Genomic DNA, 57671 nt, shown 5'->3' on the forward strand with positions numbered 1-57671 from the left:
TGTCGTCGGGCAGCGAGGCCAGCATCAGGCCGAGCACGGCGGCCAGCGGCGCGTGCCACATCGAGCGATAGTAGGCCTGCGGGCTGCCCTGCGCAGACGACTGGATGCTGGCGGCGGTGCGCCATTCCAGCATCATCTTGCGCGACACGAACAGGCGGTAGACCGAGCGGATGATGGCATCCAGCATCATGAACGCCGAATCGGCGATGAACACGATGCGCAGCGCAACCTGCGCGTTGGCGGAACGAATGTCCGACCAGACCGAATAGAAGTGCGCCCGCGGCACGATGTCGGTGGAGCGCGGCACGATGCCGGTCACCAGGGACACGGTCGGCGCGACGAACAGCGAGAATATCAGCAGGATCTGCCAGACCAGCGCGCCGAACGGGTCCATGAAGTACCAGCCGAGCACCGAGGCAAAGAACCAGGCGATGGGTGTCAGCGAGCGGCGCAGGTTGTCGACCATCTTCCAGCGACCGAGCGCGGTGACACCGCGCATCGGATCGAGGATGTAAGGCAGGAGCTGCCAGTCGCCACGGGCCCAGCGATGCTGGCGCGATACTTCGACCTCGTAGCGGGTCGGGAAATCTTCGACCAGTTCGACGTCGGTGACCAGCGCGCAGCGGGCGAACGAGCCTTCGAGAAGGTCGTGGCTGAGGACGGCGTTCTCTTCGATGCGGCCGCGAAGGGCCGTCTCGAAGGCATCGACGTGATAGAGGCCCTTGCCGGTGAACGAGCCTTCGCCGGTCAGATCCTGATAGACGTCGGAGACGGTGAACACGTAAGGGTCGATGCCGCGGCTGATCGAATAGACCCGCTGGAAGACGGAGGCATCCTTGCCGGTGGTGAGCGACGGCGTGACGCGCGGCTGCAACAGCCCGTAGCCATGGATGACGCGGCCGGAATGCGGGTCGTGAACCGGCTGGTTGATCGGATGGTGCAGCTTGCCGACGAGCTTGGTCACGGCATCGCGCATCAGGCGCGTGTCGGCATCGAGCGTCATCACGTACTGGACGTTTTCCGGCACGGTGTTGGCGCCGGGCAGATAGGTGGTGTCCTTGTCGCCGCGCAACAGCAGGTTCAGCTCATGCAGCTTGCCGCGCTTGCGTTCCCAGCCCATCCAGGCGCCTTCGGACGGATTGTAGAGCCGTCGGCGATGCAGGAGATAGAAGCGCGTCTTGCCGTCGAACGCGTAGCGGGCGCTGAGCTGTGCCACTTCCTGGCGGGCATATTCCAGCACCTCCAGATCGGCGTCCGTCTGTTCGATGGCACTGTCGCGCCAGTCGCTCAACAACGCGAAATAGATTTCGCCGTGCGGGTTGGCGAGGTAGTGAACCTCGAGATTGCGCACCAGTTCATCGACCGTATCGCGGTTGGTGATCATGCACGGGACGGCGACCAGGGTGCGCGCTTCTTCGGGGATGCCGGTCTTGAACTCGTAGCCGACCAGCCGCGAGGGCTTCACGATATACGTGACGAGCGTGTTGAAGAGACCCGTCGCTCCTTCGGAGGCCGGCAGCGAGAACATCAGCAGGAACAGCAGGATGAGCGGCCAGCTCATGCCGGTTCCGGACAGGAACAGGCCTACCAGTGCGAGCGCCAGGAAGGTGAGAAGCAGAACCGGCCCGGCAACGGCAAACCAGTTCATCTTCTGGACGGCACGGATGACCCGCTGCGCCACGGTCGGCCGATAACCGACCGCCTGCTCCAGTTCCGGCCGATACATGCCGGTGAGGAAGGCGCCGACATTGGCCTTGTGCGGATCCGGTTCCGGCGCGCGCTTGGCCTCTTCGGCCAGCGCGATCGCCACTTTAGCCACCTCGATTTCGCTCATGCCGCTCTCGCGGGCAAGCTTCTCGATGCGGTTGCGGTAGGAGTTGCGCGAACCGAAATCGAGGTCGCTGTAGTCGCTCTGGTCGCGCAGGACCCGGTCGACGAGGCAGACATCCTCGAACCAGACGCTCCACTCGGTGTCGTCGATCTCCCGCAGGCTCTTGATGATGTTGCCCATCGTCACGTTGCCGGAGGACAGGCGGTTGTGTTCCGCCATCATCACTTCTTCGGTGTCCGTGCCAGCCTTCTCCAGCCGCGCCTCAAGCCATGCGATGGCGAAGCCCGGCGACTGGGAGGCATTGCGCAGGCGGTAGAGGAACTGCGTCGAGAAGGTGTTGTCTTCAGTGAGCGGCTCGATCTTGCGCAGCAGCTCGGCGCTCGCCGCCTCGTCGTTCAGGCGGATGATCTCGTCGGCGGCCTCGTTGGCCTGCTGGCGCATTCGACGCGAACGCTCGACGCGGCTGGAAATGCGACGCAGGTTCTCGATCAGCACGAAGCGCAGGAAGGACGGCAGGGCCCAGAGTTCGCCGATTTCCAGCGACTGGTGGATCTGGAAGCCTTCCGTCATCGCCGTCAGGTTGTCGCGCGACACGGTGCTGTGGGTGTGAGCGACATACAGCCAGGCGACCGCCAGCACGCGCGGGATCGCGATGCTGCCGACCATCATCGTCGGCAGCTGCTTGTAGAACTTGCGCGGGAAGTCGCGCCGGACCTCCTGGATCGCTTCCTCGACGATGTAGTGGTTGTCGAGCAGCCACTCGGCTGCAGGCGTGATCGCCGCGCCCGCCTCGACATCCTTGGCCGTCGACCGGTAGACGCGCAGGATCTCCCGCTCGTTCTCCTTGTGCCGCTCGCGGAAGTCGAATGCCATGAAGCCCGGCAGCGTCTGCGCACCGTCGCGCGCCAGCGCCTCGCCGCAGGTCTTCAACGCCTCGGCATTGTAGTAGGTCGCTCGGATCGCCTCGTTGTGGTCGATCTGCTTGCCTTCGGTTTCGCGCGAGGTGGCAGCGGGCGTATTATGAAATGACATGGTGTCGGCTTCTGAGAATGAGGGGCACTGTCGAGGCAAGGAAGACCCGGATGTTCGCAGGCGTGCGGATTACCGCGCGAACGAACCGGAAGACCTCGTAGCAAAGAGGGATGCGCGCGGCAGGTGCCGCAGACAGGTGACGTTGGCAGAGCAAGCAGAAAGGCAAAACCTGTACACCAGTTTCTCCAAAACTATGACCTCTCGCCTCTATTCCTGAAGGCATGAATGAATCCTGAACGTATTCAGCCGCTTGGAATCGATAATATGACCTGTTTGTGCATGAAAGGCATGACGCGGAACGCCGCTCAGCGCGTAAAAGCGCCAGCCTGCACTTGGTTCCATGGCACGGCAAGCGCCGGATCGACGCCCTCCGGCCCTCCGGCAGGCGTGCCGGCGCACGGCCCCCTCGCCGGCGTTGCGCAAGACCCTTACCGGCGCCAGGCTATCCTGCTAGAGCTATCGGCCTGCCAAGACTGCGCGGAACGCGCAAAGACGCTGTGAATGGTGAGACCCATGACGATTCAGTTCTCCAATGACATGCCCGAACTCGTGGCGGTGCGCCGCTATCTCCACCAGCACCCCGAGCTTGGGCTTTCCGAGTTCAAGACCTCCGATTTCATTGCCGCGCAACTGACGGCTCTTGGCTACGAGGTGACGCGTGGCCTTGGCCAGACCGGCCTCGTCGCAACGCTGAGGAACGGATCCGGCACCCGCGCCATCGGCATCCGCGCCGATATCGATGCCCTGCCGATCACCGAGGAAACGGGCGCCGAACACACGAGCCTGAACACCGGCATGATGCATGCCTGCGGCCACGACGGACACACGGCGATGCTGCTCGGCGCGGCGAAATCCCTGTCGGAGCGCCGTAGTTTTGACGGCACGGTGCATCTGATCTTCCAGCCCGCCGAAGAAAACTTCGCCGGTGCCAAGCTGATGATTGACGACGGGCTGTTCGACCGTTTCCCCTGCGACGCGGTGTTCGGCCTGCACAACGAGCCGGCGCTTCCGTTCGGCAAGATCGCCGTCAAGGAAGGCCCGATCATGGCTGCGGCGGACGAGTGCCTGATCGTCGTCAACGGTCGCGGCGGACATGGCGCCGAGCCGCAGGACGCCTCCGACCCGATCGTCTGCGGCGCCAGCATCATCATGGCGCTGCAGACCGTGGTGTCGCGCAACCTGCACCCGATGGAGCAGGCCGTCGTGACGATCGGCGCCTTCAACGCCGGCAAGGCGAGCAACGTCATTCCCGAACGGGCGGAGATGGCGATCACCATCCGCTCTTTCGACCAGACGGTCCGCGACATGCTGGAGAAGCGCATCCGGGAAGTCGCCGAGGGCCAGGCGGCAAGCTACGGCATGAGCGTCACGATCACCTACGAGCGCGGCTACGAGCCGACCATCAACCACGCGGCAGAGACCGACTTCGTGCGCAGCGTGGCGCAGCGGGTGGTCGGTCAGGAAAACGTGGTCGACCTGCCGCGGCCGTCGATGGGCAGCGAAGACTTCGCCTTCATGCTCGCCGAACGTCCCGGCAGCTACTTCCTGCTCGGCACCGGCCGGACGGACAACGACCCGCCGCTTCACCACCCGCGCTTCGACTTCAACGACGACGCGCTGCCAATCGGCGTGGCGATGTGGGTGGAAATCGCGGAAACCTTCCTCAAGCCCGCCTGAGGACTTTCCACGCAAATAAAAAAGCCTCCCGCGACGGCGGAAGGCTTTCTCCAGGAGGATCGAGTGTCGTTCGCTCAGTGGACGAGGCCGAGCACCAGCGCGCCGACGAATCCGAAGGCGGCGACGGTGAGCGCCCCGTAGCAGGTTCGCAGCACCCCTCGGTCGAGGACAAGGCTTGCAACACCGTCGCGTCGTACCGATACCCTTTGATGTCGATGGGTCATTGTCGCTCCTCCTGCGTCACAATCACGTCACAGATGTTAACTCATCTCTACTCGATTGGTAGAGATCATCTTCCACCGAGACCAGCACTTCGGGAAAATTCTTCCAACCGACTTGACCGGCAGACCGGAAGCGGAAGAGTGCTTCCTGGAACGGGTGGGAGAGGGATTGTATGGCGGATATCGATGCGGTCGTCGTCGGCGCGGGCTTGATAGGCCTTGCCTGCGCCCGCGAACTGGCGCTGTCGGGTGCATCGGTCCTGATCCTCGAAGGCGAGACCGCTATCGGCACCGGCACCTCGTCGCGCAACAGCGAAGTCATCCATGCCGGGCTCTACTATCCGCACGGCAGCCTGAAGGCCCGGTTGTGCCTGGAAGGACGCGAACGGCTGTACGATTTCTGCCAGACGCACGGTGTTGCGCATCGGCGCTGCGGCAAGCTGATTGTCGCATCCACCGAGCAGGAGCTCCCGGTGATCGAGAACCTCAGGCAGAAGGGCGAGGCCAATGGCTGCACCGATCTGCGCCTGCTGTCCGCGGACGAGGCGCGACGGCTCGAACCATCGCTCGCCTGCGTCGGCGCCCTCTTGTCGCCCTCGACCGGCATCATCGACAGCCACGCCTACATGCTGGCGCTCCAGGGTGACGCCGAGGATGCCGGCGCACAGATCGCTCTGCGGGCACCGCTTCTGAGCGCCCGGATTGAGCCCGAGGGTTTCATCGTCAGCGCCGGTGGAGCCGATCCGCTTGAGCTCTCCTGCCGCATGCTGATCAACGCCGCAGGCCTTGCCGCCTCAACGGTTGCCGGGAGCATCGAGGGCCTGGCTCCGCAACACATCCCGCCGACGCGCTATGCCAAGGGCAGCTATTTCATGCTGACAGGCAAGGCGCCGTTCACGCATCTCATCTATCCGGCGCCGCACGCCCATGGTCTGGGCGTTCACCTGACGCTCGACCTCGGCGGCCAGGCGCGCTTCGGTCCCGACGTCGAATGGGTGGAAACGATCGACTACGCCGTCGATCCGGCCCGCCGCGCGGGGTTCGACGCGGCGATCCGCCGCTACTGGCCAGACCTGCCGGACGATGCCCTGGTGCCGGGCTATTCCGGCATCCGTCCGAAGATCAGCGAGCCTGCCGACCCGGCTGCAGATTTCCGCGTCGATGGTCCGCAAATTCATGGGGTCGCCGGGCTCGTCAACCTGTTCGGCATCGAGAGCCCGGGGCTGACGGCATCGCTCGCCATCGCCGGCCATGTGGCTGACCTGATCCTCCCGGATCGTCGCCAGGCCGCTAGCGGCGTTCCGTCTCGCTGAGGCCCTCGTCTGCCATGTTCGGCCGGATCAGCGCCTTGATCGGAAGGTGATCGGACGCCACGCGGGCAAGCGCCGAATCGTGCACCTTCACCGCATCGATGAGGCCGGGCCGGTTGCTCATGATGCGGTCGAGCGCCAGCACCGGCAACCGCGATGGAAAGCTTGGAACCGCAGCCGGCATGCCGCGGAAGGTCTTTGCCAGCGAATTCAGCGAGGAGCGATCGCCCAGCCGCCATTCGTTGAGGTCGCCCATCAGCAGTGTCGGGTGGTCGTCGCGGGAGCTTAAGATGTCGAGGATCATCCGGGCCTGCTGCTGACGTGACCGGTTGAGCAGACCGAGATGGGCGGCAATCACCCGCAGCACGGTGCCGTCCTTCAGCTCCAGTTCGGTCATCAGCGCGCCGCGCGGCTCAAGTCCGGGCAGCCGCAGCGGATGCACGTCGCGCACTATTCCCTCGCGGAAGAACAGCACATTGCCGTGCCATCCATGCGCCTTGCTGACACCGCCGATCGGCACCGGCAGCAGCCCCGCCTCGCGCTCCATCCAGCCGAGATCGAGGAGACCCCGCCGTTCGCCGAACCGGCTGTCCGCCTCCTGCAGCGCCAGCACGTCCGGGCCGATCTCGCGGATGACGTTGGCGATGCGGCTCGGATCGAACCGTCCATCGACCCCGACGCATTTGTGGACATTGTAGGAGGCGACGAGAAGCGCGGCGGCATCCCGCTCCGAAGCCGCGCTTCCTTCAAGGCCGCGTTGCTTGCGATTGCGCAGCGATGAAATGATGCTGGCGGGGAGATTGGGCCTCTGTCCAGAGGACCGTCGAGTGGGATCGAAAACCATGATGCCAGTATAGCGCGGCGGCGACCTGCTTCCAGTCCCGGATCAAAGATAGGGCGAGCCGAGCCAGAGGATCCGTTCGAACAGCCGCACCGGCAGTGGCCGGGCGCGCAGCACGTCGAGCAGCACCGGCGCCGAGCTTTCCAGGGCCTTCACGAACCGGGCTTCCAGGGCTTCGGCGAACGCGCTGTCGAAAATCTCGACGTCGACCTCGAAGTTGAGGCGCAGCGATCTCGGGTCCATGTTCGACGAGCCGACATAGGCCCAGCGTCCGTCGACCACCATCAGCTTGGAATGGTTGAAGGGCCCCGAGGCGCGCCAGATACGGCAGTCGCCCTTGAGGATCTGGTCGAACTGCGCGGTCATCGCCCGGTCAACAAGCGTCAGATTGTTTGACGCCGGCACGATGATGTCGACCTCGACGCCGCGTCGCGCTGCCGTCGCCATGGCGCTGATCAGTTCGCGGTCCGGCAGGAAGTAGGGCGAAATGATCTTGATCGACGAGCGGGCGACGGATACCGCGCCCATCAGCATCTTGTGGTTTGTCTCGAGGCTGCGGTCGGGGCCGGACGCCACAACGCGCGCCAGGAGCGCCTCGCCAGGCTCACCGGACGGCGGTTCTATCCGCCAGGGTTCGTGTGTCAGCACCTCGCCATTGGCGAAACGCCAGTCTTCGGCAGCCACGGCGAACAGATCCGCGACCGCCGGGCCGGTGATCCTGAAATGTGTGTCGATGGCGCAGTCGTCGCCGGTGAACTCCCGCGAGAACGCCTCGCGGATATTGATGCCGCCGGTAAACGCCGTCGCGCCGTCCACCACCATGATCTTCCGGTGGGTGCGCAGATTGGCATAGGGCATGCGCAGCCCCATGATGACGTTGCCGTTGAACACGTCGACGGTCACGCCGCCGTCGCGCAACATGCCGAGGACGCTCGGCACCGAATAGCGGGCACCGACGGCATCGATCAGCACCCGCACCTCGACGCCGCGCGACGCCGCCTCCGACAGAGCCTTGACGATCCGCCGGCCGATCCGGTCCCGGTCGAAGATGTAGGTTTCGAGGATGATGCTGCGCCGGGCGCTGCCGATCGCCTCCAGCATGGAGGCATAGGCGGCATCGCCGCCATCCAGCACGGCGACGCTGTTGCCGGTCGTCACCAGCCGTCGGGCGACCCGGTCGCCCAGCGTCTTCATCGCCATGAACCGCCGGCCGAACTGCAGCGCGACGATATCATCCGAGGCATCGAAGGAGGCCATGTGGCCGGAGAAATCGCCCTGCCGCAGGAGACGCTGGTTGAACACCGCAGTACGCCGGATCCGGTTGATGCCGACCACCAGGTAGAGAAGCGCGCCGATCAGTGGCGACAGCACGATGACGCCGACCCAGCCGATCGCCGAGCGTACCTCTTCCTTGGTCATGGCCGCATGGATGGCAGCCGTCGCCCCCATCAGCACCGACAGGGCAAAGACGATGTGCGGCCAGTAGGGCGACAGGAGATCCAACATGCCCCAGATATACGCAGGAGCCCCAAGCCCGCAATCGGCTATTTCGAACATCGTTCGAGACGGGGATGGCAGCCCGACATCTGGAGCCACTGTACGGTATCGGACATATTTACCGACTGATAACCATAAACAGGCACAGTAGCCGGCCAGAGAGACCCGCCTTCCCGGCGACGTCTGCAACGAGGTCATCATGACGACCGCACATGGCATGCCTGTTCAGCAGACTGTTGCAGCCACGCCGCGCTCGATGCGCGTCGTCACCGGCAGTATCAGCACCGAACTCTCGCGCTTCAGTGCCGACAACACCCATGTGGTGAAGCAGATCAAGCTTCTGGCCATCAACGCGCTGATCGAGGCGGCGCGCGCCGGGGAGACCGGCAAGGGCTTTGCCGTGGTCGCCAACGAGGTGCAGCGTCTTGCGCATGTGGCGACCGACATCGCCGGCCGCTTCGAGAGCAACGTGCTGGGACGCATCGGCGTCGGCCAGCTGATGGCCGATGCGCTGGTCAACGAGATGGAGGGCGTGCGGCTGACGGACCTCGCCCAGACGCTGGTGCAGCTGATCGTCCGCAACCTCTTCGAGCGCACTGCCGATGTCCGCTGGTGGGCAACGGACCCGGCGCTGTGGCAGGCGCTGCAGGAGCCCGGTTCGGAGCGATCGGAGTTTGCCGCAAGCCGGCTCGGCGTGATCAACCGGTTCTACACCGTCTATCATGACCTGGTCCTCACCGATCTTTCCGGCCGCATCATCGCCTCTGCCAATCCCGCCCACCAGCGCAAGATCGCCGGACGCTCGCTGGCCGGAGATCCGTGGTTCCAGAAGGCCGCCCAATGCCGGTCGGGCGACGACTATATCGTCGACGAGGTGAAGGAGAGCCCGCTTCACAACGGTCACCATGTTCTGGTCTACGCCACCGGCGTCCGTGAGGGCGGCACGGGCGATGGCAGGCTGATCGGCACGCTGGGCGTCTATTTCGACTGGCAGAACCAGGGCCACGCGATCGTCGAGAAGGAGGCGAACCTGCCCGAGCAGCAGGCGCAGCGTTCGACGGTCATGTTGCTCGACGAGAACGCCCGGGTCATCGCCTGCAACCGCCCGGAGCAGCTGTTCTCTCATTTCGCGCTTCGCCGCGACGGCGACCGACAGAAGGGCAGCTACTACAACGACGACGGAGCGATCGTCGCCTATGCCCGCACGCTCGGTTACGAGGATTACGACGGGCTCGGATGGTGCGGTGTCGTGGTTCAGGAAACCGAGAGCGACGATGCCATCCGCTGCCAGCTGGAGCAGCGGACGACAAGATAGACCGACCTCAGTTCAGGCGGCCGCCCATGGCGACAATCGGCGGCTCGGTGCCTGCCGGGATCGGGCTGCGATAGGTCTGGCCCTTCAGCCGGCGCTTCAGATCCGCCCAGGCGGCCTCGCGCAACTGCTCGCTCTGCAGTGCCGCCAGCCCCGTCGCCGCCATCGCCTTGGCAGCCGAGATCATGCCCTTGTGGGCCAGCGGGCTCTTGCCCTGCGAGACGACCTGCCACGTGTGCAGCTGGGTGCCGATGGCAAGCGTCGGGCCGTAGGCCTGCACCGTCGGCACCACCCAGCTGACGTCCGAAACGTCGGTGGAGCCGCCCATTTGCCGCACCTCGTTGTGGCGCGGCAAAATGAAGTCTGCAAGCGGGATGTCGCGCTCCTCCAGCCGCTCCTGCGCCCAGCTTGCGGCGATATCCTCGGCGGTCAGCGTATCGCGGATGGCCTGCGCGAAGGCGTGGTCCTTGTCATCGAAATCGGGCGCGCCGAGGCTCTCCCAGATATCCTGCATGGTGTCCATCAGCGGCGTGTTGACGATCAGGTTCGACACGCCGGAGAGGACGATGTTTTCCATCTTCGTCTCGGTCATCAGTGCCGCGCCCTCGGCAACCTTCTTCACACGCTCGATCAGCGAAAACAGGCCGGCAAGCTCCGGCGCCCGCACGACGTAACGGACCTTGGCATGCGCCTGCACGACGTTCGGCGAAATGCCGCCCGCATCCAGAAGTGCGTAGTGGATGCGGCAATCCTGCTGCATGTGCTCGCGCAGATAGTTGACGCCGACATTCATCAGCTCGACCGCATCGAGCGCGCTGCGGCCAAGTTCGGGGCTGGCTGACGCATGCGAGGCGCGACCGGAAAAGGTGAAATCGATTCGGCAATTGGCGAGCGATGTCTCGCGCTGGACGCCGGCAAAATTGCTCGGATGCCAGCAGATCGCCACATCGACGTCTTCGAAGGCGCCGGCGCGAACCATGAATGCCTTGGCGGCACCGCCTTCTTCGGCCGGGCAGCCATAATAACGCACCCGTCCCGGAGTGCCCGTCTCCTCCAGCCAGTCCTTGAGCGCGGTCGCCGCCAGCAGTGACGCGGAGCCGAGCAGGTTGTGGCCGCAGCCGTGACCGTTGGCGGCCGGCGTCAGCGGATCGTGATCCGCGGTGCCGGCTTTCTGGCTGAGGCCGGCCAGCGCATCATATTCGCCGAGGAAGGCAATGACCGGTCCGCCCTCGCCCGCCTCGCCGATCAAGGCGGTCGGAATGCCGGCGACGTTCTGGGTGATCGTGAAACCCTGCGTCTCCAGCATTTCGCGGTGGGCTGCAGCAGACTCGACCTCCATGTAGCAAGTTTCAGGCGTCGCCCAGACGCGGTCCGCGAGCTCCTTGAACACCTCCCTTTTTCTGTCGACGGCATCGAAGATTTCGGGGTGGTTGCTGCTGCTCATGGACATCGAATTTCACCTGCATGCGATAACGGAAACGACGGCGACCCTACTCCAGCCGAAGCCAAACGCCAACCTTTCTTGCAGCGATCAGGAATGCCGCATTTTTGCGCAAAGTGCCGCTTCAAGGCGCTCCCAGCCGTCCACGCCAGGCAGACCGATGCGCAGCACGTCCGGATGCTCGGAGAAGCGCCGGACGAGGATGCCGGCCTGTCCCAGATGCTCAAACACGGCCTGTGCGCGCCGATCGCGCAGATAGCGGAACAGCGAGGTGCCGCCACAGACATTGAGGCCGGCGGTGGCGAGCAGTCCATCCAGGCGGCCTGCATCTTGTGTCAGACGCGCGCACATCTGCGCCTGCCACGCATGGTCGCGAAATGCTTCGCGCCCCACATGCAAGGTCGGTCCTGGAATAGCCCAGGGTCCGAGCCGTGCCGACAGCCATTCGGCGATCGGTTGAGGCGCAACGGCAAATCCCAGCCGCACGCCGGCAAGCCCATAGAACTTGCCGAACGAGCGCAGCACGATCAGCCCGTCATGCACGCCATCCACGACGCTGTGCGATGGGGCGATCACCTCCATGAAGGCCTCGTCGACCAGCAGCAGGCCACCCTTGCTCGACAGGCGACGCGACAGAGCAAGCAGATCGTCGCGCGCAAAAAGTCGGCCATCGGGATTGTTGGGGTTCACCACGATCGCCAGATCGGCCGACGACATGTCCTCGAAATGGGCGGTCTCGTTGACGGTGAAGCCGCAGAGACGGGCGAGGCGCGCATGCTCGGCATAGGTGGGCGACAGGATCGCCGCGGTTCTGCCGGCGCCAGCCGAGGGTCCGAATACCGCCTCGATGATCAGCGGCAGCAGGATGTGCGTGCCGGGTGCCGCGGCCAGGTGATCAGCCGACGGCGCGCCATAGGCCCGTGCAGCCTCGCCCTTCAGGCAGGCCAGATCGGCGGGCTCCGGCAGCCGGGAAAAAGCGGTGGCCGGAGGGGGGGAATAGGGATAGGAGTGCGGGTTGATGCCGGTGGACAGGTCGATCCACGGTGTCGGCGCATCCGGAAACATCTGCTGCGCACGCGCCAGATTGCCGCCGTGCTCGATCGCCTGCCCGTCCTGCTTGCCCTGTTTGAGATCCATGGCCTTTTCTCTCGCCTTCCTCGCCCTGCTTATTGAACGGCTTGTCGGTTATCCGCAATGGCTGGTTGCCCGGATCGGCCATCCGGTGATGTGGATCGGAGCGCTGATCGGGCGACTGGAGAAGCGCTTCAACAACCTGTCGCTGTCCTTCGACCATCGGCGCCGCAATGGCGTCATCGCCTTCCTGATCCTGGCCGGTATGACGCTCACCGTCTCGCTGATCGTTGAGCGAAGCCTCACCTGGTTGCCGTTCGGCCTGTTCTTCGTCGCGATCGTCTCGTCGAGCCTGATTGCCCAGAAAAGCCTGGAAGCGCATGTGAAGGCTGTCGCCGTGGGGCTCGAGACCGACGGCCTGGACGGCGGGCGCAAGGCCGTGTCGATGATTGTCGGCCGCGATCCCGATCAACTGGACGAGGCGGGCGTCAGCCGTGCGGCGATCGAGAGCCTAGCCGAAAACTTTTCCGACGGCATCACCGCGCCCGTCGTCTGGCTCGGCCTGCTCGGCCTTCCGGGCGCCGCGCTCTACAAGGCGACGAACACTGCCGACAGCATGATCGGCCACCGGAACGCCCGCTACGGCGCCTTCGGCTGGGCCGCCGCCCGCTTCGACGACCTCGTCAACCTGCCGGCCTCTCGGCTGACGGCGCTGTTGTTCATCGCCGCGGCCGCCATCGTGCCCGGCGCCTCGGCGAAGGCCGCATGGGGCGCCGTCCGGCGGGACGCCCGAAAGCACAAGTCGCCGAATGCCGGCTGGCCGGAGGCGGCGATGGCCGGTGCGCTGGGGCTGGCACTTGCCGGCCCGCGTGTCTACGACGGCGTGCTGGTCGACGACCACATGATGGGCGAAGGCGGGCGCCGCGAGGCGACTGCCGATGACATAAGACGGGCGCTGGCGCTGGCGCGCGTCGCCGACCTGCTGCTGATCATCCTCTTCGGCCTGCTGGCCGACGGATTCAGCGTGCTAGGGTGAGCAGCCCGTCGAGATCGAGGTGCTTCTCCATGTGCGCGGCCAGCCGGTCGAGCACCTCTTCGACACCCTGCTCGTAATCGAGCCGGCTCGACGTTCCACCCAGCCGCTTCAGCCAGGCGGACCGCTGCCGATCGTTCGAAAACAACCCGTGGACATAGGTGCCGCTGACGAGGCCCGAAGCGGATATCGCGCCCTCCCGAGTGCCGTCGATCCGGCCGAAAGGTCGCGCTCGATCGGGACCGTCGGTTTCGCCGACATGCATTTCATAGCCGGCAAACGACGTACCGTCCGAAGTCTCGCCGGCAACGGCAACCAGGTGTTTTTCGCCGGTCAGCCGCGTCGCCACGTCGAGCAGCCCGAGCCCCGTCTCCACGGCGCCGGCCGGTCCCTCGATACCGTCAGGATCGCCGACCGACTGGCCAAGCATCTGGTACCCGCCGCACAGTCCGAGCACCGGCCGGCCGCGCCGCACGTGGACGGCGATGTCGATGTCGAAGCCGGCGCTCTTCAGAGCCCGCAGATCGGCGATGGTTGCTTTCGATCCCAGCAGCAGGATGAGATCCGCATCTGCCGGCAGCACCTCGCCGGGCCGGACCCGAACCAGCTGCACCTGCGGCTCGGCGTCAAGCGGATCCAGATCGTCGAAATTCGACACATGCGGCAGCAGCGGCACGGCGATGCGGATCCTCGCGCCGGCCTTCTCGGCGGGTGCCGAATTCAGGGCCAGCGCATCTTCGGCCGGCAGGCGGACGGCGTCAGTGAAATGCGGCAAGAGACCGATCGGCGACCAGCCGGTAAACCCTTCGATCATCCGCATGCCCTCGGCAAACAGTGCCGGATCGCCGCGGAAGCGGTTGACGATGAAGCCACGGATCATCGCTGCATCGGCAGCGTCCAGCACCAGCTTGGTGCCGGCGATACTGGCGATCACGCCGCCGCGGTCGATATCGCCGATCAGCACGACCGGCACGTCGGCGGCGCGGGCGAAGCCCATATTGGCGATGTCGTTGCGCCGTAGGTTGATCTCGGATGCGCTGCCGGCGCCTTCGACCAGCACCAGGTCCGCCTGGCTCCTCAGCCGCTCGAAGCTGTCGAGCACGCGCGGCATCAGGCCCGCCTTCATCTGCTGGTATTCGGCGGCTTTCGCATTCCCCTCGACCTTGCCCTGAACCACCAGCTGGGCGCCGACATCGCTCTGCGGCTTCAAAAGCACCGGGTTCATGTGCACCGAGAGCGGCACCCTGGCGGCACGCGCCTGCAGGGCCTGCGCCCGGCCGATCTCGCCGCCGTCGGCGGTGACGGCGGCGTTGTTGGACATGTTCTGCGGCTTGAACGGCACCACCCGCAGACCACGCAGAGTGAACGCCCGCGCCAGGCCGGCGACGATCAGCGACTTGCCGACGTCGGAGCCGGTGCCCTGGAACATCAGCGCCCTTGCCGTCACCACGGCCGTCATCAGAACTCGATCCCGGCTTGCGCCTTCACACCAGCCTTGAAGTGATGCTTTACCAGCGTCATCTCGGTCACCATGTCGGCGGCTTCGACCAGCGCCGGCTTGGCATTGCGGCCGGTAACGATGACATGCAGGTCCGGTCGGCGCGCGACGAGATCGGCGACCACCTTTTCCAGATCCAGATAGTCGTAGCGCAGCGCGATGTTCAACTCGTCGAGGATGACGAGCCCAACCTCCGGCTGCGCCATCACCTCCAGCGCCTTCTCCCAGGCGCGGTCGGCGGCCTCGACGTCGCGCTTCAGGTCCTGGGTGTCCCAGGTGAACCCCTCGCCCATCGTGTGCCAGATCACCCGGTCGCCGAACGCCTGCATGGCATGCCGTTCGCCGGTATCCCAGGCGCCCTTGATGAACTGTACCACCGCCACCTTGCGGCCATGGCCGAGCATGCGCAGAGCCAGCCCGAAGGCAGCCGTCGACTTGCCCTTGCCGGGTCCGGTATTGACGATCAGCAGGCCCTTCTCGATGGTCTTCGAAGCCACTTCTGCATCCTGGACGGCCTTGCGGTTTTCCATCTTGCGCTTGTGGCGCTCGGCCTCCGAGACCTCGATGTCTTTCATGTGCGGCTCCCCTGTCGGCAGGCTTTGAGGCGGAGGCGGGACTATAGTCGATGCGCCCGCTCCGGCAATGGCCGACTGCCGCCATTGACACATCAGCGCCTAAGCGCATAGTGGAATGGCAACGGTCTTTTCCCGGCAACGGGGAAAGCTAAGAGGGAACGCGGTGCGGCATCAGTGCCAAAACCGCGGCTGCCCCCGCAACTGTAAGCGGCCCCCGCCACCACGAGCGGGAACCCGGCGCACCAGGCCACTGGAGGGATACCTTCGGGAAGGCCGCGCAAGGGCGACAATCCGCGAGCCAGGAGACCTGCCGTTGACGATCATGAATCCAGCCGGGCGGGGTGCTCCGGCACGGATGTTACCTGACATTCCGGCGCGTGGCCGTGAATGTGCGCCCCATCATGAAGCACGCTTGGGGTGTCGGTTTGGATCTTTCTCGGCAATTGAACGAACGCGACGCGGCGCAGGCGGTCGAGCCGGCACGCGTGGTGATCCACGTCTGCGAAACATGCCGCGGCACCGCAGACGGCACTGACTTGCCGCGCGACGGGTCGCGGCTTGCCGAGGCAACCCGCGATCTGGCCGCCGCGGGGATCGAGGTCCGCGGCGTCTCCTGCCTTGCCAACTGCAAGCGCGGGCTCAGCGCCGCAATTCTCAACCCTGACGGCTGGAGCTACGTCTTCGGCGACCTGACGACGGAAAGCGCCGAGGATCTGCTGACCGGAGCCCGCCTGCTGGCCGGGTCGACGGACGGCCTGATGCCCTGGAAGGGCCGCCCCGACAGCCTGAAGCGCGGCATGATCGCCCGCGTGCCGCCCCTCGATTTCACGCCCCATCAGAAGCCTTAAAGGACCGTCCATGACCTCTTCGCTCACCCGCATCCCCTGCACCGTCGTCACCGGCTTTCTCGGCGCCGGAAAGACGACGCTGTTGCGCCATGCCCTGCAGAACCTGGAAGGCAAGCGGCTGGCGGTGATCGTCAACGAGTTCGGCGATGTCGGGATCGACGGCGAGATCCTCAAAGGCTGCGGCGTCGAGAGCTGCCCGGAAGACAACATCATCGAGCTGGCCAATGGCTGCATCTGCTGCACGGTCGCCGACGATTTCGTCCCCGCCATCGACCGCATTCTGGCGATGCAGCCGAAGGTCGACCACATCCTCATCGAAACCTCCGGCCTGGCACTGCCCAAGCCGCTGGTGCAGGCCTTCCAGTGGCCGAGCGTTAAGAGCCGCGTGACGGTGGACGGCGTCATCGCCGTCGTCGATGGTCTGGCGCTGGCCGAGGGTCGCGTCGCCGACGACATGCAGGCGCTCGCCGAGCAGCGTGCCGGGGATGAGGCGCTGGATCACGACGACCCGGTCGAGGAAGTGTTCGAAGACCAGATCGCCTGCGCCGACCTCGTCATCCTGACCAAGGCCGACCTTTTGTCCGCTGACGGCCTGGAACGGGCGCGGGCGCATGTCAGCGACCACCTGCCGCGTGCCGTGCGCATCGTCGAAGCGGCCAATGGCGTCGTCGACCCGGCGATCTTCATCGGCCTCGGCCTTGCGGTGGAAGACGACATCGAGAACCGCAAGACGCACCACGACGGCGAACTGGACCACGAGCACGACGACTTTGACAGTTTTGTCCTCGATATTCCGGCGATCGCCGATCCGGAAGCACTCAGCCTGCGCATCGCCCAGGTGACCGAGGCGGAAAAGGTGCTGCGCATCAAGGGTTACGTGGAAGTTGCCGGCAAGCCGATGCGGCTTCTGGTGCAGGCCGTCGGCCCACGCGTAAACCACTACTTCGATCGCCCCTGGGCGAACGGGGAGGATCGCCGCTCGCGCCTGGTCATCATCGGCGAGAAGGGCATCGATGCCGACCGGATCGGGAGGATGCTGGCCGCCTGATGCATATCCTTGCCACCACATCCTCGTCGCTCGACGACCTGATCGAACCGGTCGACCTCGACCAGACGCCGGGCGATGTGGTGGTGCTGTCGTTTACCGACAGCGATCTGAACGGCATCGCGTCCGCCTGGGCTTCGGCTGAGGTTCGCAGCACGATCGACGGGCTGACGCTGCGCCTGGCGCAACTGTCCGACCTAAGGCACCCGATGTCGGTGGACCTGTGGATCGACAAGGTGGCGCGCCACGCGCGCGTCATCCTGGTGCGGGTGCTGGGCGGCTATGACCGGTGGCGCTATGGCGTCGATGAACTATCGCGGCTGGCCAGAAGCCGGGCCATTCCGCTGGTGCTGCTGCCGGGCGAATGCAGCGAGACGGATGAGAGGCTCGCTTCCGCCTCGACGGTGAGCGAGGCCGAGATCGCCCGGCTGCTGTCGTTCTTCCGCGAAGGCGGTCCGGACAATCTGCAGCGGCTGACGGACGAGCTTCGCGGGCTTGCGCTCGGCAACGCATCCGACGGCATCTCTGCCGTCAGCGTGCCGAAGATCGGCTTCTATCGACCGGGCCTTGGAGTCGTGTCGCAGGCGGAGGCGCTGCGCGGCCTTGAAGGCCGCAAGATCCTGCCGCTGCTGTTTTACCGGTCGATGCTGCTCGCAGCCGACGTGGCGCCGATCGACGCACTGGCCAAGGCGCTTGAAGCCCGCGGCTTTGCCCCCCTGCCCGTCTTCGTTCCGGGGCTGAAGGACCGGCAGACCCTGTCCTTCCTGCGCGACAGCTTCGCCGAGATGAAGCCCGCCGCCATCGTCACCGCCACAGCCTTCGCCAGCAATGCAGCCCTTGACGGCAGGACGCTGTTCGAGGTCCTCGGCGTGCCGGTTTTCCAGGCAGTGATCGCGACGACGAGGCGGCAGGACTGGCTGGAAGGTCGCCGCGGACTCGGGCCCTCCGACCTTGCCATGCATGTGGTGCTGCCGGAACTCGACGGGCGTGTGCTGGCCGGCGTGATCTCGTTCAAGGATGCGCGTGAAGCGCAGAGCGACCACGGCTTTCCCGGCTATGCCAACCGCCCGGAGCCGGATCGCGTCGAGGCCGTGGCGGATCGCATCGCACGACATCTGACGCTGCAGGGGACGCCGCGCGAAAAACGCCGCATCACCATCCTGATGCCGGATTATCCGGGTGCCGCGGGCCGCACCGGCTATGCCGTCGGACTGGACGTGCCGGAAAGCGTACTCCACATGCTGCGGCTGTTGCAGGCCGAGGGGTACGCAGTCTCTGCAGTGCCCGAGACGGCGAAGGATCTCATGGACCGGGTCCTCAAGGGGGCCGAGCGTCTGCCGGCAGCGGCCTATGTCGGCTACTTCGAAGGACTTCCGGCCGAATCTCGCGACGCGGTCACCGCCAGCTGGGGTGATCCGTTAGCCGACGAAGCATCCGATGGCGACGGTTTCCGTTTCCGGGCCGCCCGCTTCGGCAATGCCACGGTGGCGCTCGCGCCGGATCGCGGCCGCGAGGCGGACCGACGCACCGACTATCACGATCCGGCCCGCCCGCCACGCCACGCGCTGCTCGCCTTCGGCTGCTGGATGCAGAGGGCAATGCGGAGCGACGCGATCGTTCATGTCGGCGCCCACGGGACGCTGGAATGGCTGCCGGGCAAGAATGTTGCGCTGACCAGCGCCTGCTTTCCGGAGATTGTCACCGGCAATCTGCCGGTCATCTACCCGTTCATCGTCTCCAATCCCGGCGAGGCGGCGGTTGCCAAGCGGCGCATCGCGGCGCTCACCATCGGCCATCTGCCGCCGATGCTGGCCGCAGCAGGCCTGTCGCCGCAGCAGCAGAAGCTCGAACTGCTGGTTGACGAATATGCGCAGGCCGACGGGCTGGATCGCCGCCGCCGCGACCGGCTGGCGCGGCTGATCGTCGAGACGGCGGAAGAAACCGGCCTGGACGGGGAGGCCGGGATCCGCCCGACGGACGATCCCGACGCCGCACTGGCGCGGATCGACGCGTTCCTCTGCGACCTCAAGGATTTCGCCATCAAGGACGGCCAGCATGTGTTCGGACGGCAAGACGGCCTGGAAACCGACAGGCTGCGGATCGACAGCGCCCGGGCCGAGCGCGACAGCCTGATCGCCGCACTCGACGGTCGCTATATTGCTCCCGGGCCGTCCGGCGCGCCGGCCCGTGGACGCCGTGACGTGCTGCCGACCGGCCGCAATCTCTACGCCTCCGATCCGCGCACGATGCCGACGCCGACGGCCTTCGAGCTCGGTCGGCTCGCCGCCGACGAAATCATCCGGCGCTACTTGCAGGACCACGGCGACTGGCCGAAAAGCCTGGTCATCGACCTTTGGGGCAGCGCGACCTTACGCAGCGGCGGCGAAGAGGTGGCGCAGGGTCTGGCGCTGATGGGCGCAAGACCTGTGCAGGATCCGGCGACCGGACGCGTCACCGGCATCGAGGTCCTGCCGCCGGCGGTGCTCGGTCGCCCGCGCGTCGACGTGACCTTCCGCATTTCCGGGCTGTTTCGAGACATGTTCCCGTCGCTGATCGCATTACTGGACGCCGCCGCTCGCGCCATCGCGGCGCGCGAGCACGAGGCCGACGGTGACAATCCGCTGGCCCAGGCCGCACGGATGTCGGGCATCATTCCGCCACGCATCTTCGGCTCCGCACCCGGCACCTACGGGTCCGGCATCGAGGAGCAGCTGGCGTCGGGCGACTGGCAGGACCGCCAGGACCTTGGCCGCGCCTATCTCGCCATGACCAGCCACGCATTCGGTGGGCCGGAGGGCGAGGAACGGCCCGCTGCCGCCGATTTCGAGGAGCGGGTGCGCGCAGCCGATCTGCTCGTACATACGGGCGACGACCCCGGGCGCGACCTGCTCGACGGGTCAGGCGACGTTGCCTTCATCGGCGGTTTCGCCGCAGCCGTGGCGGCCCTTGGCGGCAAGGCCGACATCATCGCGCTGGACACCACCGACCCGGCCCGCCCCCGCGCCCGCTCGCTTGCCGAGGCCGTGACGCGCGTGGTGCGGGCGCGCGCCGTCAACCCGCGCTTCATCGACGGGCAGATGCGCCACGGGCCGCGCGGAGCGGCCGAATTTGCCGAAACCGTCGACCGGCTGGTCGGCTTTGCCGAGACCACGCATGCCGTGCCGCAGAGCCTGATCGACGCCGTCTACGACGCCTATGTCGCCGACGAACGGGTTCGCGATTTCGTGCTCGACCAGAACCCGGAAGCTGCCGGCGCCATCGCTGACCGGCTGATCTCTGCCCGCCGTCGCGGCCTCTGGCAACCGCGCCGCAATTCTGTGGATCGCGATCTGGAACTGCTGCGCGACATGGCGAGAGAAAGGGAGCGGGCATGACCGCGCTCTCCCCAACCTCTCCTCTCGCCGCCCCCGCTGCCCGCTCATCCTTCGCCCGCGGCGCCTGCCCGGCGCTCGATGCGCCTATGCTGACCGGTGACGGTTATCTCACCCGGCTTGCGTTCTCCGAGGATCTGACGCCGCAGCAGCTCCAGTCGCTCTGCACGCTGTCGGAGCGCCACGGCAATGCGACGGTGGATATCACCGCCCGCGGCAACCTGCAGATCCGCGGGCTGTCCGAGATTTCCGCGCAGGCACTCGAGCGCGATGTCCGCAGCCTTGACCTGCCGCTGCGCGAAGGGCTTGCCGTGGAGTGGTCGCCGCTTGCCGGCGAAGATCCGGACGAGGCGACCGATCCGCGCCCGCTGGGATCTGCCATCATCGAGGGTGCCGGTCGACTGGCCGGTCATCTGGCGCCGAAGATGTCGGTCGTCATCGATGGAGGCGGGCGGATCGACCTTGATCACCTGCTCGCCGACATCCGCCTGCGCGCTTTCCGGAGCGGCGGGACGATCAATTGGCAGCTGACCCTGGGCGGCACCGCGGCGACGGGACGTTTGATCGGCCAGCTGGCGGATGCGGATGCCGCCGGCATCGTCCTGGCGCTGCTGGAGCGGCTGGCGCTGCTCGGCACCAAGGCCCGCGGTCGTGATCTCGCAGCTGGCGATCTGCCAGCCCAGATGCGGATGCAGGTGACGGCGCCGATGGGCCGACCGACAGCGTCGGTGCCTGCCCCCTTCGGCACCTTCGATCTTCGAACAAGTGCGGCGGCACGCATTGCCGTGGCCTTCGGCCAATGCGGCGCCGAGCGGCTGCACGCGCTGGCGCAGGAGGCGGAGCGGCTGGGAATAGCGCGGCTGAGGCCGGCTCCGGACCACGCGCTGATCGCCTTCGGAAGCGCCCCAGACTGCGAGGCGTTGGTGGAGCATGCCGCGCGGCAGGGCTTCATCACGCGTGCCGGCGATCCGCTCGCGGAGATTTCCGCATGCCCGGGCATCCGCGCCTGCAGATCCGGACGCTATGCGACGCATGAGACGGGCCGGGATGCGGCGCGCAATGCGGCAGCGCTGCTGGATGGCTCCGTGCGGCTGCATCTTTCCGGCTGCGAGAAGGGCTGCGCTCATCCCACCCGGGCGACGCTGACGCTCGCCGGCGCGGCCGATGGAACGCATCTTGTCTTCGATGGCAAAACCACCGATACCCCGCTGCAATTGCTGGCCTCCGGCTCCGAAGCTGCGGCACTGGCTGTTCTGTCTGCCCTGATGGAGACCGAGCGCCGGCCCGGCGAAACGAGCCGCGACTGTCTTGCCCACCTCGGTCCAGCCAGGATCACTGCGGCGCTTTCTGAAGGTACCCGATGACCGACTACGACTACATTCGCGACGGCGACGCGATCTATGCGAAATCCTTTGCCATCATCCGCGAGGAAGCCGATCTCTCCGCATTCGCGCCCGACGAGGCGGATGTGGCGATCCGGATGATCCATGCCTGCGGACTGGTGGAAGCCGCAGCGCACTTCCGCTTTTCGCCGGGCTTCGTTACCGCGGCGCGCGGCGCTCTCCTTGCCGGAAAGCCGGTTCTCTGCGATGCGCAGATGGTCGCCCACGGCGTGACGCGCGCCCGCCTGCCGGCCGGAAACGAGGTCGTCTGCACGCTGCGCGATCCGCAGGTGCCGGAGATCGCCAGGCGTGTCGGCAACACCCGCTCGGCAGTGGCGCTGGAACTGTGGGCCGACCGGCTGGAGGGCGCCTTGGTTGCGATCGGCAATGCACCCACTGCACTCTTCTACCTGCTCGAAATGCTCGACCGCGGATGCCCGAAGCCCGCCGCCATCATCGGCATGCCGGTCGGCTTCGTCGGCGCCGCCGAAAGCAAGGAAGCTCTGGCCGAAAGCCTGCACATGATCCCTTACGCGATCGTCCGGGGCCGCATGGGCGGCTCAGCGATGACCGCAGCCGCCGTCAACGCATTGGCGAGGACCGGCCTGTGAGCGATATCCTGCCCGGCAAGGTTTTTGGCGTCGGCACAGGTCCCGGTGATCCGGAACTCCTGACGCTGAAGGCCGTGAAGGCGCTGAACGGCGCCGACGTGCTGGCGTTCTTCTGCAAGCGCGGATCGCGCGGCAATGGCCGCACGATCGTCGACGGCCATATGCGCGCCGACGTGATCGAGCTGCCGCTCGTCTACCCGGTGACCGTCGAGGAGGAGAAGGAGACCGACAGCTACAAGCGGGCGATCGACGGCTTCTTTGACCAGTCTGCCGCAGCCATTGCTCTTCATCTGCAGGCCGGCCGCAACGTCGCGGTGCTCAGCGAAGGCGATCCGCTGTTCTACGGGTCCTACATGCATCTGCACCTGCGGCTTGCGCCGCATTTCCCGGCCGAGGTCATTCCGGGCGTCACGGCGATGTCCGGCTGCTGGTCGATGGCCAACATGCCGCTGGTTCAGGGCGACGACATCCTGAGCGTCCTGCCGGGCACGCTGCCGGAGGAGAGGCTGGCTGAACGGCTGGCCGGCACCGACGGCGCAGTGATCATGAAGGTCGGCCGCAACCTGCCGAAGATCCGCCGGGCGCTGGCCAGCGTCGGCAAGCTGCAGGGCGCGATCTACGTCGAGCGCGGCACGATGCCGAATGGCGGGTTCATGCCGCTCACGGAACGCGACGAAGCCCCTGCACCCTATTTCTCGCTGGTGCTGGTGCCTGGCTGGAAGCATCGGCCATGACCGGAACGCTGACCGTCGTCGGGCTCGGACCCGGCAATGTGTTGCAGATCACGCCGGAGGCGCTGGCCGCCGTCGAACGGGCCTCCGATTTCTTCGGCTATGGCCCCTATGTCGAGCGTCTCGACCTGCGTGCCGACCAGCTCCGCCACGCCTCCGACAATCGCGAGGAAATGTCGCGTGCCGCCCAAGCACTGACGCTTGCCGCAACCGGCGCCGATGTCTGCGTCGTGTCCGGCGGCGATCCGGGCGTGTTCGCCATGGCGGCTGCCGTCTGCGAGGCGTTGGAGGCCGGGCCGGCCGAATGGCGCGAGGTCGAGTTTTCCGTCGTTCCGGGACTGACCGCCATGCTGGCCGTTGCCGCCAAGGCCGGCGCGCCGCTTGGCCACGATTTCTGCGCCATCTCGCTGTCGGACAACCTGAAGCCCTGGGAGATCATCGAAAGACGCCTGATCGCAGCGGCCGAAGCCGGCTTCGTCATGGCCTTCTACAATCCGGTCAGCAAGGCGCGGCCGCACCAGCTCGATCAGGCCTTCGACATCCTGCGCGCCCACCTTCCCGACACAGTGCCGGTGATTTTTGGTCGGGCTGCCGGCCGCCCGGACGAGAAGATCCGAATCGAAGCGCTGGCAGACGCCCGCGCCGACATGGCCGACATGTCGACCTGCATCATCGTCGGCTCGGTGGAAACCCGCCTGATCGAACGTCCCGGCCAGCGTCCGCTCGTCTATTCGCCACGTTCCTGGGGGAAGGCCTGAGCCACATGATCGGCGAGCGCATCAACAGTTTCGAACGCGACCACATCCGGCAGAAAGGGGCGGCGGATCATCACGACCTCCAGCCCCAGGTCGCGCGCCGCCGCGATCTTGCCGTAGCTCGCCCCACCGCCGGAATCCTTGCAGACAATCACCTCAATGCCGCTTTCCTGAAGAAGCGTCCGCTCATCCGCCTCGCGAAAAGGTCCGCGTGCCATGAGGTACGTGACCTGCGGCAGATCGAGCGGCGGCTCGACCGGATCGACGCTGCGCACCAGATAGACATGCTGCGGCGCCGCCTCAAACGGCAGGAGTTCCTGCCGGCCGAGCGCCAGGAAGGCACGGCGCGGCGTGCTCCCGAGCGCGGCAACCGCCTGTTCGACACTCTCCACCTCGGTCCATCGGTCGCCCGCCTGCCGCTCCCAGCCGGGACGGCGCAGCGCGACAAGGGACACGCCGGAGATCGACGAAGCCTTTGCAGCGTTGGCGGAAATCCGCGCCGCATAGGGATGCGTCGCGTCGATCAGCAGGTCGACCTTGCCGGCAGCGAGATAGCCGGCGAGACCCTCTGCGCCGCCGAACCCGCCAACCCGCACCGGAACCGGCTGCTCGGCCGGCTGGCGGGTGCGACCGGCGAGCGACAGTTCCAGCCGGAACCGGTTCATCGCCATCAGCCGTTCGGCGATCTGCCGCGCTTCGGTGGTGCCGCCGAGAATGAGAATGGAGTGTCGCACCATGGCTCCTGATCTGCCCGGACCTCTTGTAGCGCAAGCCCCCTGGTTGTCCATCACCGGCATCGGCGAGGATGGTCTGGCCGGGCTTGGCGACAACGCCAAACGGGCGATTTCCGGGGCAGAGATAGTCTTCGGCGGCCGCCGGCATCTCGATCTTGCAGCCGGGGCGATCACCGGCGACGCACGTGCCTGGCCGCAGCCTTTCGATCCCGCCATGCAGGACGTTCTTGCCCTGCGCGGGCGAAAAGTCTGCGTGCTGGCCTCGGGCGATCCGTTCTTCTTCGGCGTCGGCGTGACGCTTGCCCGCCATCTGCAACCCGGCGAGTTCGTCGCATTCCCGGCCCCGTCCGCCTTCTCGCTGGCCGCCTCCCGTCTGGGCTGGGCCCTGCAGGAGATCGAGACGGTGTCGCTGCACGGCCGGTCGCTGGACCTGATCCGCCCTCTCCTGCATCCCGGCCGCAAGCTGCTGGCGCTGACCTCCGATGCCGAAAGCCCGGCTGCGCTGGCAGCGTTGCTCACCGGCAGCGGCTTCGGACTTAGTCGGCTCACGATCCTGGAGGCGCTGGGCGGTCTGAAGGAACGCATGCGCACGATGACAGCGCTCGACTTCGCATTTGACGACATCGATCCGCTGAACATCGTCGCGCTGGAGGTGGAGGCCGACCGCAAGGCCCGCGTCCTGCCGCTCGGCTTCGGGCTTCCCGACGATCTGTTCGAGCACGACGGACAGATCACCAAGCGCGAGATCCGCGCCATGACGCTGGCCGCACTGTCCCCCCGGCGTGGCGAACTGCTGTGGGATATCGGCGCCGGCTCCGGTTCGATCGGCATCGAGTGGATGCTCGCTCACCCGTCGATGCGCGCCATCGCGATCGAGCAGCATGCCGAGCGTGCCGAGCGCGCGCGTCGAAACGCCGGAAACTTCGGTGTGCCGGGCCTGCGGCTTGTCGAAGGCCGGGCGCCGGACGCGCTGGCCGGCCTGCCGACCCCGGATGCGATCTTCATCGGTGGTGGTGGCAGTGGCGACGGCGTGCTGGAAGCGGCGATGACGGCGCTGAAAGTCGGCGGCCGGCTGGTTGCCAATGCCGTGACGCTGGAGATGGAGCGCGTGCTGCTGGCGGCGCAGGCCGAGTTCGGCGGAACGTTGACGCGCATCTCGGTCGACCGTGCCGAGCCGGTGGGCCGCATGACCGGCTGGCGTTCGGCAATGCCGGTCACCCAATGGAGTTACACGAAGATGGAGTTGCCGAGATGATCGCTGCGGGGATCGGGTGCCGCAAGGGCACCAGCGCCGAGACAATCCTGGCCGTACTTGAGGCGGCAATGACCGCGAGCGGCAGAACGGGAAGCCGCCCGCAGATCCTGGCAACCGGCCCACAGAAGGCGGCCGAAGGCGGGCTCCTGGAAGCCGCCCGCCAGCTGGGAATCGACTTAACCGTCGTCTCCGAGCCGGACATGCAGGCAGCATCGCCGCGCACGCTGACGCTCTCGCCGCACAGCGTCGCGCATGTGGGCATCCCGAGCTTCTGCGAAGCGGCGGTTCTGGCGGCGGCCGGCGCGACGGCGACGCTGCTGGGGCCACGTTACGTGGCCGACGGCGTCACCTGCGCCATCGCCATCACCGAGGATGCGGCATGACGGTTCATTTCATCGGCGCCGGCCCGGGTGCGGCCGACCTCATCACCGTGCGCGGTCGTGATCTCATCGCTCGCTGCCCCGTCTGCCTGTTTGCCGGCTCGATCGTGCCGCGCGAACTGATCGACTACTGCCCGCCGGGCGCCCGCGTGATCGACACGGCATCGCTGTCGCTGGACGAGATCGAGGCGGAATATCTCCGTGCCGAACAGGCCGGCGAGGACGTGGCGCGACTGCATTCCGGTGATCTTTCCGTCTGGAGCGCGGTCGCCGAACAGATGCGCCGGCTGGATCGCCTCGGCATCGATTACACGCTGACGCCGGGCGTGCCTTCGTTTGCGGCAGCGGCGGCGGCACTGAAACGCGAACTGACCATCCCGGAAGTGGCGCAGAGCCTCGTACTGACCCGCATTTCCGGTCGCGCCTCTAAGATGCCGGAGAAGGAGACGCTGAAGAACTTCGCCGCCACCGGATCGACGCTCGCCATCCATCTGGCGATCCACGCGCTGGAGCGTATCGTCGAGGACCTCGTGCCGTTCTACGGCGCCAATTGCCCGGTGGCGATCGTCGTCAAGGCCAGTTGGCCGGACGAGAAGATCGTGCGCGGCACGCTTGCCGATATCGCCGCGAAGGTAAATGACGACCCGATCGAGCGCACCGCCCTGATCTTCGTCGGGCCGGGGCTTCAGGCGGAAGATTTTCGGGAGAGCGCTCTCTACAGCACCGACTACGTGCGCCGGTTCCGGTCGCCGAAGGACGTGAGCGGGAGCAAGGACGAGGGATGATCGGACGGCGTGAACGGCGCTTCGCCAACCAGCCTGCCATCGCGGTCGAAGATCAGGATCTCGAGCGCGATGTCGTGGCTGCGCAGGGCGCTCGCGGCCGTCTGCCAGGCAAGTGCGGCGATGCTGTCGCCGAGCGGTACGCCGTCGTGCGCCGCCATCTGGAAGGCAAGCGCCACCGTATTGGCCGTGCGGATCTCCGCTGTGAGACGTTCGCTCGCCCCCGCCTCGCCGGCCAGTTTCGCCAGCGCCTCGAGATCCGCCAGGCCACGCTTCGAATGCACGTCCAGCATGCCCTGCGCCAGCTTGGTGATCTTGGCCACGCCGCCGGCAATGGTGATGCGCTCGACCGGGTGCCGGCGCAGGTATTTGAGCATGCCGCCGACGAAATCGCCCATGTCGATCAAGGCGGTTTCGGGCAGCCGGTGATGCGCCTGAACGGCCTGTTCGGAGGTCATCCCGGTGGCACCCGCCACATGGGTGAGGCCGGAGGCACGCGCCACGTCGATGCCGCGCCAGATGGAATGGATCCAGGCCGAGCAGGAAAACGGGATGACGATACCCGTCGTGCCAAGGATGGACAGGCCACCGACGATGCCGAGCCGACCGTTCAGCGTTTTCTGCGCCAGGATCTCTCCGCCGGGCACGGAAATCTCGACATCGAAATCCGTGGCGCCGCCTGCCACTTCTGCGATAGCCTCGGCGATCATCTGGCGGGGCATCGGGTTGATGGCCGGCTCGCCGGGCGCGATCGGAAGGCCGGGACGGGTGACCATGCCGACGCCTTCGCCGGCGAGGAACCGGATGCCGGCACCCGGCACTCCCCGGCGGACGGTGCTGACGATCAGCGCGCCGTGCGTGACGTCCGGATCGTCGCCGGCATCCTTGACGATACCGGCGCGGGCAAAACCCTCACCCGTTTCTTCCAGCGCCAGCGTGAAGCCGGGACGCTGGCCGCCGGGCAGCGTGATCTCGACCAGATCGGGGAAGCCCTGGCCTGTCAGCGCCAGGCAGGCCGCCTTGGTCGCGGCCGCAGCACAGGCGCCTGTCGTCCAGCCACGGCGCAGGTCCTTGCTTTCGGCTTCGTTGCTTTCCGCTTCCATGATTGTTTCTATACCGGTGAGCGCATCGTCCGTCACCGGCAAAAGGTTTGACCATGACTATCGCCGCCGCCCTTGCCAATCTGGCGAGCCGCCTTCCCACCTTCGAGCCGGGCCATGTGTGGCTCGCCGGCGCCGGCCCGGGGGATCCGCGCTACCTGACGCTGGAGGTCATTGACGCGCTGGGCAAGGCTGACGTGATCGTCCATGACGCACTGGTATCCGAGGACGTGCTGGCCTTCGCCCCGCAGGCGAAGGTGTTGTATGCCGGCAAGCGCGGCGGCAAGCCGTCGACGGCGCAGGACGACATCACGCTCTCGCTGATCCGCCTGGCGAGGGAAGGCCACCGGGTACTGCGGCTAAAGGGCGGCGACCCGTTCATCTTCGGCCGCGGCGGCGAAGAGGCAGAGGCGCTGGTCAAGGCCGGCATCCCGTTCCGGGTTCTTCCGGGCATGACCTCGGCGCTGGCAGCACTTGCCTCGGTGCGCATTCCAGCCACCATGCGCGGCATCAGCAAAGCGATCACGCTGGCGACCGGCCACGCGGCCGGCACCGAGGATGATCTCGACTGGGCAGCACTCGCCCGCACGGGCGAACCGATCGTCGTCTATATGGGGTTGAAGAACCTCGACCTCATCAGCCGGCTGCTGATCGAGGGCGGGCGGGCATCCGAGACGCCGGTCGCGGTGATCATGGCCGCGACGACCGGCGAGGAGCGACTGCTGACGGCAACACTTGCAACGGTTGCCGGTGAAGTGGAACGCCAGGGATTTGCAGCACCGGCCCTGATCGTCATCGGCGAGATCGTGCTGATGCGCGATCTTCTGGCCTCCCCCGCGGGGGAAACCCCATGACCCGCGCCCTCATCATCGGTGCACCGCGCTCCGGCTCCGGCAAGACCAGCGTCACCATCGGTCTCTTGCGCGCCTTTGCCCGGCGGGGCTTGCGCGTGCGGGGCGTCAAATCCGGCCCGGATTACATCGATCCCGGCTTCCATCACGCGGCGACCGGCCGCGCCGGGCTGAACCTCGACAGCTGGGCCATGGAGCCGGACCTTGTTGCGCAACTGCTCGGACAGGCGGCCGAGGATGCAGACCTGCTGCTGATCGAAAGCGCCATGGGCCTGTTCGACGGCATCGCCGGCGGAGAAGGCCGCACCGGTGCGGCAGCAGATCTTGCGCGCCTGCTCGGCATTCCGGTGCTGCTGGTGCTCGACGTCTCCGGCCAGAGCCAGACGGCCGCCGCCGTCGCCATCGGCTTCCGCCATTACGATCCGGACGTCCGCATGGCTGGTGTGGTGCTGAACCGGGCCGGCAGCGAGCGGCATGTGCGACTGTCGACGGCGGCGATCGAGGACACAGGCATGTCGGTCGTCGGTGCCGTGCTGCGCAACAGCGAGCTGTCGCTGCCGGAGCGGCATCTGGGGCTGGTGCAGGCGAGCGAGCATCCGGCCATCCAGGGCCATATTGATCGGCTGGCGGACGTGATGGAGACGTCGCTTGATCTCGATGCCATCCTGTCGCTGACTGTCGAGCTACCGGCTTCGACGGGTTCGACGCAGGCGCATCTGCCGCCGCCCGGCCAGCGCATCGCGATTGCCTCCGACGCCGCCTTCACCTTCCTTTATCCGCATCTAGGCTCCCACTGGCGCGCGGTGGGTGCCGAGCTCGTGCCCTTCTCGCCGCTTGCCGACGAGGCGCCGCCCGCCGACTGCGACGTCTGCTGGATCCCCGGTGGCTATCCCGAGCTGCACGCCGAGAGGATTGCGGCTGCCGATCGCTTTCGCCAGGGGCTTGCCCGCTTCGCCGCGGAAAAGCCGGTGCACGGCGAGTGCGGCGGCTACATGGTGCTGGGCGAACGGCTGGAGGACGCCGAGGGTGTGAGCCACGCGATGACCGGTCTGCTGTCGCATGCAACAAGCTTTGCCCGGCGCAAGATGAACCTCGGATATAGACAGGCGACGCTGCTGGCCGACGGACCGATGGGGGTGGCCGGCCAGGTAATCCGCGGCCATGAGTTTCATTATGCGAGCGTCAGCGATCCGGGCACCGACGAGGCTTTCGCCACCATCGCCGACGGCACCGGCCAGCCGATCGGCCGCTCCGGCGGGCGCCGCGGACAGGTGACCGGCACCTTCTTCCACGCCATCGCCCGGGTGACGCAGTAGCGTGAGGGCGTCGCGCCTATTCGATGAAAACGCGCACGGTGGCGGCACGACCCATCGCGTCGATCACCGTCAGTGTCGAATAGCCGGCACCATCCGGCCGCCATTCCGAGATGCGCTTGCGGGAAAGTTCCGCCAGCGGCCTGCCGTTGGCGAGCCAGCGGAACGGCGCCCGCCCGCCCTGCAGCTTCAGCACCAGCGGCGAAAGCTCGGTGCCGGATCTGGCACCAAGATCGACGCGTGCCCCCTCCGGCGGATAGATAATCTGCGGTGCCGGTTCGCGCGACGTGCTGCGCACCAGGCCGCCCGAGGTCATGGCAAACCGGCGCAAACCGATCGGCAGGTCCGTGATGGCGACGCGGATCGCACCCGGCGGCGGTGACGGATGGGCGCTGAGCGGCACGCCCGACCTCGAAAACGCCTCGAACAGCACGGGCGCCGCCGTACCGTAGCCGGTAATGCCGGGAACGGCGGCGTTATCGGGCCGTCCAATCCAGACACCGAGCACGTAGCGCCCGTCATAGCCGACCGACCAGGCGTCGCGGTAGCCGTAGCTGGTGCCGGTCTTGTAGGCGAGGCCGAGCCGTGGACTTCCGCCCGGCGGCAGAACGTCGGAGAGAATGTCGGTGACCGTCCAGACGGCGGTCGAGGACAGGAGCGGCAGGTCGGCGTCGCGTCTGGGTAGATCCCGGATGCCATCGCCGAGCCGCACCGGCCAGCCCTGATTGGCAAGCCCGGCATAGAGCTGGACAAGATCCTTCAGCGTCATGCCGACACCGCCCAGGCCGATCGCCAGCCCCGGCGCTTCGCCCGGCGGCAGGATCGGCCGCACGTCGGCGCGGCGGAAGCGCATCATCAGACGGCTCGGACCCACGGCATCGAGAAGCCGGACCGCCGGCACATTGAGCGACAGCTGCAGCGCCTGGCGAATGCTGACATCGCCCTGGTAGCTCATGTCGAAATTGTGCGGCCGGTAGCCGGAGAAATCGGACGGACGGTCCTCGATGATCGTCTCCTGCGCCACCATACCTTCCTCGAAAGCGAGCCCGTAGATGAACGGCTTCAGCGTCGAGCCGGGTGACCGGACCGTCCGCGTCATGTCGATCCAGCCGGACCGGCCGGCATCGAAATAGTCCGCCGATCCGACTTCGGCGATGATCTCGCCTGTCGAGGAATCCGCCATCAGCATGGCGAGCGACACCTTGGGCGGCAGCCGCTGGGTGGCGGCACTAGCGACCGCCTCCAGCCTCTCCTGTACCGAACGCTTGAGCGTCGTCCTGTGACTGCGACCCGCCGGATCCTTGCGCAGCGCCGCCTCCGCCAGATGCGCCGCAAGAGCCGGAAGCTGGCGTCTCTGCCCGGGGATGGCGACGAGCATTGCGCGCTCCGCCTCGCCTTCGCCGACAAGAGCCGCAACCGCATCGCGTCCCAGCACCCGTTGCCGGGATGCCTTGGCAGCCTCCGGAAAGCGATCCGGCCGCCGCGCTTCGGGCGATTGCGGCAGGGCGACCAGGAGAGCTGCCTCGGCCACCGACAGGCGGCGCGGCTCCTTGCCGAAATAGGCAAGGCTTGCCGACCGAACGCCTTCCAGGTTGCCGCCGTAAGGTGCGTGGGTGAGGTAGAGATCGAGGATCTCAGCCTTCGACAGCCGCCGCTCGATCTGCACCGCGCGCGCCATCTGCCGGAGCTTGGCCATCAACGACCGGCCATCGCGCGGCTCGATCAGCCGCGCCACCTGCATCGACAGCGTCGAGGCGCCGGAGACGATCCGGCCGTGGGTGATGAGCTGCCACGCGGCCCGACCCAGCGCGTAGGCGTCGATCCCGCCATGCTCGAAGAAGCGACGGTCCTCGTAGGCGATCAGCATGCGCACGAAGCCCGGATCGACGTCGCCGGCCTCAGTCTTCAGCCGCCAGAGCCCGTCGGGCGTCGCAAATGCCCGCAGCAACTGGCCATCGGCATCCAAAACCTCGCGCGAGGCGACCTCTGCGGCGGCAAGCGGCGGCGGATAGGCGCGGTCTGCGGCTTCGAGCCCGTGCACCAGCCCAAACCCGAGCCCGAGGCAGACAAGCACACCAACAGTCGTCCCGACCGCCCATCGCGTGGCGCGCCGCATCGCCGCTACTGAGCCTCCCGAACCTGCATGCGACCGGTGGCCGTGCGGGCGGAAAGCTGCGGGCGATACATATCTTCCACATAGGCCGCCGGATGATCATAGGTGCCCGGCGTCACCGCCCGAACCACATAGGCGAGCTTGATCTCGCGATTGTCTCCCTGGCTGCGATCGAAGGCGGCGACGAAGCGGTCGTTGCGGAACTCCGTATGCGCAGCTGTCACCGCGCCCACCCACTCGAAATTGGTCATCTGGGCGCTGTCGACGAGGCTTGGATTGTCAATCTCGAAGCCTGCCGGCAAGAGGTCCTGGATCAGCACGCGGGACGGCCAGTCGTTGGTTTCAGTGACCGTCAGCACCACGACATAGCGCTCGTTCTGCTGCACCTCGCTGACATTGGCGGCCTCGCCATCCATTGTGTAGTAGGCGCGCTCGATAGCGAAACCGTCGCCGCCTGCCGGCAGCGGCTGGCGCGGTGCAGCGATCGTCGTCACTACGGCCGAAACAGGGTCCGTGCTGCGGTTGGCGAGCGTCACGGGGCTGACCAGCAGGTCGTCGCCGCTGATCCGCTGTTCGTAGGCGCCAGTCTGCGGCTTGCCGTTGACATCGACCTTCAGCCCGTCATCGCCCTTCTGCAGGGCGCGCGCCGCAAGCAGCATCCAGGCCTGTTCCTGGGTGCTGGTATAACGCTTGCCGCGCGCCTGCTTGGCGACCGCGTCGGCAAGCGCCGGCACGACCGGCGGCACCGGACGGCTTTCCGCCGCCAGCGCCAGAACCGCCGCTCCATCGCGCAGGGACGAGCCATAATCCGACCGCGACAGGCTGACCGGCTTGGCGATCGACTGCTCGGTCATCTGCAGGGCCGAGGCGAACACGGTGCGCGAGCGCGGTGCATCGCCATAGAGCGAAAGCGCCGCCGCCAGATGCGCCTTCGACATCGGCGTCGGGAAATCGGCGAGCATCGTGTCGGCATAATACCGCAGATCGCTGATCGAGGCCTTGCGGTTGCGCGCCAGCACATAGAGCGCATAGGCCACGGGGCCGCCCTGGTCCTTGATGTTGACGTCGTAGGCAAGTGAATTCTGCAGGTTGTCGAGGGCCTGCGACAGGGCCTGGTCCGGCACCTCATAGCCCTGCTCGCGGGCACGGGTCAGGAAGTCGCTGACATAGGCATCCAGCCAGCGGTCGCCGCTGCCCGGTGACCAAAGACCGAAGCTGCCGGCCGAGGACTGGTAGGACAGAACGCGGTAGACGGCGTCCTGCACCCGCGTCTTCATCTCCGGATCGTCCGCCACGCCATTCTTGCGCGACAGTTCGGAGAGGTAGAGGAGCGGCAGTGCCCGGCTCGTGGTCTGCTCGGCGCATCCATACGGGTAACGGTCGAGCGCCATCAGCAGCGCGGGGATGTCAAAATCCGCCGAACGGGTGACACTGAGGGCGACGGAAGCGCCCGACAGCTGCGCGTCGGCAAGCAGGTTGTCATCCACCGTCAGGCTCTGGCCGGGGGCGAGCGCGATCACGCGGCGCTCGGTAACCGGCAGCACGGCTGGGCGCACCGGCAGGTCGAGCTGCTGCTCCATCGCCGCAAGCCCATTGCCTGACAGCGTCAGGGTGACGGATCCGTCGCCGGTCCGGATGCCCTTGAGCGGCAGGTGCAGCGTCTGCTTGCCCCCCGCCTCCAGGCGGATCATCCGGCCGCCGCTGCCGCCGTCGGCGCCGACGAAGGCGTTGTTCGCGACCGAAAGCGTGTAATCGCCGGCCGGCGCATCGGTGTTGGCGATGTCCAGGCGCAGGCTCGCTTCGTCCCCGGGCGCCATGAAGCGCGGCAGGCTTGCCGTCAGCACCACCGGATCGCGGATCACCACGTCCTTTGTGCCGTGGCCGACGCCGCCCTTCGTCCAGGCGACCGCCATCAACCGTGCGGTGCCGTTGAACTGCGGGATGTCGAACGACACCTGGGCCTTGCCCTCGCCATCGAGCTTGACGATACCGGAGAAGAAGGCGACCAGCTTTTCCTTCGGCGGGCTCCCCTGCAGGGCAACGCTTCCGCCGTCGCCGCCGGTGCGCAACCGCCCGGTCGCGCCGAGCGAACCATCGATCAACCGGCCGTAGATGTCACGGATTTCCAGACCAAGGCGGCGCTGGCCAAAATACCAGTCGTCCGGCGCCGGCGGCTCGTAGCGCGTCAGGTTGAGAATGCCGACATCGACGGCGGCCACCGTTACATAAGCCTCCGACTGCACGCCGGCGCCGGTGACGGCAATGTCAACGGTAAGCGGCTGGCGCGGCAACGTCTTGTCGGGCGCCGAAACCGTGACGGAAAGATCGCGGTCCTGCGGATCGACCTTCAGCCAGTTGATGCCGATCGCCCGCATCGGCATGCGCGTCTGTTGTGCCTGACCTGGACGATAGAGCGTCACGGTAACGTAGGCGCCGGCGCCGTAGGCTTCGGTCACGGGGATCTGCACCTCGCCGCCGCTTTCACCGATCGCGACGTTCTGCACGGCAATCAGGCTTTCGGCGCCGCTCGTCACCATTAGCTGCCCGCCATAGCGCGACGACACCTTGAGCCTGGCGGTCTCGCCGACCTTGTAGCTCGGCTTGTCAAGCGCCACTTCCAGCGCATCCGGCGTTTCGGTGGAGCTGGCGGTGACGAACCATCCGGCATCGAACTCGACGCTGCTCGCCGGCCCGTCCGCGTCCGGGCTTTCCACTTCCAGCCGGTAGCGGCCCCATTCGACGGGAACGGCGATCTTGCCGCCATCGGCGACCGTCACGTCGAGCCGGCCGTTGCCGACCTGCTTGGTACGATTGACCGCCTCATAGCGCCAGGACGTGCCCTCGCGGTACCACTGGTAGTCGCGCTCGATCTTCACCAGCTTCCAGACGAGACTGGCAGCAGCCTGACGCTGGCCGTCCTCGCCGATCATCATGACGTTGAAATTGCCGATGGAATTCTCGGCGAGATCGCCGGAGAATTCTGGCTTGATGCCGATCCGCGGCCCGTCGGCGCGCACCGGAAGCTTCAGCGTCCGCTCGACAGCGCGGCCGCCGCCTTCCTTGAGGCGCACGACGATCTCCGCGTCGGTCAACTGCGTCGTCGACGCAAGTTCGGCCACGCTGGCGTTGAAACTTGCCTTGCCGTCCTCGTCCAGCACGTCGAGCCCCTCGAGCGGCAGGCGTTCCGCCTCGCTTGCCTCCTCGTCGGCAAGGCCGAAGACATACCCCTTGTAAGCCTCGCGCTCGCGGGTGCGCTTCAGCACGATCTCGCCCTCAAGGCCGAGGCCCGCGGCCGGCGCGCCGTAGAGATAGCGACCGTCGACGGTCACGGCGACGTCTTCGCCGACGACAATCTCCTTCGCCGGGCTCGACAGATCGAACTCGATACGGTCGGGAACGAAGTCGTCGACCAGGAAGCGCTTCTCGGCGATTGCCGACCCCTTTGGATCGGTAAACACCTGCATCGTCCATGTGCCACGCAGCGCTGTTGCCAGCACCGGCAGGTCGACGGCATAGCCGCCGAGCGTTCCGTTGCCGGTCATCCGGCGATCCTCGACGCCGTCCGGGCGCAGGAAGACGAAGGTGAGCGGCAGGCTGTCGATCGAACGCGCCTCGCCGTCACGCGCCAGGAGTGCCGCATGCACGGTCTCGCCGGGGCGATAGATCCCCCGCTCTGTCCAGGCATAGACATCGATGGCGCCCGGCGCCGGACGGCCCGTTACGCCGCGATCGGACAGATCGAAGCCGGCCCGCGTCATGTCGAGGAACACGTAATCCTCGTCGGTCTTCTTCGCCGTCAGCACGGCGGGCACCATGCCCGCGGTGCCGCGGATCAGGCCGGCGGTGAAAGTGGCACGTCCATCGGCATCGGTCGTCGCAGTGCCCAGCACCTCGTTGTTGCGGGCCAGCAGCTGCAGGTCGACGCCGGCGACGGGTGCCGCACTCTCCAGCGAGCGGGCGAAGACGTTCAGCCCATCCGTGCCGGCATAGGTCGTGAGGCCGAGATCGGAGACGACGAACCACTGGGTCGCCTGGTTATCCCATTCGTTGGTCGTGCCGGTGCCGGCCGTCGCCGTCAGCACGTAGACGCCCGGCTTGCGCTTCGGCAGAACCTCGTCGACGGGGAAGCTGGTGGTGACGTCCTTGTTCACCTCCTGGCCGATCTCGATCGATCCCTGCCACACCAGTTCGCCGTTGTTCTCCTGGATCTGGTCGGCCGTATAGCCGTCCATCTGCGTCAGGAACTGCGAATTGGCGAGCAGCGGCGCGATATTGCGGTCGCCGATGCGGTAGAGCTTGAGGTTGGCGCTGGTGGTGTTGACCGAAACGAGGGGGATGCCGCGCCGGGCGGTCGATGGCAGCACGAAGCTGTCGCCGGTGAACCGTACGGTCGGCGAGCGATCCTTGACGTAGATGTCGAGATCAATGGCCGCCTCGAGGTTTTCTCCGACCGACGAGGGAAGCCCGCGGCGCAGCGTCAGCCTGTATCGTTCGCCATGCACCAGACCTTCGACGCAGATCTGCTTGTCCTTGGCTTCGAGCGCCTTGGGCGCGGCACCGTTCAGCGTGACAAAGGGCGTGTAGTCCGTGCCGGCCTTCACCAGGGCTTCGGAAAACTGCACGCAGACGCGCGGGCTTACGCTGTCGGCATCGACCGAGTGATCGGTGACGCGGAAACCGAAGCGTTCGCGCAGATCGTTGTAGCGCGCCTGGACGATGCTGGAGCGCGCAAGGTCGAGGCTATCCTTCAGCGCGGTGATGGCGCCGCGGTGGTTTTCCTGCGATTCCAGTCCTTCGCCCAGAAGAGCCAGTGCCTCGGCCCGGCGCTGGACGGTGCGCGACGTGTCGTGTGCATTGATTGCCGAAAGAACCGCCTTGGCGGCAAGATCCGCATCGCTCCGGACCGTCCCGGCTGCGCGCGACATCTCGATCCAGAGCGACGCATCGTCCGGTTCGATGGACAGGGCACCGGTGAGTGCAAGGATTGCTCCGGGAACGTCGCCACCGACGAGGTCCAGCTGCGCCAGCGCCTTCAGGCTTTCCAGCCCCTGGCCGGCCAGCTCGGCCGGCATCTCCAGGTCGTTATAGAGCGCATCCGCCTGCTGCTGCACTTCAGGTGTGATCATCGTCAGCGCCTTCGGCGCGCCGATGTCGGGATCGCTTGCGGGGGTGACGATCTTGCCGGCGACGGCACCAGGAAAGGCGTTCAGCGTGTTGTAGTCGGACTTGAGGAAGCACCACTTCGCCTTGACGTTGAAGGTGAAGGCGCGGCAGGACCTGTCGTCGATGCAGGCTTTCTCGCACTCGGCGAGCGGCACGTTCTTCACAGTTCGCAAGTCGAAACCGAGGTAATCGCTCTCTTCCACCGTCTCGATCTGGCGCTGGGTCTGCTGGGCCCCGGCCGGCTGGCCGGAAACGAGAGCAGCAACAAGAAGAGACAGTGCAAACCACGCGCGCTTAGACATCATGTCCCCCCGGAAAGCTGCGTCTGTGAGAGCCGAACACTCTGCACTTACCGGACGGTTGTCAATTGAAACGATTACGACATTGATAGGCCGCCACGCCGGCTGCACTGTCGCCATGGCAGGGCTTCCGATGCACGGTTCCATGAGGCACACGAGATGACGTCCAACACCATCAACCGCGACCTGGCGCCCATCCTGCGGATCGATTTCCCGCCGGCCGACAGGCTGGGTCGCGGCAAGATCGCGCTGCTCGAGCATATCCGCGAGACCGGATCGATTTCCGCCGCGGGCCGTGCCATGGACATGTCCTACCGGCGGGCCTGGCTGCTGGTCGACGCGCTGAACCGGATGTTCGATGAGCCGGCGGTCGAACCGCAGCGCGGCGGCAAGCAGGGCGGCGGCGCCCAGCTGACCGCTTTCGGCGAGCAACTCGTGGCGCGTTTCCGGGCGATGGAGGTACGGCTCGAAGACGCCCTTGCCGACGATCTGGCCTGGCTCAATGCCCGTCGAGCGCCACCGTCTTGACGATGGCAAAGACCGACATGCCGAGGACGAGCCCGAGGCGGCGGACGGAAACCTCGGTGATCCGCGCCTGCAGCAGATCGTCACCGCAGCGCACGCCAATATCGGCTGCGCCATCGCCGGTCGCAGCGATCGTCACGATACGGCCTTCGAGAATGTTGAGCGCGCTGATGCCCTGCGGCCGAACCGTCGCCAGCAGCACCTCGCGCGCCGGAACATGCAGCCGGAGCCTCACCCCGGGAACGAGATCGATGCGCGGCAACAGCAGCGTGTCACGCGAAAGCCGGATGGTCGAAAGCCCGGCCTCTACATCGACGGACTGGACAATCCCCGACAGAACGCTGCCGGCCTCCCGCCCGGTGCTCGACGATCCGCTGCCGAGCATGTCGGAGGCGCTTCCCGCACCCTCGACGCGGCCGTCGGCAAGCACAACGACACGGTCCGCCAGGCGCGCGACTTCAGGCACCGAGTGACTCACATAGAGGATCGGCAGGACGAGCTCGTCGCGCAACCGCTCCAGATAGGGGAGGATTTCCGCCTTTCGCGCATCGTCGAGTGCCGAGAGCGGCTCGTCCATCAGCAACAGGCGCGGCGAGGAGAGAAGCGCCCGGCCAATCGCCACCCGCTGCCTTTCACCGCCCGAGAGCGTAGCCGGCCGCCGCTCGAGAAGACCTGAAATCCCCAGCATCTCGAAGATCCGCGAAGGCTCCTGCGAGCGTTGCGCCTTCGGTGCCAGCCAGCGACCGTAGAGAAGGTTCTGCCGGACCGTGAGGTGCGGGAACAGCCGTGGCTCCTGGAACACGTAGCCGAAGCGCCGCTGGTGGCTGGGTGTGTGGATCTGCGCCGCGGTATCCAGCAGTACGTCGCCATCCAGGGTGATACGGCCCTCGGTCGGTCGCACCAGCCCGCCGACAATCCGCAGCACGCTGGTCTTGCCCGAGCCGGAGCGTCCGAACAGCGCGGTCACACCGCGCTCCGAGGTGAAGGAAACGTCGAGCTGGAAGTCGCCCTGATGGTGCCGGATGTCGACGGTCAGCGTCATGCGGGCTGGATCCTTCGCCCGATGATGCGCGCCATCGCTTCCGAGGCCAGCAGCGCCGCCATCGAGATGGCGATCGCGACAATGGTCAGGCGCAAGGCGCCGGCATCGCCGCCCGGCACCTGGGTAAAGGTGTAGATGGCGGCGGACAGGGTCTGCGTCTCGCCAGGGATGTTGGAGACGAAGGTGATCGTGGCGCCGAATTCGCCCATCGCCTTGGCAAATGACAGGATCATGCCGGCCACCAAGCCTGGCAGCATCAGCGGCAGGGTGATCGTCGCGAACACCATGATCGGCGAGGCACCGAGCGTTCCGGCCGCCTCCTCGAGCCCGGCGTCGATCGCCTCGATGGACAGCCGGATCGACCGCACCAGCAGCGGAAAGCCCATGACCGCGCAGGCGAGCGCGGCACCGGTCCAGCGGAACGACAGGACGATGCCGAAATGGTCGGCGAGAAACGCACCGATCGGCCCACGCCGGCCGAACAGGATGAGCAGGACATAGCCGGTCACCACCGGCGGCAGGATCAGCGGCAGATGCACGAGGCCGTTGAGGATCGATTTGCCCCAGAAGCGGCCACGCGCCAGGGCATAGGCGATGACGACACCGAACGGCAGGCTGCACAGCATGGCGACGACGGAGACCAGGAGGCTCAGCCGGATCGCGTCCCATTCCTCAGCGCTGAGAGACAGCCAGCCCATTCCACCTCGTTACGCGCATTGTACGGCCGACTGCCGCAAGATGCGCCAGTTGTGCGGCAAACCTACTTCAGAACCGTAAAGCCCTGCTTGGTGAAGAACGGCGTTGCCCGATGGGACTTCAGGAAATCCAGGTAGGCTTGGGCCGAGGCACTCTTGGAGTCCGCCAGCACGGCAGCCGGATAGATGATCGGCGGATGCGCCTCCTGCGGGAAGGTACCGACGACGGCGACCCCTGCTTCGGCGACCGCATCGGTCTGGTAGACGATCCCGTAGGGCGCCTCGCCACGCGATACCAGCGCCAGTGCCGAGCGAACGTTTTCCGCCCCTGCCACCTTGTTCTCCACGCTCTCCCAGACGCCGAGCGTCTGCAGCGCCGCCTTGCCGTATTTGCCGGCCGGCACGCTGTCGACCGCGCCCATGGCAAGCCGGCCGCCGGCGAGCAGGCCGGCAAGGTCGAAGCCGGGTCTGATGTCGACCGGCTTTGCGCCATCCTCGGGCGCGACGAGAACCAGCCGGTTGCCGAGCAAGTTGCTGCGGGTCTCGGTGCGGATGAGGTTCTTGCCCGCCAGAAAATCCATCCAGTCGAGATCGGCGGAGATGAAGATATCGGCCGGGGCGCCCGCCTCGATCTGCTTGGCGAGCGCCGAGCTTGCCGCATAGGAGACGGTGACGGGCGTGCCTGTCTCGGCGCGATAGGCTGCATTGGCGGCATCAAGCGCCGTCTTCATGCTGGCCGCGGCAAACACCGTCACCTTACCGGCGTCCTGCGCCGCCGCGGGCAGCGAAGCGATGAACCCTGCAGCAAGCAGCGCGGCCACAGTTTGCTGGAAGCGGCGGCGGGTCTGGGACATGGAAGCTCCACGGTTCGAGCGCGATATATGGTTGAATATATCGACATCGTGGCTTTTGACTAGCGTTGTATTCCGGGAAATATAGCCGTGCCGAAAGGCACCTTCGTTACGCTGCTTCGCCCGAGGCGGACTTGACGCAGAAGCCGGGACATCCACCTATTCCGGCATGGGTCGGGCGCGGATTGCGCCGGACCCTGCCCGAGCGCAAGGAGGCGACGATGACGGATGATCCTTCCGAACCCGAAAATACCAAGCTGACCACCACCAAGCGCAAATGGGCCGCCGAAGGCCGCTTCCTCACCGGCCGCATCTCGCGCCCCGAGACCGATCGCCTGCCGCCCGGCCAGCATCTCGTCAAGAACTGGCCGGTGCTCGATCTTGGGCAGCAGCCGCAGATTTCCGAAATGCAGTGGCGGCTGGATGTGCGTGGCGAGGTCGACGACGCGGTGACGCTGAACTGGCAGCAGTTCCTCGCTTTGCCGCAGGCAAAGACCATGTCCGACATCCACTGCGTGACGACCTGGTCGCGCTACGACAACACCTGGCAGGGTGTGATGGTTCGCGACCTGCTTGATCTGGTGCACCCGAGACCAGAGGCGGATGCGGTCATGCTGACCAGTTTCGACGGCTATACCACCAACCTGCTGCTGTCGGATTTCGCCGCCGAAGACGCGATCCTTGCCACGCACTGGGAGGGGCAGCCGATCACCCGCGAGCATGGCGGGCCGATGCGCCTCGTGCTGCCGCATCTGTACCTGTGGAAGAGCGCCAAATGGCTGACGCGCATCGAGTTTACCCGCCAGGACCGGCCGGGCTTCTGGGAGAAGAACGGCTATCACATGCGCGGCGATCCTTGGTCAGAGCAGCGCTATTCGGAAGACTGACTTTGCGCTATGCGGTGGTGTGCGTCTGCGCGATCCGGATCGCCCGGTGATCGAGCGTGCCAGGCAGGCGTTCGGGATCCATGCGCGGCCCGACGAGCGACAACTGGCCGCGTGACAGGAAGAATCCGATCGCCAGGCTCGCGAGGAACGGCACGAGATTGTGCGCCGGACAAAGACCCGGGCCGGCACTGAACGGCACCAGCCCCTGCAGCGGCAGGCTGTCGCCGGACAGCCAGATGTCGGTGTTCATCCGGTCGGCATCGGCGAAGCGCGCCGGATCCCGGTGGAAGAACGGCGTGAAGATCAGGATGCCGGTGCCCTTGGCCAGCCGCGTTCCGCCCCAGGTAACATCCGTTGTCGCCTCGCGCAGGATGGCGGGCGTTGTCGGCCAGAGGCGCAACGATTCGAGAAAGCAGCGGCGGGTGAACGGCCGGTCCCCGTGACCAGCAGCGGCCTCGGCGCGGGCTTGCGAAGCGATATGCGGATGCAGAGCCAGCAACGCCAGCGTGCGGAAGGTTGCCATGCCTGCCGGGTCGAAGGCGAACAGCCACTGGGTGATCTGGCTTGCCGGCTCGATCGCTTCGTCGCGCGGCATGCGAGCGGCGAGCGATCCGGGATCCGCATTCGCCTGGTACGTGCCGATCCGCCGCAGGAGCTCTTCCCGCAAAGCCCTGTTCTGGCGCAGGAAATAGGCCCAGTTCGCCCGGCCGCGCACACGGTCGAGGAGCGCCGTGAACGCCTCGTCGTCTCGCGCCGCGTCGCCCAGCACCAACCGCCGGACGATGCGGAACCAGGCCGTCGAGAAATCCTCCCAGCCCCACTCGTTGCCCGGCAGATGCCCTGCCACCGCGCCGAACTCCGCCTCGATCAGCGCCGTGCACCGTGCCGCCAACGGATGCACGCGCTCGGCCGTCGCCAGCGCCGCCTCGTGCAGCGGCCGCAACTGCGCCCGCCGCGGCGCGTCGGAAATCAGCACATTGCCCGGCTCCAGATGGTTCAGCGCCGCCCGTTTCTCGCGCGTCGCGGTCGCGAAAGGATCCGGCGAGCGCTGCAGCACGTGGTCGACATCCGCCGGATCCAGCAGCACCAGATGCGGCCGCACCGGAAGATTGAGCAGGACCGCGCGTCCGCCATGTGCATAGCGCAACCGCTGCAGCGTCGCGATCGCACGGCTGTCGAGACTGAAGCGGGCGGCGCTGTGTTCCCCCGACGGCCGGCGGATTATCACCCCTTTGGCGAAGGTCGGCCCGATGACGCGGCTCAGAACCTGCAGGGTCTCGGCGAGGCTGGCTTTGAAAAAATCTTGCGGCATGCGGCTTCCCTTCGAGACGGACCCGGCATCCGCCAAAGCTGCGCGAACAATGGAATGAGCCTGATGTTCCGGAAGCCCGTCCACCACCGCCAGCCCAAACGAAAGCAGCCGGCGCTGGGGGGCGCCGGCTGCTTCAATGATGTTGGCAAAGGGGATCAGGCTTCCGGAAAGATCGGATCCTTGACGAAGTTGCCGCCCTGATAGACCGCTAGCGGTGCGGTGGAATCCGGCCGGCCGAGCGCCGCATCGAGCTCGGCGCGATAGCTTTCAGCGTTGTCCTGCGGCTTCCAGCCCAGATAAGCCGCGTGCGAATTGTCCCACCACCGGCTGTCGTTGTTGGAAATGCCCCAGACGATCGGGCAGCCGAGCATCGGCGCGCGGAACACCGCCTCGATCAGCAGCTTGAAGTCGTTGTAGGACATCCACGTCGACAGCATGCGGTGATTGCTCGGCTTTTCCATGCAGCTGCCGATGCGCACCAGCGCCGTCTCCTGGCCGAACTTCTCGAAATACATCCGGGCGATCGCCTCGCCGAAACACTTGGAGACGCCGTAAAGGCCGTCCGGACGCATCGGCGCGGTGGTGTCGATGTGCTGGTCCTGGCGATAGAAGCCGACCGTGTGGTTGGAGCTGGCAAACAGTATGCGCGGATGGCCGTTCGCCCGCGCCGCCTCGTAGAGGTTGTACATTCCCAGCAGGTTGGCGTTGAGGATCTTGGAGAACTTGTCCTCCACCGAAATGCCGCCCAGGTGCAGGATGGCGTCGCAGCCCGAAACCAGCCGATGGACGGCCTCCGCGTCGCCGAGGTCGCACTGGACGAGCTCCTCATGCGGCGCAGCCGTACCGAGGTCGCTGATGTCGGAAAGGCGCAACGTCTCGGCCAGCGGCGCCAGGCGGGCGCGCATGGCCCGACCAAGTGCCCCGGCAGCACCGGTGATCAGCAGTCTTTTCACGGAAATTCCTCCTCGGATGGCGGTGTGGGAGCGCCAACTTGTCTCCCAGACAAGATGATTTATCATACATGTTGGCAGACGAGCGTCAACACGCTAGAGCTAGTACGATTGAGACACCTTGTTCTTCCGGCAGGGTCCGAACACGAAGGAAACGACATGAGCGTCGCCACCCGGGGCAGGCCTCACCAGGGCTCAGGTACGCTGGCATCGCGCCTGAGCGAGGCCTTGCGCCAGTCGATCGCCGGCGGGCAGTACCCGCCCGGCAGCAAGTTGCCGAGCGAGGCACAGCTGGGAGAGGCGCACGGCGTGAGCCGGACCGTTGTTCGGGAAGCAATTGCGGCGCTGCGCTCCGACCGTCTGGTGGAGGCCCGGCAGGGCGCCGGCGTCTTCGTGCTGGATCTGCCGTCAGGCACGGCCGGAGCCGGCCTGTCGATCGAGAACGTCGATCATGCCCGGGTTTCCTCGGTTATCGAGTTCCTCGAGCTCCGCACCGCTGTCGAGGTGGAGGCGGCCGGTCTTGCGGCTCTGCGGCGTTCACCGGCTCAGGAAGAGGTGATCATCGACTGTCACTACGCGGTCCAGGCGTGTCTGGAGGCCGGCCGGCCGAGCAGCGATGCTGATTTCTCGCTGCACCTGGCGATCGCCGAAGCCACTAACAATCCGCGCTTCCGGGACTTCCTGTCGATGATCGGCAAGAGCGTCATTCCGCGCGCCGCCCTGCGCAACGAGGAAAGCGAGGAAGACCAGGCGGCCTATATCCGCCTGCTGACGGAGGAGCACGATGCCATCGTCAGCGCCATCTCGACCGGCGACGAGGACACGGCGCGGGAAGCCATGCGCCGGCACCTGCGCGGCAGCCAGTCGCGCTACCGGGCACTGCTGCGCGGCCAGCGGCAATTTGTAAGATAACTAATTGACACTTGTATGGTGAATATATACGACAACCAACGGAGGCTACAACCAGAGAGGAAATCCAAGAATGACGCCACAAGAGATTAAGGCGGCGCTCGGCGCTGGCCTTCTGTCCTTCCCGGTGACGCATTTCGATGCGGAAGGACAGTTTCAGCCGGAGAGCTACCGCCGCCATGTCGAGTGGCTTTCGGGATTTGACGCACCGGTCCTCTTCGCCGCCGGTGGTACCGGCGAATTCTTCTCTCTCTCGCCCGACGAGATCCCCGGGATCATCGCTGCTGCCAAGGAAGCGGCTGGCGATACGGCGATTGTTTCGGGCTGCGGCTTCGGCAGCCATGTCGGTGTCGAGCTGGCGAAATCGGTCGAGAAGGCCGGCGCCGACGGCATCCTGCTCCTGCCCCACTACCTGATCGACGCGCCGCAGGAAGGCCTTTACAACCACGTCAAGAAGATCTGCCAGTCCGTCGGCATCGGCGTCATGGTCTACAACCGCGACAACTCCATCCTGTCCGTCGATACGTTGAAGCGCTTGTGTGACGAGTGCCCCAACCTCGTCGGCTTCAAGGATGGCACGGGCGATATCGGCCTCGTTCGCCAGGTTACCGCCACCATGGGCGACCGGCTGACCTATCTTGGCGGCATGCCGACAGCCGAACTTTTTGCCGAAGCCTATCTGGGCGCCGGCTTCACCACCTATTCATCCGCCGTCTTCAACTTCGTGCCGGGTCTCGCGGTCGAGTTCTACAAGGCGCTGCGCGCCGGCGAGCGCGAGCACTGCGAGAAGATCCTGCGCGACTTCTTCTATCCGTTCATGGCCATCCGCAACCGCCGCAAGGGCTATGCCGTCGCCGCCATCAAGGCCGGCGTGCGCCTGCAGGGCTTCGACGCCGGCAAGGTGCGTGCGCCGCTCGACGACCTGACACGAGAAGAGGAAGGCATGCTGCTCGATCTCATCGGTCCCTGGAAGCGGAGCTGATGGTGTGCCGATGAAGATCGCCGCGGTCCGCACCCATCTTCTTGAGCACAAACTCGACGTTGCCTTCGAAAGCGCTTCCATGCGCTTCGATCGCCGCGCCCACGTGCTGGTCGAGATCGAGTGCGACGACGGCACGATCGGCTGGGGCGAGTGCCTTGGTCCGGCGCGCCCGAATGCCGCGGTGGTGGCGGCCTATGCCGGCTGGCTGGTCGGCGAGGATCCGCTGCAGAACGAGAAGATCTGGGCAAGGCTCTACAATGCACTGCGCGACCAGGGGCAGCGCGGCCTGACGATCACCGCTCTGTCGGGCATCGACATGGCGCTCTGGGACATCAAGGGCAAGCGCTTCGGCGTGCCGGTCTCGGTGCTGCTCGGTGGACGTTTTCGCGAGAGCGTCCGGGCCTATGCCACCGGCAGCTTCAAGCGGGATGGCGTCGACCGGGTGGAAGACAATGCGACCGACGTCGCGCGCTACTGGACCGAAGGTTTCCACGCCACCAAGATCAAGATCGGCTTCGGCGTCGAGGAGGATCTGCGGGTCGTACGCGCCGCCCGTGAGGCGGTTGGTCCCGACATGCGCATCATGGTCGATGCCAATCACGGCTATGATGCCGTCGAGGCGATCCGTTTCGGTCAGGCGGCCGCCGAACTCGATATCGACTGGTTCGAGGAACCGGTCGTGCCGGAACAACTCGCCGCCTATCGCGAAGTGCGCGCCCGCCAGCCGATCCCTGTCGCCGGCGGAGAAACCTGGCATACCCGCTGGGGCATGCGCGAGCCGGTCGAAACGCGCTGCGTCGACATCCTGCAGCCCGATCTCGCCGGCGTCGGCGGCTTCACCGAAGCAAAGCGCGTCGCCGATCTGGCAGCGCTGCATGGCATCCGCGTCGTTCCGCATGTGTGGGGGACGGCAGTGCATATCGCTGCCGCACTGCAGTTCATGGCGGCCATGGTGCCGAGCCCGGTCCGGGTCAACCCGATCGAGCCGATCCTCGAGTTCGACCGGACCCACAATCCTTTCCGGCAGGCGATCGTCAAGACGCCGATCGATCACGTCGACGGCGTGGTGGCGATCCCGGACGGCGCCGGCCTCGGTATCGAGATCGACCGCGCCGCACTCGCCGAATATCGCATGGGAGATGCATGATGCTGGTTCGCACCCTGTCCGGAGAGAAGCCCCTGATCACGCTGCCGGAGGGGAGCGTCGACACCCAGATGCACATGTACCTGCCGGGCTTTCCGTCGCTTCCCGGCGGCCCGGGCCTGCCGGCCGGCGACCTGCCGACGCCGCAGCAGTACCGCCAGTTCATGCAGTGGCTGGGCATCGACCGCGTCATCATCACCCAGGGCAATGCCCAGCAGCGTGACAACGGCAACCTGGTCGCCTGCCTCAACGAGATGGGCGATGTCGCCCGCGGCGTCGCTGCCGTCGGCGCGGATGTCTCGGATGCCGAACTCGACGCACTTGGAGAAGCCGGCGTCGTCGGGCTGCGGATCATGGACCTGCCGGGCGGCGCGACCGACCTGTCGGCGCTGGAGACACTCGACGCCAAGGCTGCGGCCCGCGGCTGGATGCTCGCCGTGCAGTTCGACGGCAGCAAGATCCTCGACCACGAGGCGCGACTTGCGGCTCTGAAATCCCGCTGGGTGTTCGACCACCACGGCAAGTTCTTCAGCGGCGTGACGCCGGACAGCCCTCAGATCGCTGCCACCCGGCGGCTGATCGACGGCGGCCGGTGCTGGTTCAAGTTCGCCGGCGTCTACGAATCATCGAAGAGCGGCGGTCCCGGTTACGAGGATGTCGCAGCAGTGGCCCGCATGCTTGCCGCCCATGCGCCGGAGCGCATCGTCTGGGGCACGAACTGGCCGCACAACCTGGCGCGCGAGCAGAACGACTACCCGGACGACCGGGCGCTCACCGACACCGTCCTTGGCTGGATCGCCGATGATGACGGCCGCCGCAAGGCGCTGGTCGACAATCCCGAGACCCTGTTCGGCCTGCCGAAATGGCGGGCAGGAGACGCATGACCGTACGCCAGGGCGGGAGACCCTGGCACAACGAAAGTGGAGGACGAACATGAAACTGACGAAACTTCTCGGGCTGGCCCTTGGCCTTGCCATGAGCACGACACTGGCCCAGGCCCAGGAAATCAACCTGCGCTCGGCCGACATCCATCCGGACGGCTATCCGACCGTCGAGGCGGTCAAGTACATGGGCCAGCTGCTGTCGGAGCGATCCAACGGCCGCATTAATGTCCAGGTGATGAACAATTCGGTGCTCGGCAGCGAAAAGGACACCATCGAGCAGACCCGGTTCGGCGTTATCGACCTTAACCGCGTCAACGCCGCACCCTTCAACAACCTGGTGAAGGAAACCGTCGTTCTCGGCATGCCCTTCCTGTTCCGCTCGACCGACCATATGCACAAGACGGTCGACGGCCCGATCGGCGACGAGATCCTTGCCGCATTCGAACCGCACGGCCTGATCGGCCTCGCCTACTACGATTCCGGCGCCCGCTCCTTCTACACCACCAAGAAGCCGATCGAGAAGCTGGCCGACCTCAAGGGCATGAAGATCCGCGTCCAGCAGTCGGACCTTTGGATCGCCATGATGCAGGCCTTCGGCGCCAACCCGACGCCGATGCCGATGGGCGAAGTCTATTCGTCGCTCGAGACCGGTGTCGTCGACGGGGCGGAGAATAACTGGCCGTCCTACGAGTCCGCGCGCCACTACGAAGTGGCCAAGAACTACACGCTGACGGAACACTCGCTGAACCCGGAAATCCTGGTGATGTCGAAGATGAGCTGGGACAAGCTGACCCCGGACGACCAGAAGCTCGTTCGCCAGGCAGCCAAGGATTCGGTCGCCAAGATGCGCGAACTGTGGACTGCGCGTGAAAAGGCCTCCGAGGAAAAGGTTCGGGCGGGTGGCGTCAACGTCATCAAGGTCGACAAGGCGGAATTCTCGGCCGCGATGAAGCCGGTCTACGACAAGTTCGTCACCGACGCCAAGCTGAAGGACCTCCTCGAGCGCATCCAGGCCGTCCAGTAACATCACTGCCGAAAGGGCCGGTTCGCGAAAGCGGAACGGCCCTTTCTCTGTACATGCGCATGTTTCAAAAAGCGCAGGAGGACTAGGGGAAATGAGAAACTTCATGCGGACGATAAGGCCGGCACTCGCCGTGCTGAGCCGCCTAATGCTCTACATCGCCGGTATCGGCATTGTTGCCATGACCTTGATCGTCGGCTGGCAGGTCTTTGGCCGCTATGTGCTGAATGACTCGCCGAGCTGGTCAGAGCCACTATCGCTCTATCTGATGTCCTGGTTCATCATGCTCGGCGCCGCTGTCGGCGTTCGCGAAAGCGTCCATCTCGGGCTCGATATCGTCCGCTACGTAATGCCGCCGGCGATCCAGAAGGGCATGGACCTCATCAGCCTCGGCCTCATCATCCTCTTCGGCATTGGCATGGCCTACTACTCGACGCTGCTCGCCATGGGCACCTGGACCGCCAGCATTCCGGTTCTCGGCTGGCCGGGCGGCACCGACTTTTTCCCGATGATCTTCGGCGGCGTGATGATCGCGGTCTTTGCTGCCGAACGGTTCGCAGATGTCGCGATCGGCGAGGAAATCGCCGCCGACGTCCTCGTGCAGGAGGCTGCGTAATGGCCTACACAATTCTCTTCGCCTCGTTCACCCTCCTGATGCTGATCGGCATGCCGATCGCCTTCTGCCTGGGCATCGCATCGTTTGCGACGGTCCTCTACATCGGCCTGCCGCCGATCGTCGTCTTCCAGCAGCTGAATTCCGGCATGAACGTGTTTGCCATGATGGCGATCCCGTTCTTCATCTTCGCCGGCGACCTGATGGTGCGCGGCGGCATCGCCCACCGCCTGATCCGCTTTGCGGCCGGACTTGTCGGCCATCTGCGGGGCGGCCTCGGTCAGGTCAACGTCGTTGCTTCCACGCTGTTCGGCGGTATTTCCGGATCGGCCGTTGCCGATGCGTCCGCGGTTGGCGGATTGATGATCCCGCAGATGGCTGCCCGCGGCTACGACCGGGATTATGCAGTGAACGTCACGGCCAACGCCGCGATCATCGCGCTGATGATCCCGCCGTCGCACAACATGATCCTCTACTCGATCGCTGCCGGCGGCAACGTCTCGGTTGCCGACCTCTTCACCGCCGGCATCATCCCCGGCCTGCTGCTGGCCGGCGCCCTGATGTTCACCGCTTGGTGGGTTGCGGTGAAGCGCGGCTATCCGGCCGACGTGTTCCCAGGCTTTGCCCGCGTCGGTTATTACTTTCTGGCCTCGATGCCGGGCATCCTGCTGATCGCCATCATCTTCGGCGGCGTCCGTTCGGGCGTATTCACGGCAACCGAAAGCTCCTGCATTGCCGTCATCTATGCTCTTCTCGTCGCCATGCTGGTGTATCGAGAACTGAACTGGGACGGCTTTGTCGAGGCGGTGATGGGCGCCGTGCGCACCACGGCGATGGTTCTGCTGGTCATCGGCACCGCAGCCTCGTTCGGCTGGCTGATGGCCTTCCTCCAGGTTCAGACGCTGATCATTGCCGCCATCTCGGCGATCTCGGACAATCCGATCATCGTTCTCCTGATGATCAACGTCATCCTGCTGGTGCTTGGCACCTTCATGGACATGGCGCCGATGGTCATCATCTCGACGCCCATCCTGCTTCCCGTCGTGAAAGCCTTCGGCATCGACCCGGTACACTTCGGAGTCATCATGATCCTTAATGCCGGCATCGGGTTGAACACGCCGCCGGTTGGGACGGTGCTGTTCGTCAGTTGCGCGGTGGGCGGGATCACCATCCGCGAGGCGATGCGAACGATCTGGCCGTTCTTCGGTGCCAGCGTCGCCGTGTTGCTGCTCGTCACCTACATCCCGGCGCTGTCGCTGTGGCTGCCGAGCCTGTTCCGCTAATCCAGCGGGTCATCTCGACAAATCGAAGGGCCGGCGGATCACTCCGCCGGCCCTTCGCTTTCCCGGCATCTCAGCTGCGGTTACCAGCTCTTGCTCAGCTTGAACAACACGGTGCGCGCATCGCCATAGCCGCAGGTGGTGGCGCCGCCGCATCCCTTGACGTACTCCTTGTCGAACACGTTGGCGACGTTGATCGAGCCCTCCCAACCATCCTTCTTGTAGCGGATCGCCGCATCGAACACGGTGGCGTCCGGCACCTTCAGCGTATTGTCGCGGTTGGCCCAGCTTTCGCCCTGGTAGCGGACGCCGGCACCGATGCTCAAGCCTTCGAGAGCCGGCACCGGGACGCTGTAATCGAGCCAAAGGGCGGCCTGGACGTCCGGCACGATGTAGGGGCTCTTGCCGACATAGGCCGGCACGATGTCTTCCTTCACCTCGAGGTCCGTATAGGTGAAGCTGCCCAGCAGCTTCCAGTCGTCGTTCAGGTTGACCTTGGCTTCCAGTTCGACGCCGCGCGATTCCACCTCGCCGATCTGGCTGGAGAGGAACGTACCCGGATCGGTGACCACGACGTTCTTCTTGGTGAGGTGGAAGAGCGAGGCGGTGAACAGGCCGTCCACGAAGGTCGGCTCGTATTTGAGGCCGGCCTCGTATTGCACGCCCTCTTCCGGCTTGTTGTCGGGCGTCGCGGAGACGGCGATGACCGGGTTGAAGAAGCTCGCGACGCTGACATAAGGCGTTAGGCCGTTGTCGAATTCGTAGGCGAGGCCGGCGCGACCCGTCCAGGCGCTCTTCGAATAGTCATAGGTAAAGTCCTGCGTCGGCGACCAGAAGGTCGGGCCGTTGCGGGTGGACGTCTCCACATGGTCATAACGGCCGTTGAGGGTCACCAGCCAGCCGTCGCCAAAGCGGATCTGGTCCTGCGCGTAAAGCCCGATCTGCTTTTGGGTGATCGTCTGGTTGCTGTAGGAGTTGTTGGCCGACTGCGCAGCACCATAGATGGGGTTCGAGGCGCTGATCGGCGTTGCCGACGTCGAGGCCTGGTAGTTGGAAAGCTCGTAGTACTTGTAATCGAGGCCGAACAGCAGGCTGTGCTGCAGCGGTCCGGTGTCGACCTCGCCTTCCAGGCGATTGTCGATGAGGAAGGTGTTGACCTTCGACGTCTGGTCGAAGCCGAGCCGGTTGAGCTGGAAATCCGACGTGGCGGGCGACGATACCGAACCGAGCGTCGGGCTGTACCAGCCATAGAGGTAGGGGGCGTTCTCGTACTTGTAGAGATGCGCGTAGCGGGCGTTCTGCGAGACTTTCCAGCCGCTGTCGAATTCGTGTTCGACCTCGTAGCCGACCATCTCCTGATTGGAGACGCCGGTGTCGATCCCCGGCTCGCCATAGAAGGCATCGCGAGAAATCCTGCCGAAGCCGGGAGCATCTACCACCGTTCCCACATAGGGAAAGAAGCCGCCGCCGCCATGCAACTGGTCCAGGCCCGAGAACGATCCCCAGAGCGTCACCTTCGTTGCCTCGTCCGGCGCGATCGTCAGCTGCGGCATGATGAAGCCGCGGAAATCGTTCGAGAAGTCCGAGTAGTTGTCGCCGCCGGCGATCTTGCCGGTCAGCCGGTAGGTCATCGTCTCGCTGGATCCGACGGCGTCGGACAGGTCGAAGCCGAAGAAGGCGTTGCCGTTCGTATTGATGCCGGTTTCGGTGTAGGTCAGCGGCTCGTCGGTCGGTCGCTTGCGCACCAGGTTGACGATGCCGCCGGCATTTGCGCCGCCATAGAGAACCGAAGCCGGTCCCTTCAGGACCTCAACACGCTCCAGCATGAACGGGTCGAGCTGGAAGCCGCCAAAGCCGTAGCCGTAGAGGTTCAACCCGTCGTAGAAGACGCCGGTCTGGGTGGCGTCGAAGCCGCGAATGTAGACCCAGTCGGTGTCGGCATCGGTGCCGAACGGTTCGGCCGAGACCCCGGCGGTGTAGCGCAGGGCCTCGTCGATCTTGTTTGTCACGCCGCGGTCGTCGAGTTCTTCGCGGCCGACAACCGAGACCGATTGCGGGATGTCCTTCAAATCGGCGCCGGTCTTGGCACCGGCCGTCGTCTGGCGGGGAACGTAGCCCTGAACCGGGCCCGTGCCGCCGGCCTGGCCTTGCTGTCCCTGGATGAGGACCGGATCCAGCTGGATAGCATCCTGCGCCAGTGCGGGAGAGCCAGCCACCAGGGCCGCCACGGCAATACCGGCTGCCATTCCCGACTTTCGCGCGCCCATCGTCTTCGTCTGCATGTTGATCTGCCCCTGATGCGCCGACGCTACCCTCGCGGCTTCATAAGATGAGTGATTAGCTCATATTATCCGGCAGCGCTTGTCGAATGCCGACGACTTTTGCACCATCTTGGGCAATGACCGAGGCGGCGCCCTGTTGGAAGAACTTGCGGATCAGGTGTGGACTTTTCGCCACCGTGCCGGGGTCGTGCCGACATACTGCCGGAAAACCCGGGTGAAATGCGCCTGGTCGGCAAACCCGGTGTCGGCGGCCACCAGATGCAGCGGCTGGTCGCTGTCGAGGAGGAAGGCTTTTGCCCGCCGCAGCCGCTCTTTCATCTGCCACTGATGCGGAGCGATGCCCGTCGATGCCTTGAACGAGTGGCTGAACTGCGAGGCCGAGAGCCCGGTCAGCCGCGCCAGTTCGTCCAGTCGCACGGTCCGCTGGCAATGTGCCTCGAGAAAATCGGTGGCACGCCGCAGCTGCCAGGAGGCGAGTGCCGTGCGCTTTCGCTGTTCCGGCTTTTGCAGACCAAGCACACTGACGATGAGCGACAGCGCCAGGCCGTCCCCGTAGAGATCGTGCAGCGGCGTTGGATTGGTGCACTCGGCCGCGATGAGGCGGGCAAGCGCCATGGCTCGCTCGTCGAAGAACAGCAGTTTCGGATCCTCCAGCCGACGCGGATCGAGATCATCCAGCAGTCGCTGGCAGATGACGTCGGCGTCGAAGTGGATGTCGAGATGGCTGACCGACTGGATGCCGTTGATGTCGACCCACAGGTCCATGCCGGCGGGCACGAAGGAGATCGGGCTGAAATCGGCGCTCTGCACCTGGCCCTTTTCCTGTGCCTTTCGCTTGACGACCTGCCGCCCGACGCCCTGCATGCCGAGGAGGATGAACAGCCTCGGATCCGACGCCGTATAGTGTCCGCCGGCATAGGCCGCGCATTCGACGTTCCAGACGTCGGCGACCATGCCGTTCCAGTAACGGCGGCTAAAGCCGTTGCCCACCGAGAAGCCCTCGATGGTGTTGCGCATGCGCGGTTGGAAGTTCATGGCCGGCGGACCAAAAGTTGACGCTCTTGGTCCAGTATCAGGAACGTCATGCCGATGCAATTTGCTCGGAACGACGATCCAGCCGCGTTACGCGAGGTCCTTGAACAGCACACTCTGGTCTGTCAGGTAGCGGGCGAAGATCGGCAGGCTAGCCCCTCCGATGGCGCGCGCCTGGGCGCCGACGGCGCCCTCGATGATGTCGGGGATGAGGACGCCCTGCAGGTCGAGCTTGGAAACGGCGGCGATCGTCGCCTCGACGATCCGCTTGCGCACCCAGGCCGGAAACCCGCCATCGATCACCGCGGCGCCAAAATCAATGACAGAAGCCGCCGCCACCACCGCCTGCGCCAGTGCCTCGGCGGTATCGCGGATCCATCTTTCCATCGGCTCACCGAAGTCGATCCACTCGTCTGCCGAATACCAGAGAGGCTGTGGATCGATGCCCTGTTCCAGCAGCAGTTTCTCGAGCACGAAGATCGAGGCGATGTCGAGAAGCTGGCGGTTCTCGCCTTGCTTGCCGCGCACCGGCAGCGGCCCGAGCGCCCCGGCAGTCCCCGTGCGGCCGGAGAACACCGCGGAATTGAGGACGATGCCGCCGCCGATGAAGGAGCCGATGAAGAAATACACGAAGTCAGGATAGGACGAGCCGACGCCAAAAACGAGTTCTGCACCGCAGGCGCTGGTCGCGTCGTTCTGCAGGTAGACCGGATGGCGGATCCGTGACGACATTTCGGCGTGCAGATCGACGCCGCGCCACTCGTCCATGGCGCCCGGGGGAGCGCCAACCTCCTCGGCCCAACTCCACAGCTCGAAGGGCGCTGCAATGCCGACACCGGCGATCCGCGACCGCTGGCCCTCGTCCATCAACGCCTCGAGACGGGTCATGCCCGAGAGGATGATGTCGATGATTTCCGCCGGCTTGGGATAGGCATAGGTCTGGCGCACCTGGCGCTGGATGTTGCCGGCGAAATCCATCAGCACCACATCGGCGCTGCGCCTGCCGATCTTGACGCCGAAGGAGTAGACAGCCTCCGGGTTGAGCCGCATCGGCACGGACGGCTGGCCCACCCGGCCGCGCACCGGCTCGCCGCGTAGCAGGAGACTGTCGAGCTCGAGCGCCCGCATGATCACCGAGACGGTCTGGGCCGACAGACCGCTGAGGCGGGTGATGTCGGCCTTCGACAGCGAACCGTGCAGCCGGACGAGCGACAGCACGAGCCGCTCGTTATAGGCTCGGACGCGTACCTGGTTGGAGCCGCCTGCCAGTCCGGCAATCGGCATCACAGGCGCAACGGGTCTTTGAACTTCGCCTCCGGACATGGTCACCCCTCCTCAGGTGCCAGGTTCTGCAACTGGCCAAAACTAGAGCCGGCCGATTAATAATTCAACCGGAATTAATAATTGACAGCCTTACCTGTTTCGCACTTAATGGCAGCGCGGGGCATCGGCGGCTTGGAGGAGGCGTCCGGTCATCATCGAACGCTCGGTGCCCGAAACGTCCGAAAGTGGACATGCACGATCTGGGAGGAGCCTCATGAAAAATTCCGTTCTCACCGCAGCCTTCGCCGCGCTTGCGCTTGGCGTCGCCTTCGCTGCGCCGGCATCGGCAGCCGATGTGTCTGCCTGCCTCATCACCAAGACCGACACCAACCCGTTCTTCGTCAAGATGAAGGAAGGCGCCACGGCCAAGGCCAAGGAACTCGGCGTCACGCTGAAATCCTACGCCGGCAAGATCGACGGCGATTCCGAAAGTCAGGTGGCGGCCATCGAAACCTGCATCGCCGATGGCGCCAAGGGCATCCTGCTGACCGCTTCCGACACCAAGGGCATCGTCCCGGTTGTCCAGGAAGCCCGCAAGGCCGGCCTGCTGGTGATCGCCCTCGACACGCCGCTTGATCCGGTGGACGCCGCCGACTCCACCTTCGCCACCGACAACCTGCTTGCCGGCAAGCTGATCGGTCAGTGGGCCGCGGCAACGCTCGGCGACAAGGCGAAGGACGCCAAGGTGGCCTTCCTCGACCTCACCCCGTCGCAGCCTTCCGTCGACATCCTGCGCGACCAGGGCTTCATGATCGGTTTCGGCATCGACCCGAAGGATCCGAACCGGATCGGCGACGAGAACGATCCGCGCATCGTCGGCCACGACATCACCAACGGCAACGAAGAGGGCGGCCGAACGGCGATGGAAAACCTTCTGCAGAAGGATCCGACCATCAACGTCGTGCACACCATCAACGAGCCTGCCGCAGCCGGCGCCTATGAGGCGCTGAAGGCGGTCGGCAAGGAGAAGGACGTGCTCCTCGTCTCCATCGACGGCGGTTGCCCGGGCATCAAGAACGTCCAGGAAGGCATCATCGGCGCCACCTCGCAGCAGTATCCGCTGCTGATGGCATCGCTCGGCATCGAGGCGATCAAGAAGTTCGCCGACAGCGGCGAAAAGCCGAAGCCGACGGAAGGCAAGAACTTCTTCGACACCGGCGTCTCGCTGGTGACCGACAAGCCGGCCAACGGCGTGCCCTCGATCGACACCAAGGAAGGCACGGCCAAGTGCTGGGGTTGATCGCCTGATAGGCTCGCACATCAGCCGGAGGGCGGTTCATCCGCCCTCCCAACCGGCTGCCGGCGCCGATGCGCCCCGCCTGAAGATGCCGCAGGAGACTGCGTTCAATGCCGATGACGCGAGGAAATCGTCCTCCCGTCGGCCCTCATTTCCTCGCAAGAGGCACTAGGGAGGAAAAACGATGAGCGAGCCAGAAGCCGCCAGCAAATCACATCTGGAATACGAAACGGTCCTGTCGGGAAGCGCGACCCACGTTGCGCAGTTCGACACGCACGACAAGACACCGCTGCAGCGGTTCCAGCATTTCCTGCATTCGAGCCCGGCCGCCGTGCCGCTGATCGTGCTGGTGCTGTCGCTCGCCGTGTTCGGCTCCATTCTCGGGACGAAGTTCTTTTCGGCCTTCTCGCTGACCCTGATCCTGCAGCAGGTGGCGATCACCGGCATCATCGGTGCGGCGCAATCACTGATCATCCTGACGGCCGGCATCGACCTGTCGGTCGGCGCCATCATGGTGCTGTCGTCGGTGGTCATGGGCCAGTTCGCGATCCACTATGGCATCCCGACGCCGCTGGCGATCGTCGCCGGCTTTGCCGTCGGCGCGCTCTGCGGCTTCATCAATGGCGTGCT

At 65.8% G+C, this 57671-nt stretch carries 47 protein-coding genes and 1 riboswitch (2 of these 48 cut by a window edge); of the genes, 27 read left to right on the plus strand and 20 right to left on the minus strand.

What is annotated here, in order from left to right; all coding sequences use genetic code 11:
• Positions 1 to 2863 carry the 5' end (the start) of a GH36-type glycosyl hydrolase domain-containing protein gene (locus AAIH46_RS19350; RefSeq protein ID WP_430307686.1) on the minus strand. Its footprint begins 5612 nt before the window's first position, so the window shows 2863 of its 8475 coding nt (coding positions 1-2863); its start codon is at positions 2861 to 2863; the stop codon falls past the left edge of the window.
• A gap of 513 nt (positions 2864 to 3376) precedes the next feature.
• On the opposite strand from AAIH46_RS19350, the gene AAIH46_RS19355 reads away from it, so the two are divergent.
• Positions 3377 to 4540, plus strand: a complete 1164-nt coding sequence (locus tag AAIH46_RS19355) for a M20 aminoacylase family protein (RefSeq protein ID WP_430307687.1) — start codon at positions 3377 to 3379, stop codon at positions 4538 to 4540.
• 74 nt (positions 4541 to 4614) lie between these two features.
• On the opposite strand, the gene AAIH46_RS19360 is transcribed toward AAIH46_RS19355, so the two are convergent.
• On the minus strand, positions 4615 to 4764 hold the full coding sequence (locus tag AAIH46_RS19360) for a hypothetical protein (RefSeq protein WP_430307688.1): 150 nt from the start codon (positions 4762 to 4764) through the stop codon (positions 4615 to 4617).
• A 170-nt stretch (positions 4765 to 4934) separates the two neighbouring features.
• On the opposite strand from AAIH46_RS19360, the gene AAIH46_RS19365 reads away from it, so the two are divergent.
• Positions 4935 to 6074, plus strand: a complete 1140-nt coding sequence (locus AAIH46_RS19365) for an NAD(P)/FAD-dependent oxidoreductase (protein WP_430307689.1) — start codon at positions 4935 to 4937, stop codon at positions 6072 to 6074.
• Here the strand turns inward: AAIH46_RS19365 and AAIH46_RS19370 are convergent.
• Together AAIH46_RS19370 and cls are read right to left on the minus strand one after the other, a co-directional pair.
• Entirely contained in the window at positions 6052 to 6915 is an 864-nt protein-coding gene (locus tag AAIH46_RS19370) for an endonuclease/exonuclease/phosphatase family protein (protein WP_430307690.1), read from the minus strand. The genes AAIH46_RS19365 and AAIH46_RS19370 overlap by 23 nt on opposite strands.
• A gap of 42 nt (positions 6916 to 6957) precedes the next feature.
• Positions 6958 to 8418: a cardiolipin synthase gene (gene cls, locus AAIH46_RS19375; protein WP_430307691.1), complete on the minus strand. Its 1461-nt coding sequence runs from the start codon at positions 8416 to 8418 to the stop codon at positions 6958 to 6960.
• A gap of 190 nt (positions 8419 to 8608) precedes the next feature.
• Here cls and AAIH46_RS19380 point away from each other — a divergent pair, with 190 nt between their 5' ends.
• On the plus strand, positions 8609 to 9724 hold the full coding sequence (locus tag AAIH46_RS19380; RefSeq protein ID WP_430307692.1) for a methyl-accepting chemotaxis protein: 1116 nt from the start codon (positions 8609 to 8611) through the stop codon (positions 9722 to 9724).
• Positions 9725 to 9731: 7 nt separating this feature from the next.
• Here AAIH46_RS19380 and AAIH46_RS19385 read toward each other — a convergent pair whose 3' ends face one another.
• Together AAIH46_RS19385 and cobD are read right to left on the minus strand one after the other, a co-directional pair.
• Entirely contained in the window at positions 9732 to 11171 is a 1440-nt protein-coding gene (locus tag AAIH46_RS19385) for a M20 family metallopeptidase (protein ID WP_430307693.1), read from the minus strand.
• Between the two features lie 81 nt (positions 11172 to 11252).
• Positions 11253 to 12299, minus strand: coding sequence for a threonine-phosphate decarboxylase CobD (cobD, locus tag AAIH46_RS19390; RefSeq protein WP_430307694.1), 1047 nt, complete (start codon positions 12297 to 12299; stop codon positions 11253 to 11255).
• Between cobD and cbiB the strand changes: the two genes are divergently transcribed.
• Positions 12298 to 13269 carry an adenosylcobinamide-phosphate synthase CbiB gene (gene cbiB / locus AAIH46_RS19395; RefSeq protein WP_430307695.1) on the plus strand — a complete coding sequence of 324 codons (972 nt, stop codon included), beginning with the start codon at positions 12298 to 12300 and terminating at the stop codon, positions 13267 to 13269. The two genes, cobD and cbiB, sit on opposite strands and share 2 nt — an antisense overlap.
• On the opposite strand, the gene AAIH46_RS19400 is transcribed toward cbiB, so the two are convergent.
• Together AAIH46_RS19400 and cobO are read right to left on the minus strand one after the other, a co-directional pair.
• Positions 13253 to 14713 carry a cobyric acid synthase gene (locus tag AAIH46_RS19400; protein WP_430307764.1) on the minus strand — a complete coding sequence of 487 codons (1461 nt, stop codon included), beginning with the start codon at positions 14711 to 14713 and terminating at the stop codon, positions 13253 to 13255. The two genes, cbiB and AAIH46_RS19400, sit on opposite strands and share 17 nt — an antisense overlap.
• An 11-nt stretch (positions 14714 to 14724) precedes the next feature.
• Positions 14725 to 15339, minus strand: coding sequence for a cob(I)yrinic acid a,c-diamide adenosyltransferase (cobO, locus tag AAIH46_RS19405; RefSeq protein ID WP_430307696.1), 615 nt, complete (start codon positions 15337 to 15339; stop codon positions 14725 to 14727).
• Between the two features lie 105 nt (positions 15340 to 15444).
• Positions 15445 to 15668, plus strand: a riboswitch (cobalamin riboswitch).
• Positions 15669 to 15782: 114 nt separating this feature from the next.
• On the opposite strand from cobO, the gene AAIH46_RS19410 reads away from it, so the two are divergent.
• The 7 genes from AAIH46_RS19410 to AAIH46_RS19440 are packed head-to-tail and all read left to right on the plus strand — an operon-like array spanning position 15783 to position 24085.
• On the plus strand, positions 15783 to 16187 hold the full coding sequence (locus AAIH46_RS19410; RefSeq protein WP_430307697.1) for a DUF1636 family protein: 405 nt from the start codon (positions 15783 to 15785) through the stop codon (positions 16185 to 16187).
• A gap of 10 nt (positions 16188 to 16197) precedes the next feature.
• The gene (cobW, locus tag AAIH46_RS19415; protein WP_430307698.1) at positions 16198 to 17235 is read left to right on the plus strand and encodes a cobalamin biosynthesis protein CobW; all 1038 of its coding nucleotides are present in this window, start codon (positions 16198 to 16200) and stop codon (positions 17233 to 17235) included.
• On the plus strand, positions 17235 to 20606 hold the full coding sequence (gene cobN, locus AAIH46_RS19420; protein WP_430307699.1) for a cobaltochelatase subunit CobN: 3372 nt from the start codon (positions 17235 to 17237) through the stop codon (positions 20604 to 20606). The genes cobW and cobN overlap by 1 nt, the downstream gene beginning before the upstream one ends.
• A complete protein-coding gene (gene cobG / locus AAIH46_RS19425; RefSeq protein ID WP_430307700.1) occupies positions 20603 to 21967 on the plus strand; it encodes a precorrin-3B synthase in 1365 nt (454 codons plus the stop codon). The genes cobN and cobG overlap by 4 nt, the downstream gene beginning before the upstream one ends.
• On the plus strand, positions 21964 to 22596 hold the full coding sequence (locus AAIH46_RS19430; RefSeq protein WP_430307701.1) for a precorrin-8X methylmutase: 633 nt from the start codon (positions 21964 to 21966) through the stop codon (positions 22594 to 22596). The genes cobG and AAIH46_RS19430 overlap by 4 nt, the downstream gene beginning before the upstream one ends.
• Entirely contained in the window at positions 22593 to 23330 is a 738-nt protein-coding gene (locus tag AAIH46_RS19435) for a precorrin-2 C(20)-methyltransferase (RefSeq protein ID WP_430307702.1), read from the plus strand. The genes AAIH46_RS19430 and AAIH46_RS19435 overlap by 4 nt, the downstream gene beginning before the upstream one ends.
• On the plus strand, positions 23327 to 24085 hold the full coding sequence (locus AAIH46_RS19440; RefSeq protein WP_430307703.1) for a precorrin-3B C(17)-methyltransferase: 759 nt from the start codon (positions 23327 to 23329) through the stop codon (positions 24083 to 24085). The genes AAIH46_RS19435 and AAIH46_RS19440 overlap by 4 nt, the downstream gene beginning before the upstream one ends.
• On the opposite strand, the gene AAIH46_RS19445 is transcribed toward AAIH46_RS19440, so the two are convergent.
• Complete coding sequence (locus AAIH46_RS19445) at positions 24055 to 24819, minus strand: cobalt-precorrin-6A reductase (protein WP_430307704.1); 765 nt, start codon at positions 24817 to 24819, stop codon at positions 24055 to 24057. The two genes, AAIH46_RS19440 and AAIH46_RS19445, sit on opposite strands and share 31 nt — an antisense overlap.
• Here AAIH46_RS19445 and cbiE point away from each other — a divergent pair.
• From cbiE to cobM, 3 genes are read left to right on the plus strand one after another with little or no spacing between them, the layout of a single operon-like run.
• Entirely contained in the window at positions 24818 to 26071 is a 1254-nt protein-coding gene (gene cbiE / locus AAIH46_RS19450; RefSeq protein WP_430307705.1) for a precorrin-6y C5,15-methyltransferase (decarboxylating) subunit CbiE, read from the plus strand. The two genes, AAIH46_RS19445 and cbiE, sit on opposite strands and share 2 nt — an antisense overlap.
• Positions 26068 to 26454 (plus strand): cobalamin biosynthesis protein, encoded by a 387-nt coding sequence (locus AAIH46_RS19455; RefSeq protein WP_430307706.1) that lies wholly within the window; start codon positions 26068 to 26070, stop codon positions 26452 to 26454. The genes cbiE and AAIH46_RS19455 overlap by 4 nt, the downstream gene beginning before the upstream one ends.
• Entirely contained in the window at positions 26451 to 27236 is a 786-nt protein-coding gene (gene cobM / locus AAIH46_RS19460) for a precorrin-4 C(11)-methyltransferase (protein WP_430307707.1), read from the plus strand. The genes AAIH46_RS19455 and cobM overlap by 4 nt, the downstream gene beginning before the upstream one ends.
• Here the strand turns inward: cobM and AAIH46_RS19465 are convergent.
• Positions 27179 to 28336, minus strand: coding sequence for a cobalt-precorrin-5B (C(1))-methyltransferase (locus AAIH46_RS19465; protein ID WP_430307708.1), 1158 nt, complete (start codon positions 28334 to 28336; stop codon positions 27179 to 27181). The genes cobM and AAIH46_RS19465 overlap by 58 nt on opposite strands.
• Positions 28337 to 28389: 53 nt before the next feature.
• On the opposite strand from AAIH46_RS19465, the gene cobA reads away from it, so the two are divergent.
• The gene (gene cobA, locus AAIH46_RS19470) at positions 28390 to 29187 is read left to right on the plus strand and encodes a uroporphyrinogen-III C-methyltransferase (RefSeq protein WP_430307709.1); all 798 of its coding nucleotides are present in this window, start codon (positions 28390 to 28392) and stop codon (positions 29185 to 29187) included.
• A complete protein-coding gene (locus tag AAIH46_RS19475; RefSeq protein WP_430307710.1) occupies positions 29184 to 30500 on the plus strand; it encodes a cobyrinate a,c-diamide synthase in 1317 nt (438 codons plus the stop codon). The genes cobA and AAIH46_RS19475 overlap by 4 nt, the downstream gene beginning before the upstream one ends.
• Positions 30501 to 30516: 16 nt before the next feature.
• On the opposite strand, the gene pbpC is transcribed toward AAIH46_RS19475, so the two are convergent.
• Together pbpC and AAIH46_RS19485 are read right to left on the minus strand one after the other, a co-directional pair.
• Positions 30517 to 32613 carry a penicillin-binding protein 1C gene (pbpC, locus tag AAIH46_RS19480; RefSeq protein WP_430307711.1) on the minus strand — a complete coding sequence of 699 codons (2097 nt, stop codon included), beginning with the start codon at positions 32611 to 32613 and terminating at the stop codon, positions 30517 to 30519.
• Between the two features lie 5 nt (positions 32614 to 32618).
• The gene (locus tag AAIH46_RS19485) at positions 32619 to 38075 is read right to left on the minus strand and encodes an MG2 domain-containing protein (RefSeq protein ID WP_430307712.1); all 5457 of its coding nucleotides are present in this window, start codon (positions 38073 to 38075) and stop codon (positions 32619 to 32621) included.
• 156 nt (positions 38076 to 38231) lie between these two features.
• On the opposite strand from AAIH46_RS19485, the gene AAIH46_RS19490 reads away from it, so the two are divergent.
• Positions 38232 to 38600, plus strand: a complete 369-nt coding sequence (locus AAIH46_RS19490; protein ID WP_430307713.1) for a winged helix-turn-helix domain-containing protein — start codon at positions 38232 to 38234, stop codon at positions 38598 to 38600.
• Here the strand turns inward: AAIH46_RS19490 and modC are convergent.
• The 3 genes from modC to modA form a co-directional block, all read right to left on the minus strand.
• Positions 38572 to 39639 carry a molybdenum ABC transporter ATP-binding protein gene (gene modC / locus AAIH46_RS19495; protein WP_430307714.1) on the minus strand — a complete coding sequence of 356 codons (1068 nt, stop codon included), beginning with the start codon at positions 39637 to 39639 and terminating at the stop codon, positions 38572 to 38574. The two genes, AAIH46_RS19490 and modC, sit on opposite strands and share 29 nt — an antisense overlap.
• The gene (gene modB / locus AAIH46_RS19500) at positions 39636 to 40337 is read right to left on the minus strand and encodes a molybdate ABC transporter permease subunit (protein WP_430307715.1); all 702 of its coding nucleotides are present in this window, start codon (positions 40335 to 40337) and stop codon (positions 39636 to 39638) included. Before modB ends, modC begins: the two co-directional genes overlap by 4 nt.
• A gap of 62 nt (positions 40338 to 40399) precedes the next feature.
• A complete protein-coding gene (modA, locus tag AAIH46_RS19505; protein ID WP_430307716.1) occupies positions 40400 to 41188 on the minus strand; it encodes a molybdate ABC transporter substrate-binding protein in 789 nt (262 codons plus the stop codon).
• A 218-nt stretch (positions 41189 to 41406) separates the two neighbouring features.
• Between modA and AAIH46_RS19510 the strand changes: the two genes are divergently transcribed.
• On the plus strand, positions 41407 to 42072 hold the full coding sequence (locus AAIH46_RS19510) for a sulfite oxidase-like oxidoreductase (RefSeq protein ID WP_430307717.1): 666 nt from the start codon (positions 41407 to 41409) through the stop codon (positions 42070 to 42072).
• Positions 42073 to 42079: 7 nt separating this feature from the next.
• On the opposite strand, the gene AAIH46_RS19515 is transcribed toward AAIH46_RS19510, so the two are convergent.
• Together AAIH46_RS19515 and AAIH46_RS19520 are read right to left on the minus strand one after the other, a co-directional pair.
• Positions 42080 to 43384, minus strand: coding sequence for a cytochrome P450 (locus tag AAIH46_RS19515; RefSeq protein WP_430307718.1), 1305 nt, complete (start codon positions 43382 to 43384; stop codon positions 42080 to 42082).
• A gap of 155 nt (positions 43385 to 43539) precedes the next feature.
• Positions 43540 to 44337: an NAD-dependent epimerase/dehydratase family protein gene (locus AAIH46_RS19520; RefSeq protein ID WP_430307719.1), complete on the minus strand. Its 798-nt coding sequence runs from the start codon at positions 44335 to 44337 to the stop codon at positions 43540 to 43542.
• Positions 44338 to 44493: 156 nt separating this feature from the next.
• On the opposite strand from AAIH46_RS19520, the gene AAIH46_RS19525 reads away from it, so the two are divergent.
• From AAIH46_RS19525 to AAIH46_RS19555, 7 genes are all read left to right on the plus strand, one after another.
• Positions 44494 to 45246, plus strand: a complete 753-nt coding sequence (locus AAIH46_RS19525) for a FadR/GntR family transcriptional regulator (protein ID WP_430307720.1) — start codon at positions 44494 to 44496, stop codon at positions 45244 to 45246.
• 70 nt (positions 45247 to 45316) lie between these two features.
• Positions 45317 to 46225, plus strand: coding sequence for a 5-dehydro-4-deoxyglucarate dehydratase (gene kdgD / locus AAIH46_RS19530; protein ID WP_430307721.1), 909 nt, complete (start codon positions 45317 to 45319; stop codon positions 46223 to 46225).
• A gap of 10 nt (positions 46226 to 46235) precedes the next feature.
• Entirely contained in the window at positions 46236 to 47372 is a 1137-nt protein-coding gene (locus tag AAIH46_RS19535; RefSeq protein ID WP_430307765.1) for a mandelate racemase/muconate lactonizing enzyme family protein, read from the plus strand.
• Positions 47372 to 48253, plus strand: a complete 882-nt coding sequence (locus tag AAIH46_RS19540) for an amidohydrolase family protein (RefSeq protein ID WP_430307722.1) — start codon at positions 47372 to 47374, stop codon at positions 48251 to 48253. Before AAIH46_RS19535 ends, AAIH46_RS19540 begins: the two co-directional genes overlap by 1 nt.
• 49 nt (positions 48254 to 48302) lie before the next feature.
• The gene (locus tag AAIH46_RS19545) at positions 48303 to 49277 is read left to right on the plus strand and encodes a TRAP transporter substrate-binding protein (RefSeq protein WP_430307723.1); all 975 of its coding nucleotides are present in this window, start codon (positions 48303 to 48305) and stop codon (positions 49275 to 49277) included.
• Positions 49278 to 49368: 91 nt separating this feature from the next.
• Positions 49369 to 49890: a TRAP transporter small permease gene (locus tag AAIH46_RS19550; protein ID WP_430307724.1), complete on the plus strand. Its 522-nt coding sequence runs from the start codon at positions 49369 to 49371 to the stop codon at positions 49888 to 49890.
• Complete coding sequence (locus tag AAIH46_RS19555; protein WP_430307725.1) at positions 49890 to 51170, plus strand: TRAP transporter large permease; 1281 nt, start codon at positions 49890 to 49892, stop codon at positions 51168 to 51170. Before AAIH46_RS19550 ends, AAIH46_RS19555 begins: the two co-directional genes overlap by 1 nt.
• Positions 51171 to 51250: 80 nt before the next feature.
• On the opposite strand, the gene AAIH46_RS19560 is transcribed toward AAIH46_RS19555, so the two are convergent.
• The 3 genes from AAIH46_RS19560 to AAIH46_RS19570 all read right to left on the minus strand — a co-directional run bounded on the left by AAIH46_RS19560 (position 51251) and on the right by AAIH46_RS19570 (position 55804).
• Positions 51251 to 53449 (minus strand): TonB-dependent siderophore receptor, encoded by a 2199-nt coding sequence (locus AAIH46_RS19560; RefSeq protein WP_430307726.1) that lies wholly within the window; start codon positions 53447 to 53449, stop codon positions 51251 to 51253.
• Between the two features lie 153 nt (positions 53450 to 53602).
• Complete coding sequence (locus AAIH46_RS19565) at positions 53603 to 54484, minus strand: helix-turn-helix domain-containing protein (protein ID WP_430307727.1); 882 nt, start codon at positions 54482 to 54484, stop codon at positions 53603 to 53605.
• An 87-nt stretch (positions 54485 to 54571) separates the two neighbouring features.
• The gene (locus AAIH46_RS19570) at positions 54572 to 55804 is read right to left on the minus strand and encodes an ROK family protein (protein ID WP_430307728.1); all 1233 of its coding nucleotides are present in this window, start codon (positions 55802 to 55804) and stop codon (positions 54572 to 54574) included.
• A 214-nt stretch (positions 55805 to 56018) separates the two neighbouring features.
• On the opposite strand from AAIH46_RS19570, the gene AAIH46_RS19575 reads away from it, so the two are divergent.
• On the plus strand, positions 56019 to 57044 hold the full coding sequence (locus tag AAIH46_RS19575) for a sugar ABC transporter substrate-binding protein (protein WP_430307729.1): 1026 nt from the start codon (positions 56019 to 56021) through the stop codon (positions 57042 to 57044).
• 181 nt (positions 57045 to 57225) lie between these two features.
• On the plus strand, positions 57226 to 57671 hold the beginning of the coding sequence (locus AAIH46_RS19580; RefSeq protein ID WP_430307730.1) for an ABC transporter permease. 637 nt of this gene lie beyond the right edge of the window; the window shows 446 of its 1083 coding nt (coding positions 1-446); the start codon lies at positions 57226 to 57228; the stop codon falls past the right edge of the window.

Origin of the sequence: Rhizobium sp. 0TCS1.26 (assembly GCF_050455525.1) — a bacterium.
Lineage (GTDB): Bacteria > Pseudomonadota > Alphaproteobacteria > Rhizobiales > Rhizobiaceae > Neorhizobium.

Bases quoted from the DNA above. Each gene is read 5' to 3' on its own strand.
- AAIH46_RS19475 (WP_430307710.1), top strand. From the start codon at position 29,184: ATGACCCGCGCCCTCATCATCGGTGCACCGCGCTCCGGCTCCGGCAAG.
- cobD (WP_430307694.1), bottom strand. From the start codon at position 12,299: ATGGATCTCAAACAGGGCAAGCAGGACGGGCAGGCGATCGAGCACGGC.
- AAIH46_RS19440 (WP_430307703.1), top strand. From the start codon at position 23,327: ATGACCGGAACGCTGACCGTCGTCGGGCTCGGACCCGGCAATGTGTTG.
- modC (WP_430307714.1), bottom strand. From the start codon at position 39,639: ATGACGCTGACCGTCGACATCCGGCACCATCAGGGCGACTTCCAGCTC.
- AAIH46_RS19385 (WP_430307693.1), bottom strand. From the start codon at position 11,171: ATGTCCATGAGCAGCAGCAACCACCCCGAAATCTTCGATGCCGTCGAC.
- cobM (WP_430307707.1), top strand. From the start codon at position 26,451: ATGACGGTTCATTTCATCGGCGCCGGCCCGGGTGCGGCCGACCTCATC.
- AAIH46_RS19575 (WP_430307729.1), top strand. From the start codon at position 56,019: ATGAAAAATTCCGTTCTCACCGCAGCCTTCGCCGCGCTTGCGCTTGGC.
- AAIH46_RS19560 (WP_430307726.1), bottom strand. From the start codon at position 53,449: ATGCAGACGAAGACGATGGGCGCGCGAAAGTCGGGAATGGCAGCCGGT.
- AAIH46_RS19490 (WP_430307713.1), top strand. From the start codon at position 38,232: ATGACGTCCAACACCATCAACCGCGACCTGGCGCCCATCCTGCGGATC.
- AAIH46_RS19365 (WP_430307689.1), top strand. From the start codon at position 4,935: ATGGCGGATATCGATGCGGTCGTCGTCGGCGCGGGCTTGATAGGCCTT.
- AAIH46_RS19555 (WP_430307725.1), top strand. From the start codon at position 49,890: ATGGCCTACACAATTCTCTTCGCCTCGTTCACCCTCCTGATGCTGATC.
- AAIH46_RS19540 (WP_430307722.1), top strand. From the start codon at position 47,372: ATGCTGGTTCGCACCCTGTCCGGAGAGAAGCCCCTGATCACGCTGCCG.
- modB (WP_430307715.1), bottom strand. From the start codon at position 40,337: ATGGGCTGGCTGTCTCTCAGCGCTGAGGAATGGGACGCGATCCGGCTG.
- AAIH46_RS19360 (WP_430307688.1), bottom strand. From the start codon at position 4,764: ATGACCCATCGACATCAAAGGGTATCGGTACGACGCGACGGTGTTGCA.
- cobA (WP_430307709.1), top strand. From the start codon at position 28,390: ATGACTATCGCCGCCGCCCTTGCCAATCTGGCGAGCCGCCTTCCCACC.
- cobN (WP_430307699.1), top strand. From the start codon at position 17,235: ATGCATATCCTTGCCACCACATCCTCGTCGCTCGACGACCTGATCGAA.
- AAIH46_RS19515 (WP_430307718.1), bottom strand. From the start codon at position 43,384: ATGCCGCAAGATTTTTTCAAAGCCAGCCTCGCCGAGACCCTGCAGGTT.
- AAIH46_RS19380 (WP_430307692.1), top strand. From the start codon at position 8,609: ATGACGACCGCACATGGCATGCCTGTTCAGCAGACTGTTGCAGCCACG.
- cobW (WP_430307698.1), top strand. From the start codon at position 16,198: ATGACCTCTTCGCTCACCCGCATCCCCTGCACCGTCGTCACCGGCTTT.
- AAIH46_RS19485 (WP_430307712.1), bottom strand. From the start codon at position 38,075: ATGTCTAAGCGCGCGTGGTTTGCACTGTCTCTTCTTGTTGCTGCTCTC.
- AAIH46_RS19465 (WP_430307708.1), bottom strand. From the start codon at position 28,336: ATGGAAGCGGAAAGCAACGAAGCCGAAAGCAAGGACCTGCGCCGTGGC.
- cobG (WP_430307700.1), top strand. From the start codon at position 20,603: ATGACCGCGCTCTCCCCAACCTCTCCTCTCGCCGCCCCCGCTGCCCGC.
- cbiE (WP_430307705.1), top strand. From the start codon at position 24,818: ATGGCTCCTGATCTGCCCGGACCTCTTGTAGCGCAAGCCCCCTGGTTG.
- AAIH46_RS19550 (WP_430307724.1), top strand. From the start codon at position 49,369: ATGAGAAACTTCATGCGGACGATAAGGCCGGCACTCGCCGTGCTGAGC.
- AAIH46_RS19455 (WP_430307706.1), top strand. From the start codon at position 26,068: ATGATCGCTGCGGGGATCGGGTGCCGCAAGGGCACCAGCGCCGAGACA.
- AAIH46_RS19370 (WP_430307690.1), bottom strand. From the start codon at position 6,915: ATGGTTTTCGATCCCACTCGACGGTCCTCTGGACAGAGGCCCAATCTC.
- pbpC (WP_430307711.1), bottom strand. From the start codon at position 32,613: ATGCGGCGCGCCACGCGATGGGCGGTCGGGACGACTGTTGGTGTGCTT.
- AAIH46_RS19565 (WP_430307727.1), bottom strand. From the start codon at position 54,484: ATGAACTTCCAACCGCGCATGCGCAACACCATCGAGGGCTTCTCGGTG.
- AAIH46_RS19355 (WP_430307687.1), top strand. From the start codon at position 3,377: ATGACGATTCAGTTCTCCAATGACATGCCCGAACTCGTGGCGGTGCGC.
- cbiB (WP_430307695.1), top strand. From the start codon at position 12,298: ATGGCCTTTTCTCTCGCCTTCCTCGCCCTGCTTATTGAACGGCTTGTC.
- AAIH46_RS19510 (WP_430307717.1), top strand. From the start codon at position 41,407: ATGACGGATGATCCTTCCGAACCCGAAAATACCAAGCTGACCACCACC.
- cobO (WP_430307696.1), bottom strand. From the start codon at position 15,339: ATGAAAGACATCGAGGTCTCGGAGGCCGAGCGCCACAAGCGCAAGATG.
- cls (WP_430307691.1), bottom strand. From the start codon at position 8,418: ATGTTGGATCTCCTGTCGCCCTACTGGCCGCACATCGTCTTTGCCCTG.
- AAIH46_RS19545 (WP_430307723.1), top strand. From the start codon at position 48,303: ATGAAACTGACGAAACTTCTCGGGCTGGCCCTTGGCCTTGCCATGAGC.
- AAIH46_RS19430 (WP_430307701.1), top strand. From the start codon at position 21,964: ATGACCGACTACGACTACATTCGCGACGGCGACGCGATCTATGCGAAA.
- AAIH46_RS19535 (WP_430307765.1), top strand. From the start codon at position 46,236: ATGAAGATCGCCGCGGTCCGCACCCATCTTCTTGAGCACAAACTCGAC.
- AAIH46_RS19570 (WP_430307728.1), bottom strand. From the start codon at position 55,804: ATGTCCGGAGGCGAAGTTCAAAGACCCGTTGCGCCTGTGATGCCGATT.
- AAIH46_RS19445 (WP_430307704.1), bottom strand. From the start codon at position 24,819: ATGGTGCGACACTCCATTCTCATTCTCGGCGGCACCACCGAAGCGCGG.
- kdgD (WP_430307721.1), top strand. From the start codon at position 45,317: ATGACGCCACAAGAGATTAAGGCGGCGCTCGGCGCTGGCCTTCTGTCC.
- modA (WP_430307716.1), bottom strand. From the start codon at position 41,188: ATGTCCCAGACCCGCCGCCGCTTCCAGCAAACTGTGGCCGCGCTGCTT.
- AAIH46_RS19525 (WP_430307720.1), top strand. From the start codon at position 44,494: ATGAGCGTCGCCACCCGGGGCAGGCCTCACCAGGGCTCAGGTACGCTG.